Origin of the sequence: Streptomyces sp. NPDC088730, from assembly GCF_044751215.1 — a bacterium.
Classification (GTDB): Bacteria; Actinomycetota; Actinomycetes; order Streptomycetales; family Streptomycetaceae; genus Streptomyces.
The window spans coordinates 1-50,848 of record NZ_JBIVLK010000028.1 but is presented as its reverse complement, the minus strand read 5'-3'; the positions used below and the strand labels follow the sequence as shown (position 1 = coordinate 50,848).

The 50,848-nt window shown below is 70.7% G+C and carries 53 protein-coding genes and 4 pseudogenes; 29 read left to right on the top strand and 28 right to left on the bottom strand.

Annotated features, from left to right (window positions below; translation table 11 throughout):
• Positions 1-92: 92 nt before the first annotated feature.
• Entirely contained in the window at positions 93-992 is a 900-nt protein-coding gene (locus ACIP89_RS37110) for a Gfo/Idh/MocA family protein (protein ID WP_402118879.1), read from the bottom strand.
• 19 nt (positions 993-1,011) lie between these two features.
• Complete coding sequence (locus tag ACIP89_RS37105) at positions 1,012-2,262, bottom strand: FAD-dependent monooxygenase (RefSeq protein ID WP_402118877.1); 1,251 nt, start codon at positions 2,260-2,262, stop codon at positions 1,012-1,014.
• Positions 2,263-2,351: 89 nt separating this feature from the next.
• On the opposite strand from ACIP89_RS37105, the gene ACIP89_RS37100 reads away from it, so the two are divergent.
• Together ACIP89_RS37100 and ACIP89_RS37095 are read left to right on the top strand one after the other, a co-directional pair.
• Positions 2,352-2,993, top strand: a complete 642-nt coding sequence (locus ACIP89_RS37100) for a TetR/AcrR family transcriptional regulator (protein ID WP_402118874.1) — start codon at positions 2,352-2,354, stop codon at positions 2,991-2,993.
• 148 nt (positions 2,994-3,141) lie between these two features.
• A complete protein-coding gene (locus ACIP89_RS37095; RefSeq protein ID WP_402118872.1) occupies positions 3,142-3,606 on the top strand; it encodes a hypothetical protein in 465 nt (154 codons plus the stop codon).
• A 38-nt stretch (positions 3,607-3,644) separates the two neighbouring features.
• Here ACIP89_RS37095 and ACIP89_RS37090 read toward each other — a convergent pair whose 3' ends face one another.
• The 9 genes from ACIP89_RS37090 to ACIP89_RS37050 form a co-directional block, all read right to left on the bottom strand.
• Positions 3,645-4,130, bottom strand: coding sequence for a hypothetical protein (locus ACIP89_RS37090; protein WP_401930356.1), 486 nt, complete (start codon positions 4,128-4,130; stop codon positions 3,645-3,647).
• A 141-nt stretch (positions 4,131-4,271) separates the two neighbouring features.
• Positions 4,272-4,955 (bottom strand): uracil-DNA glycosylase, encoded by a 684-nt coding sequence (locus ACIP89_RS37085; RefSeq protein ID WP_402118869.1) that lies wholly within the window; start codon positions 4,953-4,955, stop codon positions 4,272-4,274.
• Positions 4,956-5,072: 117 nt separating this feature from the next.
• On the bottom strand, positions 5,073-6,653 hold the full coding sequence (locus ACIP89_RS37080; RefSeq protein WP_401930354.1) for an ABC transporter substrate-binding protein: 1,581 nt from the start codon (positions 6,651-6,653) through the stop codon (positions 5,073-5,075).
• Positions 6,654-6,771: 118 nt separating this feature from the next.
• Positions 6,772-7,527, bottom strand: a complete 756-nt coding sequence (locus ACIP89_RS37075) for an SDR family oxidoreductase (protein ID WP_401930353.1) — start codon at positions 7,525-7,527, stop codon at positions 6,772-6,774.
• Between the two features lie 20 nt (positions 7,528-7,547).
• A complete protein-coding gene (gene fabG, locus ACIP89_RS37070; protein ID WP_401930351.1) occupies positions 7,548-8,309 on the bottom strand; it encodes a 3-oxoacyl-ACP reductase FabG in 762 nt (253 codons plus the stop codon).
• A 172-nt stretch (positions 8,310-8,481) separates the two neighbouring features.
• Positions 8,482-8,865 carry a DUF3037 domain-containing protein gene (locus tag ACIP89_RS37065; RefSeq protein ID WP_401930349.1) on the bottom strand — a complete coding sequence of 128 codons (384 nt, stop codon included), beginning with the start codon at positions 8,863-8,865 and terminating at the stop codon, positions 8,482-8,484.
• A complete protein-coding gene (locus ACIP89_RS37060; RefSeq protein ID WP_402118867.1) occupies positions 8,862-9,785 on the bottom strand; it encodes a HipA family kinase in 924 nt (307 codons plus the stop codon). The genes ACIP89_RS37065 and ACIP89_RS37060 overlap by 4 nt, the downstream gene beginning before the upstream one ends.
• Positions 9,786-9,860: 75 nt before the next feature.
• On the bottom strand, positions 9,861-10,289 hold the full coding sequence (locus ACIP89_RS37055) for a tyrosine-type recombinase/integrase (RefSeq protein ID WP_402118866.1): 429 nt from the start codon (positions 10,287-10,289) through the stop codon (positions 9,861-9,863).
• Positions 10,290-10,291: 2 nt separating this feature from the next.
• Positions 10,292-10,810, bottom strand: coding sequence for a recombinase family protein (locus tag ACIP89_RS37050; RefSeq protein WP_402118865.1), 519 nt, complete (start codon positions 10,808-10,810; stop codon positions 10,292-10,294).
• 427 nt (positions 10,811-11,237) lie between these two features.
• On the opposite strand from ACIP89_RS37050, the gene rsgA reads away from it, so the two are divergent.
• Complete coding sequence (gene rsgA / locus ACIP89_RS37045; RefSeq protein ID WP_402118864.1) at positions 11,238-12,353, top strand: ribosome small subunit-dependent GTPase A; 1,116 nt, start codon at positions 11,238-11,240, stop codon at positions 12,351-12,353.
• A 17-nt stretch (positions 12,354-12,370) separates the two neighbouring features.
• Positions 12,371-13,117 (top strand): SAM-dependent methyltransferase, encoded by a 747-nt coding sequence (locus tag ACIP89_RS37040; RefSeq protein ID WP_402118863.1) that lies wholly within the window; start codon positions 12,371-12,373, stop codon positions 13,115-13,117.
• Between the two features lie 235 nt (positions 13,118-13,352).
• Here the strand turns inward: ACIP89_RS37040 and ACIP89_RS37035 are convergent, their stop codons facing one another.
• Positions 13,353-14,141, bottom strand: a complete 789-nt coding sequence (locus tag ACIP89_RS37035) for a nuclease-related domain-containing protein (protein WP_402118860.1) — start codon at positions 14,139-14,141, stop codon at positions 13,353-13,355.
• Between the two features lie 112 nt (positions 14,142-14,253).
• On the opposite strand from ACIP89_RS37035, the gene ACIP89_RS37030 reads away from it, so the two are divergent.
• Positions 14,254-14,475: a DUF2750 domain-containing protein gene (locus ACIP89_RS37030; protein ID WP_402118858.1), complete on the top strand. Its 222-nt coding sequence runs from the start codon at positions 14,254-14,256 to the stop codon at positions 14,473-14,475.
• Positions 14,476-14,595: 120 nt separating this feature from the next.
• On the opposite strand, the pseudogene ACIP89_RS37025 reads toward ACIP89_RS37030, so the two are convergent.
• Both ACIP89_RS37025 and ACIP89_RS37020 read right to left on the bottom strand, forming a co-directional pair.
• Positions 14,596-15,459, bottom strand: a pseudogene (locus tag ACIP89_RS37025) (IS5 family transposase).
• A 108-nt stretch (positions 15,460-15,567) separates the two neighbouring features.
• Positions 15,568-16,116, bottom strand: a complete 549-nt coding sequence (locus tag ACIP89_RS37020) for a hypothetical protein (RefSeq protein WP_402118856.1) — start codon at positions 16,114-16,116, stop codon at positions 15,568-15,570.
• A 93-nt stretch (positions 16,117-16,209) separates the two neighbouring features.
• Between ACIP89_RS37020 and ACIP89_RS37015 the strand changes: the two are divergent.
• Positions 16,210-16,544 (top strand): annotated as a pseudogene (locus ACIP89_RS37015) (transposase family protein); the annotation flags it as partial.
• A 113-nt stretch (positions 16,545-16,657) separates the two neighbouring features.
• On the opposite strand, the gene ACIP89_RS37010 reads toward ACIP89_RS37015, so the two are convergent.
• The 4 genes from ACIP89_RS37010 to ACIP89_RS36995 form a co-directional block, all read right to left on the bottom strand.
• The gene (locus ACIP89_RS37010) at positions 16,658-16,783 is read right to left on the bottom strand and encodes a hypothetical protein (RefSeq protein WP_402118886.1); all 126 of its coding nucleotides are present in this window, start codon (positions 16,781-16,783) and stop codon (positions 16,658-16,660) included.
• A gap of 588 nt (positions 16,784-17,371) precedes the next feature.
• Positions 17,372-17,833, bottom strand: coding sequence for an SRPBCC family protein (locus tag ACIP89_RS37005; RefSeq protein WP_402118854.1), 462 nt, complete (start codon positions 17,831-17,833; stop codon positions 17,372-17,374).
• A 233-nt stretch (positions 17,834-18,066) separates the two neighbouring features.
• Positions 18,067-18,276: a hypothetical protein gene (locus tag ACIP89_RS37000; protein WP_401930727.1), complete on the bottom strand. Its 210-nt coding sequence runs from the start codon at positions 18,274-18,276 to the stop codon at positions 18,067-18,069.
• 219 nt (positions 18,277-18,495) lie between these two features.
• Complete coding sequence (locus ACIP89_RS36995; protein WP_402118853.1) at positions 18,496-18,714, bottom strand: hypothetical protein; 219 nt, start codon at positions 18,712-18,714, stop codon at positions 18,496-18,498.
• Positions 18,715-19,184: 470 nt separating this feature from the next.
• Between ACIP89_RS36995 and ACIP89_RS36990 the strand changes: the two genes are divergently transcribed.
• Positions 19,185-19,382 (top strand): hypothetical protein, encoded by a 198-nt coding sequence (locus tag ACIP89_RS36990; protein ID WP_402118851.1) that lies wholly within the window; start codon positions 19,185-19,187, stop codon positions 19,380-19,382.
• A 39-nt stretch (positions 19,383-19,421) separates the two neighbouring features.
• Here the strand turns inward: ACIP89_RS36990 and ACIP89_RS36985 are convergent, their stop codons facing one another.
• Positions 19,422-20,141, bottom strand: coding sequence for a TetR/AcrR family transcriptional regulator (locus tag ACIP89_RS36985; RefSeq protein ID WP_401930332.1), 720 nt, complete (start codon positions 20,139-20,141; stop codon positions 19,422-19,424).
• 170 nt (positions 20,142-20,311) lie between these two features.
• Between ACIP89_RS36985 and ACIP89_RS36980 the strand changes: the two genes are divergently transcribed.
• The 11 genes and pseudogenes from ACIP89_RS36980 (at position 20,312) to ACIP89_RS36930 (ending at position 32,082) form a co-directional block, all read left to right on the top strand.
• Complete coding sequence (locus ACIP89_RS36980; RefSeq protein WP_401933137.1) at positions 20,312-21,766, top strand: APC family permease; 1,455 nt, start codon at positions 20,312-20,314, stop codon at positions 21,764-21,766.
• A gap of 82 nt (positions 21,767-21,848) precedes the next feature.
• Entirely contained in the window at positions 21,849-23,483 is a 1,635-nt protein-coding gene (locus ACIP89_RS36975) for an amidohydrolase (RefSeq protein WP_402118849.1), read from the top strand.
• A gap of 350 nt (positions 23,484-23,833) precedes the next feature.
• Positions 23,834-24,376, top strand: coding sequence for a TnsA-like heteromeric transposase endonuclease subunit (locus ACIP89_RS36970; protein ID WP_402118847.1), 543 nt, complete (start codon positions 23,834-23,836; stop codon positions 24,374-24,376).
• A gap of 17 nt (positions 24,377-24,393) precedes the next feature.
• Positions 24,394-24,522, top strand: coding sequence for a hypothetical protein (locus ACIP89_RS36965; RefSeq protein WP_402118845.1), 129 nt, complete (start codon positions 24,394-24,396; stop codon positions 24,520-24,522).
• Positions 24,519-26,567 (top strand): Mu transposase C-terminal domain-containing protein, encoded by a 2,049-nt coding sequence (locus ACIP89_RS36960; protein WP_402118843.1) that lies wholly within the window; start codon positions 24,519-24,521, stop codon positions 26,565-26,567. Before ACIP89_RS36965 ends, ACIP89_RS36960 begins: the two co-directional genes overlap by 4 nt.
• Positions 26,552-27,109, top strand: a pseudogene (locus tag ACIP89_RS36955) (ATP-binding protein); the annotation flags it as partial. The gene ACIP89_RS36960 and the pseudogene ACIP89_RS36955, both read left to right, overlap by 16 nt.
• A 123-nt stretch (positions 27,110-27,232) precedes the next feature.
• Positions 27,233-28,219 (top strand): integrase, encoded by a 987-nt coding sequence (locus ACIP89_RS36950; protein WP_402118841.1) that lies wholly within the window; start codon positions 27,233-27,235, stop codon positions 28,217-28,219.
• Positions 28,216-28,404, top strand: coding sequence for a hypothetical protein (locus ACIP89_RS36945; protein WP_402118839.1), 189 nt, complete (start codon positions 28,216-28,218; stop codon positions 28,402-28,404). The genes ACIP89_RS36950 and ACIP89_RS36945 overlap by 4 nt, the downstream gene beginning before the upstream one ends.
• A complete protein-coding gene (locus ACIP89_RS36940; RefSeq protein WP_402118838.1) occupies positions 28,404-31,016 on the top strand; it encodes a tyrosine-type recombinase/integrase in 2,613 nt (870 codons plus the stop codon). Before ACIP89_RS36945 ends, ACIP89_RS36940 begins: the two co-directional genes overlap by 1 nt.
• Complete coding sequence (locus ACIP89_RS36935) at positions 31,013-31,588, top strand: DUF6262 family protein (protein WP_402118835.1); 576 nt, start codon at positions 31,013-31,015, stop codon at positions 31,586-31,588. The genes ACIP89_RS36940 and ACIP89_RS36935 overlap by 4 nt, the downstream gene beginning before the upstream one ends.
• Before the next feature lie 83 nt (positions 31,589-31,671).
• Positions 31,672-32,082, top strand: coding sequence for a hypothetical protein (locus ACIP89_RS36930; RefSeq protein ID WP_402118833.1), 411 nt, complete (start codon positions 31,672-31,674; stop codon positions 32,080-32,082).
• Between the two features lie 133 nt (positions 32,083-32,215).
• Here the strand turns inward: ACIP89_RS36930 and ACIP89_RS36925 are convergent, their stop codons facing one another.
• A complete protein-coding gene (locus tag ACIP89_RS36925; protein ID WP_402118830.1) occupies positions 32,216-32,494 on the bottom strand; it encodes a hypothetical protein in 279 nt (92 codons plus the stop codon).
• 54 nt (positions 32,495-32,548) lie between these two features.
• Here ACIP89_RS36925 and ACIP89_RS36920 point away from each other — a divergent pair, with 54 nt between their 5' ends.
• Positions 32,549-32,695, top strand: coding sequence for a hypothetical protein (locus ACIP89_RS36920; RefSeq protein WP_402118827.1), 147 nt, complete (start codon positions 32,549-32,551; stop codon positions 32,693-32,695).
• Between the two features lie 853 nt (positions 32,696-33,548).
• Here the strand turns inward: ACIP89_RS36920 and ACIP89_RS36915 are convergent.
• The 3 genes from ACIP89_RS36915 to ACIP89_RS36905 form a co-directional block, all read right to left on the bottom strand.
• Positions 33,549-33,872: a hypothetical protein gene (locus ACIP89_RS36915; RefSeq protein ID WP_401930326.1), complete on the bottom strand. Its 324-nt coding sequence runs from the start codon at positions 33,870-33,872 to the stop codon at positions 33,549-33,551.
• A gap of 145 nt (positions 33,873-34,017) precedes the next feature.
• Complete coding sequence (locus ACIP89_RS36910) at positions 34,018-34,362, bottom strand: hypothetical protein (protein WP_401930324.1); 345 nt, start codon at positions 34,360-34,362, stop codon at positions 34,018-34,020.
• 235 nt (positions 34,363-34,597) lie between these two features.
• On the bottom strand, positions 34,598-35,518 hold the full coding sequence (locus ACIP89_RS36905; protein ID WP_402118826.1) for an SDR family oxidoreductase: 921 nt from the start codon (positions 35,516-35,518) through the stop codon (positions 34,598-34,600).
• Positions 35,519-35,657: 139 nt separating this feature from the next.
• Here ACIP89_RS36905 and ACIP89_RS36900 point away from each other — a divergent pair, with 139 nt between their 5' ends.
• The 5 genes from ACIP89_RS36900 (at position 35,658) to ACIP89_RS36880 (ending at position 40,298) form a co-directional block, all read left to right on the top strand.
• On the top strand, positions 35,658-36,413 hold the full coding sequence (locus ACIP89_RS36900; RefSeq protein WP_401930321.1) for an enoyl-CoA hydratase family protein: 756 nt from the start codon (positions 35,658-35,660) through the stop codon (positions 36,411-36,413).
• Positions 36,414-36,427: 14 nt separating this feature from the next.
• Positions 36,428-37,276 (top strand): CoA transferase subunit A, encoded by an 849-nt coding sequence (locus ACIP89_RS36895; protein ID WP_402118883.1) that lies wholly within the window; start codon positions 36,428-36,430, stop codon positions 37,274-37,276.
• On the top strand, positions 37,273-38,052 hold the full coding sequence (locus ACIP89_RS36890) for a CoA-transferase subunit beta (RefSeq protein WP_401930319.1): 780 nt from the start codon (positions 37,273-37,275) through the stop codon (positions 38,050-38,052). Before ACIP89_RS36895 ends, ACIP89_RS36890 begins: the two co-directional genes overlap by 4 nt.
• A gap of 14 nt (positions 38,053-38,066) precedes the next feature.
• A complete protein-coding gene (locus ACIP89_RS36885) occupies positions 38,067-39,125 on the top strand; it encodes an NAD(P)H-dependent flavin oxidoreductase (protein WP_402118881.1) in 1,059 nt (352 codons plus the stop codon).
• A gap of 180 nt (positions 39,126-39,305) precedes the next feature.
• Complete coding sequence (locus ACIP89_RS36880) at positions 39,306-40,298, top strand: DUF6215 domain-containing protein (protein WP_402118823.1); 993 nt, start codon at positions 39,306-39,308, stop codon at positions 40,296-40,298.
• Positions 40,299-40,322: 24 nt separating this feature from the next.
• Here the strand turns inward: ACIP89_RS36880 and ACIP89_RS36875 are convergent, their stop codons facing one another.
• The 4 genes from ACIP89_RS36875 to ACIP89_RS36860 are packed head-to-tail and all read right to left on the bottom strand — an operon-like array spanning position 40,323 to position 43,049.
• On the bottom strand, positions 40,323-41,480 hold the full coding sequence (locus ACIP89_RS36875; protein WP_401930315.1) for an acetyl-CoA C-acetyltransferase: 1,158 nt from the start codon (positions 41,478-41,480) through the stop codon (positions 40,323-40,325).
• Positions 41,481-41,512: 32 nt separating this feature from the next.
• Positions 41,513-42,115: a TetR/AcrR family transcriptional regulator gene (locus ACIP89_RS36870; protein WP_401930313.1), complete on the bottom strand. Its 603-nt coding sequence runs from the start codon at positions 42,113-42,115 to the stop codon at positions 41,513-41,515.
• A complete protein-coding gene (locus ACIP89_RS36865; RefSeq protein ID WP_401933124.1) occupies positions 42,112-42,897 on the bottom strand; it encodes an SDR family oxidoreductase in 786 nt (261 codons plus the stop codon). The genes ACIP89_RS36870 and ACIP89_RS36865 overlap by 4 nt, the downstream gene beginning before the upstream one ends.
• Positions 42,894-43,049 (bottom strand): hypothetical protein, encoded by a 156-nt coding sequence (locus tag ACIP89_RS36860; RefSeq protein WP_401930757.1) that lies wholly within the window; start codon positions 43,047-43,049, stop codon positions 42,894-42,896. The genes ACIP89_RS36865 and ACIP89_RS36860 overlap by 4 nt, the downstream gene beginning before the upstream one ends.
• Positions 43,050-43,095: 46 nt before the next feature.
• Here ACIP89_RS36860 and ACIP89_RS36855 point away from each other — a divergent pair, with 46 nt between their 5' ends.
• The 5 genes from ACIP89_RS36855 (at position 43,096) to ACIP89_RS36835 (ending at position 50,608) form a co-directional block, all read left to right on the top strand.
• Entirely contained in the window at positions 43,096-43,944 is an 849-nt protein-coding gene (locus ACIP89_RS36855; RefSeq protein WP_401930309.1) for an enoyl-CoA hydratase, read from the top strand.
• On the top strand, positions 43,944-45,119 hold the full coding sequence (locus ACIP89_RS36850; RefSeq protein WP_402118822.1) for an acyl-CoA dehydrogenase family protein: 1,176 nt from the start codon (positions 43,944-43,946) through the stop codon (positions 45,117-45,119). Before ACIP89_RS36855 ends, ACIP89_RS36850 begins: the two co-directional genes overlap by 1 nt.
• Positions 45,119-46,105: an acyl-CoA dehydrogenase family protein gene (locus ACIP89_RS36845; RefSeq protein ID WP_402118819.1), complete on the top strand. Its 987-nt coding sequence runs from the start codon at positions 45,119-45,121 to the stop codon at positions 46,103-46,105. Before ACIP89_RS36850 ends, ACIP89_RS36845 begins: the two co-directional genes overlap by 1 nt.
• 74 nt (positions 46,106-46,179) lie before the next feature.
• Positions 46,180-46,965 carry an SDR family oxidoreductase gene (locus ACIP89_RS36840; protein WP_402118817.1) on the top strand — a complete coding sequence of 262 codons (786 nt, stop codon included), beginning with the start codon at positions 46,180-46,182 and terminating at the stop codon, positions 46,963-46,965.
• Between the two features lie 268 nt (positions 46,966-47,233).
• Entirely contained in the window at positions 47,234-50,608 is a 3,375-nt protein-coding gene (locus ACIP89_RS36835) for a pyruvate carboxylase (RefSeq protein WP_402118815.1), read from the top strand.
• Positions 50,609-50,683: 75 nt separating this feature from the next.
• On the opposite strand, the pseudogene ACIP89_RS36830 reads toward ACIP89_RS36835, so the two are convergent.
• Positions 50,684-50,848 (bottom strand): annotated as a pseudogene (locus ACIP89_RS36830) (ketol-acid reductoisomerase); the annotation flags it as partial.

Sequence of the window (50,848 nt, the reverse complement as noted above, 5' to 3'; positions counted from 1 at the left end):
GCAACGGAGCGATCAACGCCCACGACTCATCCGTCAGTTCATGTCGACGCACCACGAACGGAGTAACGAGCCGCCGACTTTACGGACACGGCCTAAGCGCAGTCGAGGTCGCGCAGGACGCGCTCGCACAGCTCGTGCGTCTCCAGGGCGTCCCGGGCGCTCGGCGTCCTTCCGGTGCGCACGGCGTCCAGGAACGTCAGCACGCTCTGCTCGATGCCGCGCTGGCGGGCCACCGGCACCCAGTCGCCGCGCCGCCGTACGCTCGGCTGGCCCTTGTGGTCGATCACCTCGGCGAGGTTGACGACCTCGCGCTTGGAGTCCTGGCCGGAGACCTCAAGGCGTTCCTCGGTCGAGCCGCTGAGCCGGTTCATCGCCCCGATGGCGGTGAAACCGTCGCCGGAGAGCTGGAGCACGACGTGGTGCATCAGGCCGTCGCGGATCCTGCCCCGTACGACGGTGTGCTCGACCGGGCCGGGGACCAGGAAGCGCAGGGTGTCGACCACATGGATGAAGTCGTCGAACACCATGGTCCGGGGGTCCTCCGGCAGCCCGACCCGGTTCTTCTGCATGAGGATCAGCTCGCGCGGGTGCTCGGCGCACTGGGCGTAGCCGGGCGCCAGGCGGCGGTTGAACCCGACGGCGAGGCCGACACCGCGGGCCTCCGCCAGCTCCACCAGTCGCTCGGACTCCGCGAGCCCGTAGGCGAGCGGCTTGTCGACGTAGGTGGGGACGCCGGCCTCGATCAGCCGGCCGGCGATCTCCGGATGCGTCGCGGTCGGGGCGTGCACGAATGCCGCGTCCAGTCCCTGGGCGAGCAGCGAGCCGAGGTCCGTGTGGCACTGCGCGGAGGGGATCCGGTGGGTCTCGGCGACGGCGGCCAGGGTGGCGGGGGTGCGGGTCTGCAGATGCAGTTCGACCCCCGGCAGGGTGCTGAGTACCGGCAGGTACGCCTTCTGCGCGATGTCTCCGAGCCCGATGCAGCCGACCTTCACAGGGTTTCCCTCTCGCTGTTCAGCGCCGTGCGTCGCGGTTCTCGTCCGTGGTGGTCCGCCGCGTTTGTACGACCGGCGCGTCGTTCGTCCCGGCAGCATACGTGTGCCGCGGCGGGCGCCAGTCGGCGATGCCGTCGAACGTCCGCAGCACGAGACCCGGTCCGAGCCGGGAGACCGTGGACATGGTGAAGTCGCGCAGCGCGACGGAGACGGGCCCGGACAGGCGCATCAGCCGCGAGACCTGTGCCGCCTTGCGCACGACGGCGGTGGTCCGGGGCAGCCGTTCCGCGGTGTACGTGGCGAGGCCCGCGCCCAGGTCGGTGTCCGGTGCGACGTGGTGGGCGAGCACGATGGCGTCCTCGATGGCCTGGTTGCCGCCCTGGCCCAGGGTGGGGGCCATGGCGTGGGCGGCGTCTCCGACGAGCGCCGCGCGGCCCCGGTGGAAGGCGGGCAGCGGGTCGGTCATCTGGTGGACGTCGTTGCGCAGGACGCTTCCCGGTGCGGCGGATTCGATGATTTCGGGGACCGGCCGGTGCCAGTCACCGAACCTGCGCAGCAGTTCCGCCCGCTCGTCGTCGGCGGCGCGCGCACCTGCCGGGGCGGCCGCGGCCGCGTACGCGTAGATCCGGCCGTCCTTGAGCGGCTGGCTGCCCCAGAGCGCGCCGCGCCCCCAGGTCTCGTGCGGGGCGAAGGGTCCGGCGGGCGCGGGGACCAGGACGCGCCAGGTGGTGAAGCCCGCGTACGACGGGCCGGGGTGGTCCGGGAAGAGGACGTCCCGCACGGCCGAGTGGATGCCGTCGGCGCCGATCACGAGTTCGGCCTCGACGGTCCCGTCCGGAGTGCCGATCACGGCGGGCCGGCCGCCCGCGGTGCCCGGGTCCACGAGCCGGGCCGGGCAGCCGGTGCGGATGGCGGACGCGGGGAGCGCGGCGGCGAGGCGGTCGACCAGGGTGGCCCGGTGCAGCAGGACGAGCGGACCGCCGAACCGCTCGGCCGCGGCGCTGCTGTCGGTCCTGGCCAGCCAGCGGCCGTCCGGTGAACGCATACCGCCCTCGCCCTGCCAGGCGGCCAGGGACCTGATCTCGTCGCCGAGCCCGATGACGTCCAGGGCGCGCTGGGAGTTGGGGGCGAGGCTGATTCCGGCACCTACGGGTTCCAGCGACGCGGCCCGTTCCAGCACGGTGACCTGCCATCCCGACCGGTGCAGGGCCACCGCCGTCGCGAGTCCACCGATTCCGCTGCCGATGACGACCGCACGGGGTTCGTGCATGACTCCTCCTCGATCCCGGTACCGGAAACTACAGCCGTAGTAACAACTCCAACGTACTACACCTGTAGTTCCGGCGGTAGGTTGATCCCATGGCCACACGCACCACCGGCTCCCCCCGTGCCGATCTGATCACCGACGCCGCGCTCGCCCTGCTGGCCGAACGCGGCATGCGGGGGCTGACGCACCGGGCGGTGGACGAACGGGCCGGGCTCCCCCAGGGCTCGACGTCCAACTACGCCCGCACCCGCCAGTCCCTGCTGGAGGCGGCGGTGCGCCGCCTGGCCGAACGGGAGGCCCGGGTACTGGCACCGGGCGAACTCCCGGCACCCGGCCCGGCGGCAGGCCCCTCCGCCTCCCCCGGCCCAGTAGCCGGCCCCTCCGTCCCCGGCCAGGACGCGCTGATCGCCGGTCTGGCGCTGGCCCTGCACCGCTATCTGACCCGCCACCCCGAACTGCTCGTCTGCCGGTACGAACTCGCCCTGGAGGCCACGCGCCGACCCGAGCTGCGGGCGTTCTTCGACGCGACGGGCCGGCAGTTCCGCGAACCGCTGGTCGCGCTGATGACGGCGGCCGGATCACCCGAGCCCGAACGGCACGCCCTGTCCCTGGTCGCCTGGTGCGAGGGGCTGATGTTCTCGTGCGCGGCCGGCTCGTACAGCCGTGCCGTGCCCTCGGAGGCGGAACTGCGCACCGGCTTCGGCGAGCTGCTGCGCGGGATGCTCGGGCACTGACGCACGGGCCCCGCCCTCCGGGCCGTGGGGCTTCCGTCTGGACCGGGCCGAGCTCGCGGGGGCGCCACGCTGACCGGGGTCACTCGTGCGGATCAATCCGGGGGTTCCGGCCCACTCGACGGCCGGTCCGCACAGCAGAGTTGATCAGGTGCATCGAACCAGTACCACCGTGAAGCTCCTGGTCGCCGTGGCGGTCACGGCCCTGTCCGGTTGCGTGTCCGTGCAGCCGCGGCCGAGCGCCCCGCCGGCCCCCTCACCCCGCCCGGCCGCCCAGGATCTGGCCCCGCAGATCGGCCGGCCTCCGGTCCACGACATCCTGGAAGCCGTCCCGGACCCGAAACCGTCCACCGCGGGCCGGGCGTCCGCCGCTCCTCCGGCCGTGCGCCACACCGGACCCCGTGCCGTGCCCCACGCCCCACAGCCCCGGCAGGACCCCGGCCCGGCGCACCCCCGGCCGCCGCGCCGGGCCGTGCCCGCACCTCCCCACCCGGCCCCACCCGCCCTGCCGACTCCGGTGACCGGGACGGATGTCTGCGCGCTCGGACGGGGATACGGGCACTGGCCGGCGGGCAGCCCGCAGTCACTGATCTGCGACCGCACCTACGGACACTGACCGGGCGGGCCGGCACGGAACGCCGCCCGCCGTTCCCCTCAGAGCTCCCGCAGCCGCAGCTCCAGCCGCCCGATGGCCGCCCGGACCCCGCCCCCGTAGCCGTCGTCGGCCCCGTCCTCTGCGAGCACCCCCGAGGCGTCCCGGGCCCGGTCGAGATGGATCCGGGCCGCCGCCCGGCGCCGGAGCTTCACGTAGTCCGCCGCGAGGTTGAGGTGCAGCGACGGGTAGAAGGCCCGGACCGCGAGCGCGTCGCGGTGTTCCGCGACGCGCTCGTCGGTCAGCACCTGCGCGGCGGCCAGTGCCCGCAGGTCCCAGGCCAGCTCGTCAGCGGGATCGTCCTGGGTGTCCGCCATGTAGTGCGCGAGGGTGCACCGGTGCAGGGCGTCACCCTCCGCACCGATCTCCGCCCAGAGGAGGCCGAAGCGGTTGCGCGCCTCCTCGCGGTCACCGCCGTGCAGCAGCATGACCGCCTGGCCGATTCTGGTCATGACGACGTCCTGCGACGCCTCCTGCTGCTCCGTCACTGCGGTCTCCCTCGGTACCCGTCCGTCTGCGCCCGGCCGGACCCACGAGGTTCCGTACGGTTTCGGGCCGTTCCGGATGGTTCCGGCCGGTTCGACGCTAACCGCAGCGGCGCACAATCGCACCCAGGCTCCGGCGCGCCCTCAGCCCAGGTCGGGGATGCGCCAGTCGATGGGCTGGTGCCCCTGCGCCGCGACGGCCTCGTTGATCTGGGTGAACGGGCGGGATCCGAAGAACTTCTTCGCCGAGAGCGGCGAGGGGTGTGCGCCCTTCACCACCACGTGGCGCTCCTCGTCGATGAGCGGGAGCTTCTTCTGCGCGTAGTTGCCCCAGAGCACGAAGACCGCCGGGTCGGGCCGGGACGCGACCGCGCGGATCACCGCGTCAGTGACCTTCTCCCAGCCCTTGCCCTTGTGCGAGTTGGCCTCGCCCGCGCGCACGGTCAGCACGGCGTTGAGGAGCAGCACGCCCTGTTCGGCCCACGGCATCAGGTACCCGTTGTCCGGGACCGGCAGACCGAGCTCCTCCTTCATCTCCTTGTAGATGTTCCGCAGGGACGGCGGGGTCTTCACACCGGGGCGCACGGAGAAGCACAGCCCGTGCCCCTGGCCCTCGCCGTGGTACGGGTCCTGCCCGAGGACCAGGACCTTCACCTTGTCGTAGGGGGTCGCGTCGAGCGCGGCGAACACCTGCCCCCGGGGCGGGTAGACCGGTCCCGCGGCCCGCTCCTCCTCGACGAACTCGGTGAGCTCCTTGAAGTACGGCTTCTGCAGCTCTTCGCCGAGGACGCCGCGCCAGGAATCGGGCAGCTGGTCGGTGTCGGTCACGTCAACAACCTCCGGTATGCAATCAGTTCTTGATGCCAGAACCTACCGGCGACCACTGACAACGGGGCCTGGAGCCTCCCGGCCGCTGCCCGGAGGGACCGCGAGCGGCCCGCCGGGCTACCAGCTGGCCTTGCGGTACAGCTCCCACATCTGCATGACCGTCTGCGGGTCCAGGGCCCGTTCGCCGCCGCCGATGTCCTCGCCGGCCGCCACGTAGAGCTTGCCCTGCCACAGCGGCAGCAGCCGGACGTCGTCGACGAGGGCCTTCTGGGCCACCTCGAACTGGCGGCTGACCGCGCCCCGGTCACTCTCCTTGCGGGTCTGGGGCAGCACCTGCTTTGTGATCTCGTCCTTCGCGTACGGCATGCCGGTGATGCTGTCCTTGCCCACGAAGGGGGCGATGAAGTTGTCCGGGTCCGGGAAGTCCGGGAACCAGCCGCGACCGAAGACGGGGTACTCACCCTTGTTGAACCCATCCTGGAACGTGTTCCAAGGACGGCTCTTCAACGTGATCCGGAAGAGGCCGGAGGCCTCCAGCTGACGCTTGAGCTCGTCGAACTCGGGTGCCGTCGAGGATCCGTACCGGTCGGTGGTGAACCAGAAGGTCATCGCCACGGGCTCGGTGATACCGGCGTCCGTGAGGATCTTCTCGGCCTTCTTCGGGTCCGGGTCGCCGAAGGTGTCGAAGAAGCTCGTCGTGTGGCCCGCGATGCCCTTGGGCACCATGGAGTAGAGCGGTTCCGCGGTACCCTGGTAGACCTTGGCCACCAGCGCGTCCCGGTCCACCAGCTGGGCGATCGCCCGCCGCACCGCCGGTTTCCCGGCGGCCGGGTCCTTGGGGTTGAAGACCAGGAAGCGGATGTCGGCGCCGACCGTCTCGACGAGCTGGAGGTCGCCCTTCTTGTCCTGGTTGTCCTCCAGGCTGACCACCTCCTTCGCGGACAGCCCTCGGTAGGTGGCGTCGATCTCGTTCTTCTTGAGCGCCTTCACCATGGCGCCGGACTCCTTGAAGTACCGGATGGTCACGGCGTCGTTCTTGCGGTCCGCGAAACCCTTGTAGTCGGGGTTCTTGACCAGTTCGGACCGGTCACCCTGCTTGTACGCGTCCAGCAGGTACGGCCCGGAACCGGTGACCTTGCCGTCGTCGCGGATCTTGTGTGCCGAGTACTCGCCCGGTGCGACCAGCGACATGGCGGGCGTGGCCAGGATGAACGGGAAGGTGGCGTCCGGCTTGGTCAGGTGGAAGACCACCTCCAGGTCGCCCTTGGTCTCCACCCGGTCGAGCGAACCGAGCATGCCGACCGGTCCGCCCTTGACCGCGATCGTCCTGATCCGGTCTATGGAGTACTTCACGGCCTCGGCGTCGAGCTTCTCGCCGTTGGAGAACTTCAGACCCTCGCGGAGCGTGCAGCGGTACGCGGTACTGGTGGTGTCGGTGAACTTGCAGTGGTCCGCGGCGTCCGGCTCCGGGCTCGTACTCCCGGTGGGGAAGCTGACCAGGGTCTGGAACACGTTGCGCATCAGCTCCCAGGAGCCGTCCCACGCCGCCGCCGGGTCGAGGGTGGAGGGTTGGCTGGTCGTCCCGACAGCTAGCTTCTGCTCCACATCCGAACCGCTGTCAGACAACAGACCGCAGCCGGCCAGCAGAGACAGGGAAGCAAGGGCTGCAGCGGCCTGCAGACTGGCCCGGTAGAACACGTGCACGCTCCTCGATCAGCCATGGGTCGGCAGACCATACCGCAGCGCCCCGTCGGGTCAATCCGCAGGCCCGACGGGGCACTTGAGTCAATCAGGGCCAAACCCGCTCAGGCTGTTCTCAGCCAACGCCCGCGTTCAGGAAAATCCCGCCGTCGACCACCAGGGTCTGTCCGGTGATCCAGTCGGACTGGTCCGACGTGAGGAAGGCCGCGGCGCCACCGATGTCCTCGGGAACACCGAGCCGCCCGAGCGGGTAGGGCGCGGCCGCCTCCGCCTCACGGCCCTCGTACAGCGCCTGGGCGAACCTGGTCTTCACGACCGCGGGGGCGATCGAGTTGACCCGCACGACCGGCGCGAACTCGTGCGCCAGCTGAAGGGTCAGGTTGATCATCGCGGCCTTGCTCATGCCGTAGGCGCCGATGAAGGGCGAGGCGGAGACGCCCGCCACGGAGGCGATGTTGACGATCGCCCCGCCGTTCTCCTTCTGCCAGGCCTTCCAGGTCTGCTGCGCGAAGCCGAGCGCAGAGACCACGTTCGTCTCGAAGACCTTGCGGGCGACGTTGAGGTCGAGCTCGGCCATCGGCCCGAAGACCGGGTTCGTACCGGCGTTGTTGACCAGGAAGTCGACCCGGCCGAACGCCTCCATGGTGCGCTCGACGGCCACCGCCTGGTGCGCCTCGTCGTGCGCCTTGCCCGCCACGGCGATGACGCGGCCGGAGCCGAGCGTCTCGACGGCCTCCTTCAGCGCGTCCTCACCGCGTCCGGTGATGCACACCCGGTCGCCCCGGGCCACGAGCGCCTGGGCGATGCCGTAGCCGATGCCCCGGCTCGCGCCGGTGATCAGCGCGACCTTGCCACTGTCCTGCACAGTCATGATGTCCGCAGCCCTTCGGGTCAGTTGAGCGGTCCGCCGGCGACGTACATGACCTGGCCGGAGACGAAGCCCGCGTCGTCGCCCGAGAAGAAGGCGATGGCGTTGGCGATGTCCTCGGGGAAGCCGACGCGCTGCACCGGGATCTGGGTGGCGGCAGCGGCCTGGAACTCCTCGAAGCCCATGCCGACCCGGGCCGCCGTCTGCGCGGTCATCTCGGTGACGATGAAGCCGGGGGCGACGGCGTTGGCGGTGATCCCGAACTTGCCGAGCTCCTTGGCCAGCGTCTTGGTGAAGCCCTGCAGGCCCGCCTTGACCGCGGCGTAATTGGCCTGACCCCGGTTGCCCAGCGCCGAGGAGGAGGACAGCGACACGATCCGGCCGAACTTCTGGTCCACCATGTGCTTCTGGACGGCCTTGGCCATCAGGAACGCGCCCTTGAGGTGCACGTTCATCACGGTGTCCCAGTCGGACTCGCTCATCTTGAAGAGCAGGTTGTCACGGAGCACGCCCGCGTTGTTCACGAGGATCGTCGGGGCGCCGAGCTCCGCGGCGACCCGCGCGACGGCGGCTTCCACCTGGGCGCCGTCCGACACATCGCAGCCGACGGCGAGGGCCCGGCCCCCGGCGGCGGTGATCTTCTCGACGGTGTCCTTGCAGGCCGCCTCGTCCAGGTCGAGTACGGCGACGGCGCGGCCCTCGGCCGCCAGGCGTACCGCGGTGGCTGCACCGATACCCCGTGCCGCTCCCGTCACGATGGCTACGCGCTGCTCGGTGGTGGACATGCTTGGTTCTCCTCGCCCTTGGATCGCGGCTCAGCGGACGTCAGGCACATTCCCTGCGAAATGGTTCCCGATAACTGAGCAACCGCTTAGTACCTTCAGCAGTCGAGACGCTAGAAGGCCTGGCACCCGGTGTCAACGGCCCACGGACGCAGCGGCGCATATCACACCTGGATCAGCGCACCAGAAGGTCGAGCAGCCGCTCCACCTCCGCGGCGGGGTCGGTGGTGAGACCGCTGTGCACGGGGCTCGGCTGGATGACGGTCGAGCGCGGGGCGATCAGCCAGCGAAAGCGCCGCCCGGCGTCGTCGGCCGCGGCCTGGCCCGCCTCCGTACCGCCCCGGCAGATGCCCTCGACGCCGTACAGTGCGGCCCGCACCCCGGTGACGTCGGCGTCGGGGTCCAGCGCCTTGAGCTTCACCTCGTCGAGTTCCGTGCGGGCGGCGACGAACCCCTTCGCCCGGCAGTAGACGACGACGCCGGCGTTGAAGAACTCGCCGCGCTGGACCCGCGGCACCACACGCAGCAGGGCGTACTCGAAGACAACACGCTCAGTCACGGCCGGCCGCTCTCGTCGCTGGTCTCGGTGTTCTCGGTGTTCTTGGTGTTCTCGGTGTTCTTGGCGTTCTTGGCGTTCTCGGTGTTCTTGGCGTTCTTGGCGTCACGCCTCGGGGCGAGGCGTTCGGTGAGCCAGCCCGGGGCCTGGGACGGCTTGTCGGCGGTCGGCGCGTCCAGGGTGATCCGCTCGTGAATGGTCGCCGCCCGTGCGAGCAGGGCGTCCACATAGGCGCGCCGGAGCTGGTCGGTCGAGTCGAACCCGGGCTCGTCCACCAGCCACTCGTCGGGCACGTCGGCGGCGACCTCGGTGAGCAGTTCCTCGGTGACCAGCGGGGCGAGTTCGGCGGCGGCCGCGGCGACGTCGGGGGCGAAGGGGGCCAGCGCGTGGTCCGAGGCGTTGTAGGCCCTGGCGGCGGAGGCCTGGGCGCCCGGCCAGTTGTGGTGCCAGATCATGGTGGCGCCGTGGTCGATGAGCCAGAGGTCGCCGTGCCAGATCAGCATGTTCGGATTGCGCCAGGACCGGTCGACGTTGTTGATCAGCGCGTCGAACCAGACCACGCGGCCCGCCTCGCGCGGATCCACCTGGTAGGCGAGCGCGTCGAACCCGAGGGAACCGGGCAGGAAGTCCATCCCGAGGTTGAGGCCGCCGCTCGCCTTCAGGAGCTCCTGGACCTCCTGGTCGGGCTCGGCGAGGCCGATGACCGGGTCCAGCTGCATCTGCACGAGATCGGGGACACGCAGCCCGAGCCTGCGGCCGAGCTGTCCGCAGATCACCTCGGCGACCAGCGTCTTGCGCCCCTGACCCGCCCCGGTGAACTTCATGACGTACGTGCCGAGGTCGTCGGCCTCGACGAGCCCCGGAAGCGAGCCGCCCTCACGCAGGGGCGTGACATAGCGGGTCGCGATCACCTCTTTGAGCATTTCCCAGGCCACCTATCTCTACAGCCTTGCAATCCACGGACGCCCTCTCTGAGGCGCGAGGGCGACAATCGACGGTCAACGACGCTGGGGAGAATCTGGGGAGTTTCGACTGGCGTGCCGCTCTCCCCTCTCTATATGCAGTCTGTCGATGGTTCCCCGCCCCTTGCTGCCGGCCTCCGGCATGAAGTGAGCATAGTAACCGAGGGTGATCACGGGTGAGGAATGCCCGAGCCAGCTCGCCAAGGTCACGACCGACTCTCCGGCTTCCAGCATGATCGAGGCACAGGTGTGCCGAAGCACATGGAAGCCATCTTTCGGGGCTGCTGCCCACCGCCAGGCTTTCGCCCCCTCGGCACGCGGCGGGATGACGCCAGCCTGAGCCAAGGCCGGCTTCCAGGTGTGGGTGTTCCATGTGTTCACCGCGATGGCGTCGCCGAAGCGTGTGGTGAGCAGCGGGGAGAACTTCTTGTCCTCCCCCTCCGGCTTCCCCCACGGAAGCTCCACCTCTACCGGCGGGAACGCTCTTGCCCTTCCGGGCCCGCGGTGTCGAGCCCTTCGAGCGAGGACTCGCGGATGTTCTCCCGCTCGGTCTCCGCCATCGCGGCGAAGAACGCGAGCAGCAGCTTCCCCGGGCCGGCGGGGTCGTAGATGCCAGGCGGGGGCCCGGCGAGTATCTCCAGGATGAGGCCGTGGGCGGTGAGGTGGTCGGCGAGCGCGGTGAGTTCGGCGGCGTCGCGGCCGAGCCGCTTCATCTCGTACACAGTGAAGGTGACCCGGCAGTGCGGGGCGTGCGCCTTGACCTCCCGCGCGGTCCGCAGCCCTTCCTCAGACTTTGGCCGTACGCGGATGCGGGTACTGATCTTCCCGGCGAAGATCTTGTCCCTCGGGCATGCCGGGCCCCACGAGCGCGTCGAGCCGGGCCGGGCGTCACACTTCGGACATGAATGCTGTTCGACGTCGTCCGCGTCCGACCGGTCGGTCGGAAAAGGCTGCTGAGGGTCCGTGATGGGTGCGGATTTTCGCACAGTGTAAGTCTCAGAAGGAGGCCTCTCCCGCTCGTGAGCGAGAACGGGTTTTGAGAGTCGATTCGAGTCCCGGAGGACCCTTCCGCCCGCGAATGATCTTGCTCGCGTAAAGGAACGTTGGCGAGAGACGTGTGCTTCCCCTGCCGCGCGACGGGCGTCGTCAGTGATCTACGTCGCGAACGTGCCGCCCAGGTGGCGTCGACGCCCGCGGAGGGTGTTAGCGTGGTTGCCGGAGCGATAACGAGTTTGCTCACGGAGATTTTAAGGAGGTGTGTTGATGACTGTCGTGGAGACTACCGCTGTGTGCGGTGCCCGGATCATCCTCACCTCCCGGGCCTCGTCCTGACCTTCGCCTGCCTTCCTCCCTCGTAGGAGTGTTTGCGGCACGCCTGTCGTCCGGCGGGGCCCCCGATCAAGGGTCTCCACCTTGTTTCATCAACCCACTCCGTACCCATCTGCTCTCTCTCCTCGTGAGCGCGTCCTGACGCTGGCCGACTACGGCTGGGACACCGAACGTGAGCGCTCCTTCACCCCGTCGCGGGCCGACGGACTGGTTCCGGGCCGCGTGGTGCGGGCCGAACGCGGCCAGTGCGACGTCGTCACCGAGGCCGGGTCCGCCCGCGCGGCGGTCCTTCCCGCGCCGGGCACCGGGGATCGGCTGACGCCGTGCACCGGTGACTGGGTGGCCGTCCGGCCGGCCGGCGCGGCCACCTCCGCCACCGTCGTGGAGGTGCTGGAGCGCCGGACCGCCGTGGTCCGCTCCACGTCCTCGCGCACCTCTCAGGCCCAGGTGCTGGCCGCGAACGTCGATACCGTGGCGGTTGCCGTCTCCCTCGCCGACCCGCTCAAGCTCGGGCGGATCGAGCGGATGCTTGCCCTGGCCTGGGACAGCGGCGCCACCCCGGTGATCGTGCTCACCAAGGCCGACCGGTCCACCGACCCCGCCTCCGGGGCGGCCGAGGTGACCGAGGCCGCCCCGGGTGTGGAGGTGCTGGTCACCAGCGCCGCCACCGGCGAGGGCCTGGACGTCTTGACCGCCGTCCTGTCGGGCACGGTCGTCCTGCTCGGCCCCTCGGGCGCGGGCAAGTCCACACTCGGCAACCGCCTGCTCGGCGAGGACCTCCTGGCCACCGGCGCGGTGCGCGACAGCGACGGCAAGGGCCGGCACACCACCGCCTGGCGCGAACTGCTGCCGCTGCCCCACGGCGGGGTCCTGCTGGACACCCCGGGCCTGCGCGGCGTCGGCCTGCACGACGCCGACGAGGGCCTCGACCAGACCTTCGCCGAGATCACCGAACTGGCCCGGGACTGCCGCTTCGCGGACTGCGCCCACACCAGCGAACCGGGCTGCGCCGTGCTGGCCGCCATTGAGGACGGTCAGATCACCGGGCGACGCCTGGACAGCTACCACCGGCTGCAGCGCGAGAACACCCATGCAGCCGCCCGCACCGACGCGCGGCTACGGGCCGAGCTGGAACGGCCGCTGAAGCAGATCTCGCGCCATATTCGCGCCCTCAAGCAGTCCCCCCACTTCAAGGCATGACGAAAAGGAACCTGATCATGGACCTTCCCCGCATCTTCACCATCCGCGAGAGCGGCCATCGCATACACAACCCGCTGACCACGGAAAAGTTCGCCGCCCTGGGCGCATCACTGCGTCTCCCCGCCGGGACCCGGGTCCTCGACCTGGCCAGCGGCTCGGGCGAGATGCTGTGCACCTGGGCACGCGACCTGGGCTTCACGGGCACCGGGGTGGACATCAGCACGCTCTTCACCGAGCAGGCCCAGGCCCGCGCCGCCGAACTCGGCGTCGCCGACCGGGTCGAATTCCTGCACGGCGACGCCGCCGGCTACGTCGCGTACCAGCCCGTCGACCTGGCCGCCTGTGTCGGCGCCACCTGGATCGGCAACGGCGTCGCAGGAACGGTCGAACTGCTGGAGCGCAGCCTGCGCCCCGGCGGGATGATGCTGATCGGCGAGCCCTTCTGGCGGCAGACCCCTCCGGACGAGGAGACCGCCAAGGCATGCCACGCCACCTCCATCGCCGACTTCCTGGAACTCCACGGCCTGATCGGACAGTTCCAGGACCTCGGGTACGACGTCGTGGAAATGATGCTGGCCGATCAGAACAGCTGGGACCGCTACGCCGCAGCCCAGTGGCTCAGCATGCGCCGCTGGCTCGACGAGAACCCGGACGACGACATGGCCCCCGAGGTACGGGAGGAACTCACCACCGAGCCCGCCCACTACGCGCGCTACAGCCGTGAGTACCTCAGCTGGGGGGTCTTCGCCCTCATGAAGCGCTGACCCCCTCGTCCCGTGCGGGCCCGGACGGCATGCCGTCCGGGCCCGCACGGGACACGTCGTTATGGCGGCGCTCAGACCGGCACCATGAGCGAGCCGCACACTGTCTTGTCGTCGACCTGGTGACCGCGACGGGCCGCGCGGCTCGCGGTCCCGGTCAGCCGAGCGGTAGGCGATGTGTGTGAAAGTAGGGACTACGACCCCTTGGATGAGGCTGCCGGCGCCTCGACGGGTGTCCTCACTCGCGCGTGCGGCGGCGGTTGCTGTGGAAGACGTGATCGCGGCGTACAAGGGCAGCGGCGCGGTCCCGAGCCGCGGGATCGAGCGTGACGGGCGCCTCGCGGATGGCAGCCAGGAGGTAGTCGGTGCCGATACTGAGGGTGACCGTCGGATCGTGGCATATCCCCAGTCCCGCACGGTCGTTGACAACGGCCACGGCGGGATGCACCGGCACGTGAAGGCCCCTGGAGGCAAGGAATTTCTCCAACTCACGGGAGATGTCCTCGACCTGCCGCCCCCAGCTGCGGCCCCGCCGGTCCTGGAGGATCCCCTGGTCGACCCGATTGCCGTACCGGTCGAACTTCTCGAACGTCCAACGCTCGCCGTCTACGTGCACCAGCACGGCCCGGCCCTTGACCTCCACCGCCCAGATGCCCTGGGGTCCGACCAATAGGATGTCCACCTCGCCGCGCCTGTTCGCGTAGCCCCGAAACAACCGCCATGTGTCGGGCAGCAGCGAAAGTTCGTGCACCGCCCGGTCCTCGGCGGCCATCCCCGCCTGCCGCGAGGCGAGTGCCGATTGCAGCCCTGGATCGACCACCGGCCTTCGCACACGCAGGGCCCGGATCTCCTGGTGGTCGCTGAGCATCCGCAGGATCTGCCACCACTTGCGCGCGGTCCTGCGTCGCTCCCGGAGCAGGGTGACCTGTTGGTCGTGCTCCGCCATGAGGCGGTTCTGCTCGTCGAGCGCCACGACCGCTTCCCGGACGAGGACGGCCGGGTGGTTGGACAGAACCTCGATAAGCATCAACACAGCCTATGACGACCGCAGTTGCGGCGCACGGGATTCGGGAGGCTCGCGCAGCGGCCCTAAGAACTCCTAACGAAATGGGTCTTGGGGAACGCTAGGCTCGGTGGCCATGAGTCAGAGCGGGTTGCAAGCGGCGACATTCTTCCGAGATGTCCGTGCAAACAGAGTGGTCTGGCTTGTCCGGGATGACGACGGAAGCCCGACTCACCTCTCCGCCGACGGCACGCGAAATTCTCCCTTCTGGTCGACCTCGCCCCGAGCTCACAGGGCGGCGAAGATCTGGGGGGCGTGGGCTCCGCGTCGATTCCATGCCCTTGGACACCTGGTGTGATCTTGTACTGCCCGATGCTGCCAGGGATGGACTCGTGATCGGCATCAACTGGAGTGGGCCGCATCTGATCGGCTGGAGCTTCACCCCCAGGGAAGCCCTTAACCGGCTAGCGGCAGATAGCTAGCCCACGGCTTCGGTCGCCAGAGCGCGCAGGCGTCGCCAGCAGATGAGTGCGCATCCGAGGGTGAGGAAGGCTTCGTGGATGTCGTCGCGGATCTCCCAGCGGATCCGTAGCCGGCGGAACCAGTGCAGGTGGGCGAATGCGCGCTCCACTAACCAGCGTTGGGTGCCCAGTCCAGAGCCGTGCCCAGTCCCGAGCCGTGCTCGGTTCCGCGCTGGGCGATCACCGGCTTCACGCCCAGGTCCCAGACCAGGCGGCGGTATTTGTCGTGGTCGTAGCCGCGGTCACCCAGCACCACGTCCGGGCGGTGCCGGGGCCGGCCACGCTTGCCCCGCACGGACGGTACGGCCTGGAGGAGTGGGAACAGCTGGGTGACGTCGTTGCGGTTGCCGCCGGTCAGGGTGGCGGCGAGCGGGATGCCGGTGGCGTCGGCGATCAGGTGGTGCTTGCTGCCCGTCCTGCCCCGGTCAGCAGGGCCTCGTCCCGTCTTCGGGCCCCCTTTAACGCGCGGATATGGGAGCCGTCGACGGCCGCCCGGGAGAAGTCCAGGGCGTTCGCGCTGCGGAGCCTGGCGAGGAGGGCCTCGTGCAGTCGCGGCCACACCTCGGCCTCGGCCCACTCGGCCAGCCGGCGCCAGCAGGTCATGCCGGAGCCGAAGCCGAGTTCCTGCGGGAGGTGTTCCCAGGCGATCCCGGTGTGCAGGACGAACAGGATGCCCTGGAACACGAGCCGGTCCGGGTGCCGCTTGCGCCCAGGTGCCGGGTCCGGCGCTCAACCTTGGGCAACAGCGGCTCGATCGCCGCCCACAACTCGTCATCGACTTCCCACGGCTTCGGCCGAGCCACCCCGCACCCCCGGATCATCAGTCCCGGAGCGATCCAATCACCTCGAAGATCATTTCGTTAGGAGTTCTAAGGGCTGTCCCGCAAAGATCTTGGCTCCGAGTGCAGAGCAGCCGGAAGAGCCGGCGCTCAACTGGTGGTTCGTGAGGTGTCCAGGAGCCGGGCGAAGTCGGCGAGCACGTGGAAGTCGTTCTCCCGTAGGCCGATCCGCGGGTTGACGTGGTGCAGGAGCCCGGCGGCTTGGTGGTGGGCGGTCACGTAGCTCTGATCCAGCTCGCTCTGCTCGTCGTCCACCCACGCGAAAGGACGGCCGCCTGCGTAGTCCACCAGCGGCCCGGTCTTCCAGTGGACCCCATCAGGGCGCTCTTGGAGCAGGACGTCGCGGAAGTCCACAACGGGAAGTTCCGGAAGGCCCAGGACCGGTGCTATCCACTGGTTGGCGTCATCCATCCATGTGGTGGCCCAGCACAGCTCGAAGCCGAGCTGGAGCAAGGATCGTCCATGCTCTGGGTTGAGCCAGACCCGCAGGGGCCGTCGGGACGAGAGGCCTCTGTCGTCCTGATGGGCGTCGTTCCGGGGGACTCTCAGTGTGGTGTAGCCGTCGGGACGCCGCTCCGGCTTGGCCGCGTAAGGGTTGAGCGGCCCGTCCACGTCGAGGAACAGCAGAGGTCGGTTCACGGTTTCCCCCGGTCTTGCGCACTGTGGACTGCCCCGAGCAGCGTAACTGTGGGATTGCCTCGGCACTGGACCGGCCTGAGTGATGATCATGATGTGGTGAGTGTGATCACGGCAGCGGAGCCGTCCTGGATCACCCGTTCGCGGGGCTGAGCCCGCGCCGCTTTGGCAAGCTGCTGACCACGCTGCGGCGCGACGGAGCAGATGTGGTCCACCGAGGCCGGCAGTGGAGTCCGCCGCTGGAGGACCGAGTGTTGCTGGTCACGGCCTGCTGGCGCACCAATCTGACGTTGCGGCAGCTCGCTCCGCTGTTCGGCGTCTCGAAGTCCACGGCCGGCCGAGTCATCAACCACCTCGGCCCCCTGCTCGCACTCCAGCCCCGTAGGCGGTTCGCCAAGCGCACCGTGCTCATCGTGGACGGCACCCTGGTCGACGGTCCTGGGGCGCGCGGGGAGAATCGACCGCATAACGCAGCACGATACCGAAAGACGCTAAAAGACTTGTCCGTGCAGGTCAGGGGCGGCAACAGCCCAACCGATGCAGGTCAGCGCCACCAGGTAGACACCTTCATGACGTACGTGCCGAGGTCGTCGGACTCGACGAGCCCCGGAAGCGAGCCGCCCTCACGCAGCGGCGTGACGTAACGGGTCGCGATCACCTCTTTGAGCATTTCTCGGGCCACCTGTCTCTTCAGCCTTGCGATCCATGGAGGACTCCGGTGGGACATAAGGAAGGAATCACCGGTCGCGGCACTGGGGAGAGCCTGGGGAGTCCCGGTCGGCGAGCCGTTCCCCTGCTCCCCGAGCAGGCCGACGACGGTGCCGCGCCCCGCGCTGCCGGCCTCCGGCGTGAAGTGAAGATAGTAGCCGGGAGTGATCGACGGCGAGGATCGCCCGAGCCGCGTCCGCACGCGAGACACGAAGTCATGGGTCCATGAGCCGGGACATGGCCGTTGGAACCTGGCCACGCATCCGGGAAACGAGTGACGCACGACGGCCCTGGACCGGCGGCGGTCCGGATGGCGGTGGCGTCGGGTTGGGTTGGGTCGGATGAGCCCGTGACTGTCGACGTGGCCCGCCGGCTCCCCACCGTCGCCGGCCTGCGGGATCTGTGCCGGTCACTGGGCCCGTGTGCGCGGCTTCGACCACGAATCGCCGATGAGCCCCTTCGTCAACGAGGTCTGGGGGCAGCCAGGTCCATGTCCCGCGGCCGCTGACGCGGGAACTCCTGCCGCGTTGGCCTGCCGGGCGCGTACCTTCTACTCCACCGTACGCGCCAGGATGCCGAGGGTCGCGCGCAGTCCGGCCTCGGGGATGACCGGGAAGATGCCCGCCTCCCGGTAGCGCTCGTCGATCTCGCTCCAGTCGTAGTACGACGTCACCAGCGTGCCGCCCTCGGCGGGCTCCAGCCGGTAGCCGTAGAGGTGCCGCATCGGGGGCTGCACCTGGCCGGAGATCGTCCACTCGATGAGAGTGTCCTGCTCGAACTGCGTGATGATCACGGTGACGTCGTACTTGCCGAGCGGGTAGTCGTTGAGCGACTCACGGTCCATGTGGACGACGAACTCGTCGCCGACCGCGCGCACGGGTCCGCCGTCGGCGGCCTGCAGCATCCCCGAGCTGTCGATCGCCACGTGTCCCGCTGGGGCACACAGCAGGGCGAAGATCCTGTCCGGGGCCGCGGCGATGTGACGCCGCACTTCGAATCGGTCTGTCGTCATGCCGGTCAGCCTCGCACAGGCCGGCAGGACGGCCGGGGCCCCCGTCCGTAGTGGCCGTTGTGGCGGACTTCTCCAACGGGGAGCCGTGGTGCGCAAGTGCCGGGACGGGCACAGGGGTTGGCTTGGCGGTTGGCGGTCGGTGCCACGCCGCTACCGCCGTCCGGCGCCGAACGGGGCAGCGCGAGGGCCGACGCGTGGTGGGGCGGCGGGAGGCGACCGGGTTGCTCCGGGAGTCAGTGGCCGGAGTTGGAGATGCCGGAGACGAGCTGGCCCAGGAAATTCAGGATTCCCTCGCCCACCGGAGTCGGAGCGATGACCACGCCCAGGGCAAGCACGATGACGACGGTGAACCTCTCATCGGTCCGGCTGCGGGCCTGCGTACGCCGCCGGAGCCGGAAGGCGACGATGACGGCGAGCAGCAGCCCCAGATTGATCGTCAGCACTCTGTCTGTCACGCCCCCGGTCGGACTTCCACCAACTGAGCCCGGCCGGTACGGGACGGGCTGCTCAACTCCCCTTATCTATCCCGAATTCACCATCCGCGCCGCCTTGTCATCGGATGATGATGCAAAGTCACCGGTTGGCCAGAATGATCAGGTCAGGCACCAGGGCCGTCGGGAAGGCCGTCGGGCCGGATGCCATGGACGGCAGAGCCAGGTGGGTCAGGTGGTGGCCGGGGTCTGCCCCAGGCCCGTGCACCAGTTGCCCGGACCTGTCCCCACGGAGGCCGCCACGCCCTTCGTCACGGTGAGGTCGGAGTGCAGACCCGTTCCCGCGGCGCCGTCCGGGCGATCTCGGCGGCGGCCGGTGGGAGGCCTGCGCACGCCGTCGAGGGTCACGGTCCAGGCGCCCGCCGTGGTGGCGGAGGGACTCCCCGGCACCAGCCGGCACGATCAGCTGGGTCCTCGACGGTGATAAGTGCCTGGACGATTTCACCGGGCCGGCCACCGCAGGCGCCGTCGTGGACATCCGGGACGGCGGCAACGGACCGAACCAGAAGTGGAATCTCTCTTCCTGATCCAGCGGTGAGCTGGGCCGGGCGGGCGGATAGCATGGCCCCGTCTCGTCTCATTCTCATTACTGAGGAGCGAGTGGTGTGCCGGGAAGCCTGGTCGGCGACGTAACAGTCGTGCGCCCGGAAAGGCTTGCCGTGCCCATCGCTTCTCGTGTCCGCCGGGCGGCGTGCGACTCGTCGTCGACAGAGCCACGCCCCGTGCCGCCGCGCAGGCCGAGCCCTCGGCGCCCTGTGGGCGTCCCGCTCCGGTCCGGCCGGCAGCTTCGACTGGATGAGAGTTCAGAGATGCCCCCGCAGCGCCCCTCGTCGCCGCCTCCCGCCATACCCCGGGAGTCAGTGATCCAGCAGGTGCTCGCCTGCTTCGACGCCTACGCCCGCGCCCACGGGACGCGCGACAGCATCCTGCCGGCCTCCCGGGTCACGCCCAGGGAGGAGCAGCGGGCCTTCGACGAGCTCCGGCACGCCATCGAGCTGCTCCGTGGCACCACCGAAGAGGACGACTCCCCCTCCGGCCGGCCGGATCGGGGGCGGTGACCGGGGCAGTGACGGGGGCCCGGGGCGCCCGCCCCGGGCTCAGCCGGTTTCCCCCTCCACCGACGACGGCAGCCTGGCCTCGATGGCGTCGAGCAGCAGTTCGAGCGCGAACGGATAGCCGCTGAACCTCATCTCGTGGGCCAGCAGGCGCACGGTGGCGACGATGTGCGGATACACGTCCGGGTCCAGCCGGCCATAGCGGTCCTGCCACACCTGGAGATCGGCCTTCTGTGCGGCGGCCGGCAGCGCGAGAGCCGCCGCGTCCAGGGCCGCGAAGGCGAGTGCCTGGTCCACGAAGGCGTGATAGACGCGGACCGCCTCCCGGTCGCCGAAGCCCGCGGAGCGCAGCACGCCGAGGATCATCTCCACGGCCCGCCGCTCGTTGTCCCGCCCGGTCGTCCGGTGGGCGGCCAGCAGGGCTGCCTGTGGATGCGCCCGGTAGGAGGCCTGGATGCGCAGACCCAGCTCGCACAGGTCGAAGCGCCACTGACCGGTGGGGCTCCAGCCGCGCTGCGAACGGCCGATGAGCTCGTCGGCGACCGCCAGCAGCAGGTCGTCGGTGTTACGGAAGTACCGGTACAGCGCGCTGGGGTCGGCGCCCAGCGCGCCGCCCAGCCGACGGACCGTCAACGCGTCCGCTCCGTGCTGCCCGACCAGGCGCAGCGCCGTCTCCACGATGACCTGTTCGGACAGCACGGTGCCCTGTTTCGTCGGTCGTCTGCGCCGTCGCTGCGGCTCAGGAACCACCCGCTCAACCATGATCGGAGCTTACGACAACACCATTGACCTGTGAAGGAGACGGCGGGTTTCATGACCAGCCATCCAGGCTCTCCAGCCCCCTTCCCAGGCAAGGCGACGATCCGTTGGCAGCAGCAGTGAAGAATGCGAATCCCGGACCGAGCACGGGCGCCGAGGCACCCCGGAGCGCGATGCGGAAGTCCATCGGCGTCGTCGACGGCGTCGTCCTCGCCGCCTCCAGCACGGCGGCCACCAGCAGCATCGGCATCGGGCTCGGTCTGATGGCGGGCATCGTCGGCCTGCATCTGCCGGCGATCATGCTGCTGGCCTTCCTGCCCGTGCTCGGGATAGCCGGCGGATACGGGCGGCTCAACCGCGTCGACCCCGACGCCGGCAGCAGCTACAAGTGGGTCGGCGAGATCTTCAGTCCCTGGCTGGGCTTCCTGACCGGCTGGGTCAACGTCGTCGGCACCGTCGTGTTCATGGCCTACACCACCACGGTGACCGGCTCGGCGATCATCCAGCTCCTGCGCCAGGCCACCGTCCACAGCGTCGCCGGGCTCTCCCTCGATCCGGAGTCGACCCTGCAGTCCACGCTCCTCGGCATGGCCGTGCTGCTCGCCGCCTCGCTGGTCGCCGTGCGCGGGCTGGACCTCGCCGCGCGCCTCCAGAAGTACCTGCTGGTCTTCGAGTACGGCGTGCTGATCGCGTTCTGTGTCTACGGCCTGTTCACCGGTGACCAGCCCTTCTCGCTCACCTGGTACAACCCCTTCGACATCCCCTCGGCCGAGGCCCTGGCCCAGGGCATGATGCTCGCGGTCTTCTGCTACTGGGGCTTCGAGTCGGTCTTCAGCGTCGGTGAGGAGGTCGGCGACCCGCGCGACGCCTCCCGAGGCGGGTTGATCGCCCTGGTCGTCATGCTGCTGCTCTTCCTGCTGGCCGGCACCGCTTTCCAGCGGGTCCTGCCGCTGGGCGAACTGGCCGACAACGGCGCCCAGGGGCTCGCCTACTTCGGTACGAGACTCGCGGAGCAGCCACTGGCCGCGCTGCCGCTCGTCGCTCTCATGTTCTCCGCGGTGGCCTCGCTCCAGGCCTCGGTCATCCCCACCGCCCGGGGGATGTACGCGATGGGCCGCGACGGCGTGCTCGGCCCCGTCTGGACACGGCTGCACCCCAAGCACCGGACCCCGGCCGCCGGGACCCTGCTGATCACCGCGATCGCACTGCTCCTGGCCGTACTGTCGCTCGTCATCCCCACCGTCAGCGACCTGATCTTCGCCGCGGTCAACGCGATCGGCATCGTGGTCGCCCTCTACTACGCCCTCACCGCCACGGCCGCCGCGGTGCGCTTCCGCCACCTGCTGCGCACATCACCCCTGGAGGCGCTGCGCGCGGTCGTCGCACCGCTGCTCGGCGCGCTCGTGCTGCTCGCCACCGGCGGCTACCTCACCTGGACCTTCTACACGTCCACCGATCACTTCGAGGTCTCCGCGGACAACGGCTGGTTCGCCCTGCTCGTCCCGGTGCTGATGATCGGCTCCGGACTGCTGGCCGCCGCGTGGGCCCGCTGGCACCACCGGTCGCCCTATTTCACCCGTGCCCGTACTCCGGGCGCCCCCGACGTGTCCCGGGAGGCCGGCGCATGACCGTGTGACAACGCCGTGGCGCAGGGACGCCAGAGCCATCCGCATGACACCCCGTCACCCTCTCCCACCTCTGGAGCACCGTATGACCAAGGCCGACCTGGTCTTCACCCGCGGCCCCGTCTTCACCGCCGATCCAGCCCGCACCCGGGCCTCCTCACTCGCCGTCACCGGCGACCGCATCACCGCCGTCGGGCACGACGAGGTCCGCGAACTCATCGGTCCCGGCACCGAAGTCGTCGACCTCACGGGGAAGCTGCTGCTCCCCGGCTTCCAGGACGCCCACATCCACCCGGTGTTCGCCGGGGTGGAGCTGGCCGAGTGCGATCTGACCGGCACCGTCGGCGCCGGGGAGTACCTGGCCCGGATCCGGGCCTATGCCGACGCCCATCCGGAGCGGGCGTGGATCACCGGCGGCGGCTGGTCGCTGGAGAGCTTCGACGGCGGACTGCCCACCCGGCAGCTGCTCGACTCCGTGGTCCCCGACCGACCGGTCCTGCTGGCGAACCGCGACCACCACGGCGCCTGGGCCAACACCCGCGCCCTCGAACTGGCCGGCATCACCGCCGCCACCCCCGATCCCCCGGACGGCCGCATCGAGCGCGAGCCGGACGGCTCGCCCGCCGGAGTACTCCAGGAAGGCGCCCAGGCACTGGTCGCCCGGCTGGTGCCGCCGACCACCCCTGCGGACCGGCTGGCCGGGCTGCTGCGTTCGCAGCGGCTGCTGCACTCCCTCGGTGTCACCGGCTGGCAGGACGCCCTGCTCGGCGTGTTCAACGGCAACACCGATCCGTCGGACGCCTACCTGACCGCCGCCCGCGACGGCTCGCTCACCGCCCGGGTCACCGGCGCGATGTGGTGGGACCGAGAGCGCGGGGCCGAGCAGATCGACGAACTGGTCGCGAGGCGCGAGCGGCTGAGCCACGGACGGTTCCGGGCCGGCTCGGTGAAGATCATGCAGGACGGCATCGCGGAGAACTTCACCGCGGCGATGACCTCCCCGTACCTGGACGGCTGCGGCTGCGCCACCGCCAACAGCGGACTGAGCTTCGTCGATCCGGACGCCCTGCGCGGCCATGTCACCCGGCTCGACGCCCTCGGTTTCCAGGTCCACTTCCACGCGCTCGGCGACCGGGCCGTCCGCGAGGCGCTCGACGCGGTGGAGGCCGCGGTCGAGACCAACGGCCGTCGCGGGAACCGTCACCACCTGGCCCATCTCCAGGTCGTCCACCCCGACGACATCAGGCGCTTCGCCCGGCTCGGCGCCATCGCCAACATCCAGCCGCTGTGGGCCGCCCACGAACCCCAGATGGACGAGCTGACCATCCCGTTCCTCGGTCCCGAACGCGCCGCCTGGCAGTACCCGTTCGGGGACCTGCTGCGCGCGGGCGCCACCCTCGCCGCGGGCAGCGACTGGCCGGTCAGCAGCGCGGACCCGCTCCAGGGCATCCATGTCGCGGTCAACCGGCGGGAGCCCGGGACCACCGACAGCCGGGTCTTCCTGCCCGAGCAGCGCCTCGCCCCGGCCTCGGCCGTCGCCGCGTACACCGCGGGCAGCGCCCATGTGAACGGCCTGGACGACGCGGGCAGTCTGCTCCCCGGCAACCTCGCCGACCTGGTGGTCCTGGACCGCGACATCCTCACCGCGCCGCCGGAGGAGATCGCCGGGGCACGGGTCCTGCGGACGTATGTCGGGGGCGTGCTCGTCCACTCCGGCTGACCGGGGCGGCCGCGCCGGGCCCGGTGCTCGGGCCGGGCCGGGCGCGGTACCCCAGAGCGCCGCCTCCTCCAGCTGGGCCGCCGGCGCGAGCAGTACGCCCTCGCCGCCCAGGGGCGCCGAGGAGCCGTGACGCGGGGCCGTGTGAGGAGCCGTCACGCGGCCCCCGCGTGAGGAGCCCTCTGTCCTCCGACAACGAATCTTGTTCGATTGCCAACGAAGTCTGACGAACCGCACTTTCCTGTCATCGAAGCTTGAGCACTCGGGGCGATCGCTGGTCTGGGGGCGTGGTGGGGGTACCTGCGCGTGCATACGGGGATGCAGCGTTATCGGCCTTTGAGCTGGACTTTTCCGTGTCGGGTGAGCGGGTGCGGGAGCCGCTGGCCGAGGGGTGGAGTACGCGGTTCGAGCAGGCCGAGCCGGTTCGTGGCTTCCGGTGGGACAAGGGGGCCCGGGGCTTCGCGGGCTGGTACTACGCGGCTACCGCGGCGGACTTGATCGGGTTCGAGTCCTGGCTGGAGCGAGACCGGCTGATCCTGCTGGACCGGGAGCCGGATGTCGTTGGGGTGGCCTCGCAGCCGTTCTGGCTCCACTGGCACGACGGACAGCGCCCGCGCCGGCACGCGCCGGACTACTTCGTACGCCTCGCAGATGGGCGGGCGCGTGTGGTCGATGTCCGGGCCGGTGACCAGATCGACGAGGCGTCCGCGGAGGCCTTTGCGGCGACTGAGCGGGCCTGCCGGGCGGTGGGCTGGGAGTTCGTACGGGTGGGGGTTCCCGATCCGGTGCTGATGGCGAACGTGCGGTGGCTGGTCCGCTACCGCAGGGCCCGGTCCGCCCGCCGGCCGGACGTCGTGGACGGTCTGCTGGAGTTGTTCCCGAGCCAGGCCCGCTGAGGGCCGGGGCGGTGGGGGTGGGCGATCCGCTGCTGGTGCTGCCGCACCTGTTCCATCTGCTGTGGTCCGGGGCCCTGGTGGCCGACCTGGCGGGGGAACTGCTGCACAGCGGGACCACGGTCTGGGCGAGGGGGAAGAGCCGGTGACGTTCTTGCAGCGGCCGATCGCGATCGAGGCCGGCGCATGGGTGCGGGCCGAAGGGCAGGTCCGGGCGGTGGTGGCGGTCTCGGCGACGTCGGTGACGCTGACCGGCGAGGGGGAAACGGAGCCGCTGGTGGTCGGGACGGGCGAGCTGCTGGCCGCGGTGGACTTCGCGGTGATCGGCAGCCCGGTGCGGATGCCGCTGCCAGCCGCCTCCCTTCTGGAGACGCTGCCGCAGGAGGCGAGGCAGAAGGCCCTGTGGTGGGAGGGGCACATCCTCGAGGTGCTGCACGGCCTGCCGCGGGGCGCGGGCCCGGGTGTCGAGCCCCGGCCCGAGTACGGTCCGGGCCTGTCGTTGACGGTCCGCGAGCGGGCGAAGGCCGCCGAGCTGACCGCGGCGGGCCACCCGGCCGCGGCGAGTACGGTCGCCCTCAAGCGGCGCCGCTACCAGGCCCAGGGCGTGATGGGGCTGGCCGATCACCGGCCGGTCCGCAAGAAGCCGGCCTTCGGGGCGGTGGACGACAAGATCGTGGCGGCGATGCGGCAGGCGGTCGCCGAGGCCGTCGACGCCTCCACCCGCCGGGGCACGTTCATCATCTGGCGGACCGGCGAGCTGCTGCGACAGACGCCAGAGGGACGGGCGGTGAAGCCCCCCTCGGAGCGGACCCTCTACCGGCTGCTGGCCAAGCTCACCGACGGCACCCACACGTTCGACTCGGCCGTCACCCGGCGTTCGCGCGCCCACGGGGCGATCGGGCCGTTCGGCGAGCGGACGGTCTTCGCGCCGGGCGAGATCATGCAGATCGACTCCACCCCGCTCGACGTCCTGGTCCTCATGGACAGCGGGGTGACCGGAAAGGTCGATCTCACCGGCATGATCGACGTCGCGACCAGGACGCTGACCGCGGCGGTGCTGCGGCCGACCACGAAGTCGGTCGACGCGAGCGTGCTGCTGGCCCGCACGGTCACCCCCGAGCCCATGCGGCCGGGCTGGGCCGACGCGCTGGCGATGTCCCGCTCGGTGCTGCCGCACCGCCGGCTCCTTCAGCTCGACGAGCGCCTGGCCCACGCCGCCGCCCGGCCGGTGATCGTGCCGGAGACGATCGTCTGCGACCACGGGAAGGTCTTCATCTCCCGCAACTTCCAGTCCTCCTGCCGGTTCCTGCAGATCGAGTTCCAGCCCACGCACAAGGGCTCGCCCTTCGAGAAGGGCCACATCGAGAAGATGCTCGGCTCGGTGGCCACCTTGTTCGCCCAGTTCGTGGCCGGCTACACCGGCCGCAGCACCGACCACCGCGGCCGCCACCTGGAGCGCGAGCGGCTGTGGTCCCTGCTGGAACTGCAGGAGCTGCTGGACGAGTGGATCGTCGCCGCGTGGCAGAACCGGCCGCACGACGGGCTGCGGGATCCCGCGCACCCCGGCCGGGCGTTCACCCCGAACGAGAAGTACGCCGCCCTGATCGAGGCCTGCGGCTACGTCCCGGTCGCGCTGAGCGGCGACGACTACGTCGAACTGCTGCCCGCCCTCTGGCGGGTCGTCAACGACTACGGCATCAAGATCAAGAACCGGATCTACGACAGCGAAGAACTGGGCCCGATGCGGCGCCAGCACTCGGGGGTCCAGGCCAAGCACGGGCTCTGGGAGGTCCATCACGACCCCTACGACGTCTCCCGGATCTGGGTACGCGACCACCACGGCGACGGTGGCTGGGTGCCGGCTACCTGGAAGCACCTGAAGCGGGTCCCGGTCCCGTTCGGGGACCTGGCCTGGGACCACGTCGCCCGGCAGCTGCCCGAGGCGACGGAGGAAGAACTCGCCGACGCCGTCTCCGCCCTGCTGACCCGCGCGCACGCCGGCCCGCCCGGCGAGCCGGGCCCCAGGCCAAGCCGGCGCGAGCGGCGAATCGCGGCCCGCACCAAGAACACCGGCCCCTCCATCCCGGTCTCGGCAGCCGAACCAGTCACCGAGCCGGATGACGGGGAGTCTCTGGCCGAAGTGATTCCGCTGGGGCTGTTCGACCCGCTCGAAGACCCCTGGAGGCGGAAGTGAGCGAGCCGGAGGAGCCAGGACAGCACCTGACCACCCTCGAAGGCTGGGTCCGGTTCGTCGACCGACCACCCGAGGCTCCGCCGTTGCTCTCCCCGGGCGAGTACGACGCCCTGCCCGCGGCCAAGCGGACGTCCTACGACGAGGACCGGCTCGACTACCACACCCGCCTGCTCGTGGTCCGCACCTCCACCGTCCAGCACACCGTCGCCACCGGCCGCCGCCTGGTCCTGCTCAACCGGCACGCGATCAGCGCCCGCCGCGGCCTGATCGTCTCCGGGCCAGCCGGCACCGGCAAGACGATCGCCATCACCCAGCTCGGACTGGCCCACGAACTCCTGGACCGCTCACGCCATCCCGGTGATCTGGGCCGGATCCCGGTCGTCTACATCACCGTCCCGCCCGCCGCGACGCCCCGCATGATCGCGGCGGAGTTCGCCCGCTTCCTGGGCCTGCCGGTGACCGCCCGGTTCAACATCACCGACATCATCGAGGCCGTCGTCGGCGTCTGCACCGACGCCCGCACCGGTCTCGTCCTCGTCGACTTTACCGACCGCCCGTAGTCCTGCCCGTGATGTCCGTCTGGGACTGTGACCAGCACGTCCTGGGCTTGTTTACCGACCGTGTCCGGGACGTCTGTCATGTTCTGGAGTCGGTACGGAGGACAAGTGGTACGGCACGTCGTGATCGGGGACTTGAGGGTCCAGCAGATCGAGCGGAAGGACGGGCGGCGGTCGTGGACGATCGTGTGGCCCGAGGGGACGCTGCACAAGGAGGCGGACCGGTTCCTGCGTGAGCACGAGGGCTCGGGCACGCAGAAGACCTACGCGTACTACCTGGTGGACCTCCTGCGGTGGCTGGAGCGCGAGTGCCTGGGCTTCGACACAGTCCAACTGCGGGACCTGGAACGGTATATGGGCATCGTTGGCGCCGAGGTTCGCATACCGCTCGGGGAACCGTGGCGGGTGGGCAAGCGACCCTACGGCCGCTCGGCGCTGTCGACCGCGGCGGCCTGTTTGAAGGGCTTCTACCTGCAGCAGGCTTCTCGCGGCGTCAACGGCGAGCTCGGCAAGAAGTTCGATCAGTCCCGGCTGCCGTCGCGAGTGGACAAGCGCCGCTCGTTCCTCGGGCATGTGAAGAACACCCTGCCGACCAACCCGCTCGCGCCCTCGGGGCCGCACCGCCGGCACCCGAAGATGCTGCCAGACGGGGCGAGGGAGAGGCTGCTGGAGACGGTGAACGCCGCCCGGGACCGGCTGGTCGTCGACTGGCTTGCCGACGGCGGGCTTCGGATCGGTGAGCTCTGCGGGCTTCACTTGGTCGACCTGCACTTGCGGGAGAACGCGGCCTGCGGTGAGTGCCGCACCCCGCACCTGCATGTCTGCCACCGGCCCGACAATCCGAACCGGGCTGAGGCCAAGACCAAGCATTCCTGGCGGGTCGAGCACGGGACGGTAACCGGCGGGCTGATCAAACGAGTCAGCCCTGCGATGGTGCACTCCTACTTCGAGTACATCACCACCGAGTACCCGCACGGCGCTCGGCACGGCTCCTGGTCCAGTTGCACGGCGCCGACGCCGGGCAGCCGTGGGCACCGGTCGGGGCCCGGCGGATGCTCGGCCGGGCCGGGAAACGCGCTGGCCTGGGGCTGGTGAAACCCCATGCCTTCCGGCACACCTTTACCTCAGCGGTTCTCGACGCCGCGGACGGCAACCTCCTGATCGCCCGGGATGCCGGCGGCTGGGCATCGGCCGCGATGGTCGACGAGGTCTACGGGCACGTAGACGTCCATGACCCGGCGTTCGACGCCGCACTGCGCGCGGTCTGGGGTGAGGCGTGATGCGGCGGCAGGAGTACCTTTGGCCGCTGTTCACCGAGCGCCCAGACCGGGTTGGCCGCGACCGGCTGGAGATCCTGACCGCGCTGATCGGCGGGCCGTCCTTCGACCCGGTCTACCGGCCCGACATCATCGAGATACCGCGCGGCCACGCGATCTACCGGTGGGAGTGCATCGTCGGCGGTTGTGAACGCACCCGGGCAGGCGGGGCGGAGCTGTGCTCGGATCACCAGAGGCAGTGGGTCCGTGACAGCGAGCGCGGCATGGGCAAGGCCGCCTTCGTGGCCGCGGCCCAGGGGCTGGACCGGCACGTCGGGGCGGAAGAGAGAATCTGCCGGATCTGCCCTGAGCGGCCCGCGGCCCACAGCGAACTTCAGTTGTGTCAACGGCATTTGAGCCGGTGGAAGAGAGAGGGAGCCGACAGGGTGTCCTTCGGTGCCTGGGCGAGCAGTGAACAGCCGTGCCCCGGCTACGGCCCCTGCGGCGCGGTCGTCTGCCCGGATCTGGCCGACTCTCCGCTGGGATTGTGCTCCTGGCACGGCAGCCGCTATCGCCGTGATGGCAGCCCTGGCGACGTCACGCTGCCGCACAGTTGGTGGTCGCGATACGAGAAGATCGGGAAGCCGGTCCCCGTCGAGTACGGCGACCAGGCCGAGTTCCGGCGCTGGTGCGCGGCTGTCCCCGCGCATCCATGGCCGGGGCAGATCAATCTGCGCGGGCTACGGCCCCTGGTGCGGGCCGAGATCCAGTGGGGACTGTTCGTACATGCCCGCCGGGCCCGTCCCAGCCGGTGGGACCTGGGCTGGATCCGGTCGCTGGTGGCCATGTGCCGGTCGTTGGAAGTGAACTCCCTGGTCGACTTCGAGTTCGGGACCGAACGTGCAGCCGGGGCGATCGCCAAGGACATCCTGCATGAACTACGGCTGGTCTACTTCACCCCGCAGGAGGCCAAGGATGCCGGCTTCCTGGAGACCGAGCACTTCGGGGTGCTGTTCCCGCACCGGATGAGCCACGTCGACCTGACCGGTATCCCGCAGCGGTGGCTGCGGGATCTGACCTGGGACTATTTGGCGGACCTGTTGCGGTCGCCGCGCTGTCCCCGTTCGGCCGGCCCGGTCGACGGTCTGCGCCGGGCCGCCATCGAGCTGGGAGCCTTCCTGGAAGTTGAGGCTCCTGGCGGTGGCCACGACCCTGCGGTTCTGCGGGAAGAGCACGCCCAGCGGTTTGTCGCCGACCAGCGTCATCGCGAACGCGAGGGGCTCTCCTCGCTGGCTGTGAAGCGGCCGGACGGATCCGCGAGCATCGTCACCACCGTCACACGGTCGGTCGTGTTCAACGCGGTGCGCAAACTGATGCGCGATGCGCTGGACACCGGTGCTGCGGAACGGCTGGGCCTAGATCGGGAGTTCATCATCGTGTTTCCGGCAGCGGGTACCACTGGCCGGACTGCGCGTCGGCCCTTCCCTGATGAGGTCGCCCGGGCCCTGGCGGACGAGGTGAATCTGGCCGAGCTCGCCGCTACCTATGACGTCAACGACAACGGCGTCCGCGACATCTGGGAGGCCACCGTCATCACCGGCCGCCGCATCGGCGAGGTCCTCAAGGTGCGGTGGGACTGCATCGGCCGCTACGGCGGTCTGGCGATGTTCTGGCACGACCAGACCAAGGTCGGCAACTACGACGCGGCGATCCGCATACCCGAACGCCTCTACAACATCCTCGCCGAGCGCCAGCGCAAGACCCTTGACCGCTTCACCGCCCGCTACGGCTACCGTCCGGCTGGAGACCAGCGCGCCGCCCTGGCGCTGTTTCCCACGACCTACCGCAGCCAGGACGGGACGGTGTCGCTGACCCACCAGTGGTTTCACAGCCGGTTCCGGCCCTGGGTGGACGCCATGGACCTCGGCCACTACGTCCCCCACCAGGCCCGCCATACTCTGGCCACCAACCTGTTGCGTCACGGTGCCACCCTGACCCACATCCGCCGCTATCTGGGACAGGTCAGTGACCGGATGGCAGAGCACTACGTCCATCTGACCAGCTCCGATCTGGAGAACGTGCTCCAGCACGTCTGGGTCGCCGGCCCCGGCGCGGCCCAGCCCGGCGAACTCCTGGCCGGGGAGACCACCCCTCTCACCCGCGAGCAGGCTCAGGGCATGGCCATCGACCTCGCCCGCCGCAGCACCCCAGCCGAGGGCGGGTTCTGCACTTTCCAGCCCGTCGTCGACGGCGGCGCCTGCCCCTGGAACCTCGACTGCCACAACTGCGACAAATTCGTCCTCTCAGGCGCCGACCTCCTCTACTGGCGCCGCAAACGCGAACAATGGCGGCTGCTGGCCGAAGGCGCACCCGACGACGCCACCGCCGACTACCTCCACCGCTACTTCGAACCCACCGCCCGCGCCATCGACGGCCTGGAGAAGGCCCTCGCCGGGCTCGGACTCCTCGACGACGCCCTCGCCCTGGACCTGCGCAAACCCCAGGACTACTTCCACCGCGTATGGTCCACCGCCTTCCGCGCCACCGACCTCGCCGACGCCGGCAGCGACGAGCCGGACGAGTACAGCGATACGTGCACAGCCGACGGCGACGACCCCGAACAGGACGCCGCATGAACACCGGCCCCCTTCCCGACCCCCGCACCGCAGCAGCCCTGACGGCCCGCCGCCGCAAGACCGAAGCCGCCCTTGAGCGCGTCCACCAGGCCATCGCCCGGCTCCGACGCGAGAAAGCCCAGGTCAGTGTCGCCGCCATCGCCCGCAGAGCGGACGTCTCACGCACCTTCCTCTACGACAACGTCGAGGCCAGAGCCGCGGTCGCCGCAGCGATGGAGCAGGCCGGCGAACGCCGGTCTCTCATGCTCGCTGAGCAGGACGACGAGCGCGAGGCGACCTGGCGCGAACGCGCGTTGAACGCCGAGGAAGCCCTCAAGGCCGCCCACACCGAGATCCTCAGCCAGCGCAGCAGAATCGGCGAACTCCTCGGACGGATAGGCGACTTGGAAGCTGAATGGACCGAGGAGGCCATCCAGCGGATCGCCACCGAGAACACGACCCTCAAACAGCGGGTCCGTCAGCTCACCACCGATAACCGCACCCTCGACGAGCGGCTCAAGGCCGCCCGCTCCAACCTGCGCTTCCAGGACCGTCGCGTCGCCGACCTCGAAGCCCAGATCGTGGGTCTCTGACAACCCGGAGGCCACTCCGTCCGGTCCGGTGACCAGGGGAAACCTTTGGTCGCCGGACCATTCCGTATGCCAGGCTTCTGGGTATGGAGCCCCACAACGAACAGGCCGCAGGCGACGTTCTGCATCAACGCGGCTGGCGCAAGGCCTTCACAGTCCAAGAGATGGTCGACAAGTGGGCCTGGCTCGTGGGCGAAGTCGAGGGTGGCTACGACGACCTGGTGGACGAATACACCAATGACCTCTACAGCCGGAACTGGCTGCACGAGGCGTGGCCGATCCTTACTGAGCGCGTGATCATCCTATGGACACCGCAGATCAAAGCCCTCGACGATCGTTTCCGGGCCGCCACCGTCTTCGACGACGGCATCTCCTTGTCACAGTTCCATCGAATCACTGACTTCGACCCCATCGACATGTGGTGGTGGCGGCGACACCCGCGTCTACTCGTCGGCGATCTCGGCCGCTCGCTTCGTTCGGCGGGCGCCACCGACTGATCATCGGCAGGACAACGCATGAGACGCCCGCCAGGCCACGGTCGCCACCCGGATCACTCGGACAAGCGACAACATCGACCCACCTGAGCGTCACGGACATGTAGTCTATGAATCGTCGCAGTTCAGAGCCGGTTCACGAGCTCCTGCAGTCGGTAAAGCCGACGAGCTCCACAACATCTCGCTGACCAGCCGCAACGGCGCCGAGGTCTCCGACACCCTCAAGTACTTCTCCGAGCGCATCCCCGCGACGTTCGTCTACGCCGGCATCAACGTCGAGCGACCCCTGGCCGGCGTCCGCGGTGAACAGATCGCCGGCCGCTTCAGCCTCATCCGCACCCACCCCTTCCCCTACGGACCCGAGTGGAAGGGCCTGGTCAGGACCCTGGAAGGCACGCTGGTCCTGCTCAAGCACGAACCCTTCAGCCTAATCCGCCTCGACCGCTTCCTCCACGAACGCTGCGGCGGCATGATCGGCTCCCTGTCCCACCAGATCCGCGGCGCCGCGATCGACGCGATCCTCACCGGCACCGAGGAACTCACCAAGTACGGCCTGGAGGACGTTCCGCTCGACCTCGCCGCCTCGCCCAAGCCCCGCAAGCGGACCGTCCGGTGACCCCCGACACGGAGCCGGACCCCACCGTCTCCCGCCTCCCGCGCCAAGTGCGGCCTCTAGACCGCGAAGGCGTCGAGGCCTTCATCGTCCGCCTCGCCCAGGCCAACCACCTCCAGCCCGCCTACCTGCGGGACTACCTCTGCCCGCCGCCCCACCACCGCGGGAAGCCGAGCTGGGGCCGGCTTGCCGCGGCGACCGGCCGTCACCCCGCCGCTCTGCGGGAAGCCCTCGAGGGCCCGGCGGCGCGATGCGCCGAGTGCGATGCCCCGCTCCCGCCGAAGGGGATCGCTGGCGGAAGCCCCCGGCGCCACTGTTCCGCCCGCTGCCGCCAACGCGCCCATCTGCGACGCACCATCGGCACCCCGACCTGCGGTTACTGCGGGATCGAACTGCCCCGAACCCCAGGGAAGAGCACGCCGTCCTGGTGTTCCCCACGCTGCCGCCGGATGGCGCACCGCCAAGGAGTCGAGCGGCCCCCCGAGCCTCCGGCCCCGACCGCCTCCCCGGCAAAACTCTGCACGAAGTACGGCGAGATCATCCATCGCATCCCCATGAGCCGCCGCGGTCCGGCGGGCTACTGCCAGCGATGCCGAGACCAGGACTACCTCCACCGCCAGCAGAACCCAGCCCAACCCCTCGCTGGCCACAGCGTCCCCACGGGCCCGACCTGCGGCTTCTGCCGATCCCCCATGGACTCGGCCTCAGCAGCCCGACGGTGGTGCTCGCACGCCTGCCGACAGGCCGCCTACAGAGCACGGAAACTCGGTGAGATCCCGACGACAGTGACCCGTCTCAGCGAAGTTTGACGGGCGTGGGGCGCTGCCCGACGGCGCTGCTGGGGGAGGTGCCCCTCCTACAGCACGGCAACGCATGACTTCAGGTCGGTGTCCAGGAAGACCAGGTGGGTGCCTTCGGCGGTATCGACACGTCCCAAGGCAACGGGGTCATCTCCCGCACGCCGAAGATTCGGCAACCCCTGTTCGAAGTCCTTGCAGGTGGAGATGCCGTCTTGTGCCATGCACTCAGCCCGCCATGCGTAGATGTCGAGGTAGCGGTGAGCCGACTGCAGCCCTTCCCACACCTTGAAGACTGCCCCGGCCCGCAGGGCCAGGGCGGCCTCGTTAGCGGCGTCGGTCGCATGTCGTTCGAGAGCCGTGGCCAGATCTTCGCGATTCACGACGTGCAGTATGGCGCGCCGCAGGCGCCCGCCGTCGCCCGGCCAAGACGGAGCGAGCGAACCGAGGACAGAAAGCACTTGAACACCCAGGTCAGCCCGTATGCGCACCAGTCGAGGGCTCCTCGCCACCCGGCGGCCCCGGGCTCTAACGGGTGCTCGGGCCGAACTGCTCGGAGATGTTGTTCCACATGAAGCTGTCCCGCCACTCCGGCGCTGCACCGGCCCAGCCGAGCAGGGCCCCCAGGATCTTCTCCTGGGAGACCGTCTGTGTCTGGTAGTGCAGCTCAGCCACGCCGTCCCGGTATTCGAGCTGGAAGGTGTTGTTCTCGCGGAGCAGGACCTGGATGTACCAGCTGCCGGGCCGCTCCTCGTCCACCCGCTCCAAGACCAGGTGAGCGTTCCCCCGTTGCAGGTCGGCCAGCATCCTCCCGATGGCCAGCTTGGAGGGCCGCTTCACCACATGGCCGCGTTCGTTGGTCGCAATCAGCATGGCCCGATCATTCAGCAAGGGTCTGACACCGCTTGGCGAGGCCCTGACCTGGGCGGTCAAGGTTCGATGGCACGAACCGCACGGTGGTCAAACTTCAGTGGCAATCGGTCAAGGTTCGATGACACCGGACACCCTCACGCGGGGACCGCGTGACAGGGCGTCACGCCGTCGTCGTACCAGACCCTCACGCCGTGGTCCTACCAGGCCGTCGCGCCTCCCCCGCCGCGGAGCGGCTTCAGCGCGCCCCGTACACCGGCTGCGGTGTCTCGGCGGCCGCGAGCAGTCCGGACGCGGCCGCCCCGGCCTCGGCCGGGGTCCAGCGGGCGCCCTTGTCGGCGGTGGGGCCGGGCCGCCAGCCCTCCATCACGGTGATCCGCCCGGCCTCGGCCTCGAAGACCCGGCCGCTGACCCCGGCGCACGCCTCGGACCCCAGCCAGACGACGAGCGGCGAGACGTTCTCCGGGGCCATCGCGTCGAACCCTCCCCCTGCGGGCGCCGCCATGGTCTCGGCGAAGGTCTCCTCGGTCATCCTGGTCCGGGCCGCCGGGGCGATCGCGTTGACCTGCACCCCGTAGCGGCCCATCTCGGCGGCGGCCACCAGGGTCAGGGCGATGATCCCGGCCTTGGCGGCGGAGTAACCGCCCTGCCCGACGCTGCCCAGCAGCCCGGCCCCGGAGCCGGTGTTGACGACCCTCGCCGCCGGGACCCGGCCGGCCTTCGCCTCGGCGCGCCAGTGCGCAGCCGCGTGTTTGAGCGGCAGGAAGTGGCCCCTGAGATGGACGCGGGTCACCGCGTCCCAGTCGTCCTCGTCCAGGTTCACCAGCATCCGGTCGCGGAGGAATCCGGCGTTGTTGACCAGGGTGTCGAGGCGGCCGAAGGAGTCGAGGGCGGTCGCGACGAGCGAGGCCGCGCCGTCCGTGGTGGCTATGTCCCCGTGGTGCGCGACGGCCTCGCCGCCTGCCGCGCGAATCTCCTCGACGACCTGCTGGGCGGGGCCGGCGGTGGTACCGGAGCCGTCGGGTCCCACGCCGAGGTCATTGACGACGACTTGTCCGCCCTCGGCGGCGAAGGCCAGGGCGTGGGCGCGACCGAGTCCGCGGCCCGCGCCGGTGACGACGGCGACGCGACCGGCGCACAGGGCTGTCGATGAGGTCATGACGAGTGTCCTTTCGAGGGGCGACGAGCGGAGAACGGGGCGCCGGGACCAACGAGTGGACCGACGCTCTCCCGCGGCGTCCGTATCACTGCTACGTTGAATCTAACAAACGTTTGGTGGAAAGGTAGCTGATCTGCTCATGGGTGTCTCCACCTCCGTCCCTCAAGAGGGCGTCGCCGTCGTCACCGTGGACTTCCCTCCGGTCAACGCCCTCCCCGTACAGGGCTGGTACGAGCTCGCCGTCGCCCTGCGCGCCGCCGGGGCGGACCCGGACGTCCGCTGCGTGGTGCTCACCGCCGAAGGCCGCGGGTTCAACGCGGGCGTGGACATCAAGGAGATGCAGCGCACGGACGGGCCGGAGGCGCTGATCGGCGCCAACCGGGGCTGCTTCGAGGCGTTCGCGGCCGTCTACGAGTGCGAGGTCCCCGTCGTCGCCGCCGTACACGGCTTCTGCCTCGGCGGCGGCATCGGCCTGGTGGGCAACGCCGACGCGATCGTGGCCAGTGACGACGCGACCTTCGGACTGCCGGAGCTGGACCGGGGCGCGCTCGGGGCGGCCACGCATCTGGCCCGGCTGGTGCCGCAGCATCTGATGCGGACCCTGTACTACACCTCGCGCACCGTCACGGCCCAGGAGCTGCACGGACACGGCTCGGTGTGGAGCGTCGTCCCGCGCGCCGAGCTGCCCCGCGCCGCCGGGGAACTGGCCCGGGAGATCGCGGCCAAGGACGGATACCTGATCCGGCTGGCCAAGGCGGCCATCAACGGCATCGACCCGGTCGACGTGCGCCGCAGCTACCGCTTCGAGCAGGGCTTCACCTTCGAGGCCAACCTCAGTGGCGTCGCCGACCGCGTGCGCGACACCTTCGGCACGGACAAGGAGCAGCAGACGTGACACAGGACAAGACGATGACGGCCGACGACGTCGTCGGCCGGCTGGAGAGCGGGATGACGGTCGGCATCGGCGGCTGGGGCTCGCGCCGCAAGCCGATGGCCCTGGTCAGGGCAGTGCTGCGGTCGGACGTCACCGACCTGACCGTGGTGTCGTACGGCGGGCCCGACGTCGGGCTGCTCGCCGCCGCGGGAAGGATCCGCAAGCTGGTCGCGGCGTTCGGGACGCTGGACTCGATACCTCTGGAGCCGCATTTCACCGCCGCCCGGCAGCGCGGCGCGTTCGAGATGGTCGAGCTCGACGAGGCGATGATGATGTGGGGGCTGACGGCGGGCGCGCAGCGGCTGCCGTTCATGCCGGTGCGGGCCGGCCTGGGCTCCGACCTGATGAAGGTCAACCCGGTTCTGCGTACGGTCACTTCACCGTACGAGGACGGGGAGAAGCTGGTCGCCGCGCCGGCCCTGCGGCTGGACGCGGCCCTGGTCCACCTCAACCGGGCGGACGTCCACGGCAACGGCCAGTACCTGGGCCCCGATCCGTACTTCGACGATCTGTTCTGCGAGGCCGCGGACCACAGCTACGTCTCCTGCGAACAGATCGTGGAGACGGCGGATCTGCTCAAGGAACACGGGCCGCAGACCCTGCTGGTCAAGCGGCTGTTCGTGGACGGCGTCGTCGAGACGCCGAACGGCGCGCACTTCACCTCCTGCGTGCCCGACCACGACCGGGACGAGAGCTTCCAGCGCGCCTACGTCCGGGCCGCCCGCGACCCCGAGGCCTGGCCCGCCTTCGTCGAACGGTTCCTGTCAGGGGACGAGGCCGCCTACCAGGCCGCCGTCACCGCGTTCCACCAGGAGGAAGCATGACCGGCACCGAATCCACCGGCATCGCGGCGGCGACCCGTGCGGAGTACTGCGTGGTGGCGTGCGCCGAGGCGTGGCGGAACGCCGGCGAGATCCTCGCCAGCCCGATGGGCACCGTCCCGGCCATCGGGGCGCGCCTGGCCAGGCTCACCTTCTCGCCCGAACTGCTGCTCACCGACGGGGAGGCGCTGCTGACGGGCGACACCCCCGCGCTGGGGGCGCGGGCCTCCAGCATCGAGGGCTGGCTGCCCTTCCGCCAGCACCTGACGCTCACCGCGACCGGCCGGCGGCACGTGATGATGGGCGCCAGCCAGATCGACCGGCACGGCAACCAGAACATCTCCTGCATCGGCCCCTGGGACAGGCCCGAGCGGCAGCTGCTCGGGGTCCGCGGCGCCCCGGTCAACACCCTCAACAACCCGACGAGTTACTGGGTTCCGAAACACTCGTCCCGGGTGTTCGTGGAGCACGTGGACATGGTCAGCGGGGTCGGCTACGAGCGGGCGGCGGAGGCCGGCCCGTCCGCGACCCGCTACCACCGCATCCCCGAAGTGGTCAGCAACCTGGGCGTCTTCGACTTCGAGACCCCCGACCGCACTATGCGGCTGCGCTCCCTGCACCCCGGGGTGAGCGTCGAGGAAGTCACCGGGGCCACCGGTTTCGCCCTCGCGATCCCCGACGGGGTGCCGCTCACCCGGGACCCGTCGGAGGCGGAACTCCGGCTGATCCGCGAGGTCATCGACCCGAAGGGGCTGCGCGAGCGCGAGGTCCCGGCATGACCGGGCCCGCGCCGCTGCCGACCGCGCTCACCGAACTGACCGGGGTGCGGTATCCGCTCGTGCAGACCGGCATGGGCTGGGTGGCCGGTCCCCGGCTGGTGTCCGGCTCCGCGAACGCGGGCGCGCTCGGCATCCTGGCCTCCGCGACGATGACCGTGGAGCAGCTGCGCGCGGCGGTCCGCGAGGTCAGGTCCCGTACGGACGCGCCGTTCGGCGTCAATCTGCGCGCGGACGCGGGCGACGCGGCCGAGCGGGTACGGATCATCATCGACGAGGGTGTGCGGGTGGCGTCGTTCGCGCTCGCCCCGTCGAAGGAGCTGATCGCGCGGCTCAAGGACGCGGGCGTCGTCGTCATCCCGTCCGTGGGCGCGAGACGGCACGCGGAGAAGGTCGCCGCGTGGGGCGCCGACGCGGTGATGGTGCAGGGCGGCGAGGGCGGCGGCCACACGGGCGACGTGGCCAGCACCGTGCTGCTCCCCCAGGTCGTGGACGCCGTGGACATCCCGGTGATCGCGGCGGGCGGCTTCCACGACGGCCGCGGCCTGGTCGCCGCGCTCGCCTACGGGGCGGCCGGCATCGGGATGGGCACGCGCTTCCTGCTCACCTCCGACAGCACCGTCCCGGCGGCGGTGAAGGCGAAGTACCTGGCCGCCACCGTCAAGGACGTCACGGTCACCGACCGGGTCGACGGGCTGCCGCACCGCATGCTGCGCACGGAGATGGTCGACTCGCTTGAGCGTTCCGGCCGGGCCGCCGCGCTGCTGGGAGCGGTACGGCACGCCTCCGCCTTCCGGAAGGAGACCGGCGCGAGCTGGCGCGGGCTGATCCGCGACGGACTGGCGATGAAGCACGGCAGGGAACTGAACTGGAGCCAGGTGCTGCTGGCCGCCAACACACCGATGCTGCTCAAGGCCTCGATGGTCGAGGGCCGTACCGATATCGGGGTGATGGCCTCGGGGCAGGTCGCGGGTCTGATCGAGGATCTGCCGTCCTGCGCGGAGCTGGTCGAGCGGATCATGTCCGAGGCGGTGGCCGTGCTGAAGTCGCTGCCGGGGGCTGAACGGAGCTCCTGACGCACGCGGACGCGAGGGGGCGGTCCGGACCCGCGGGCCGCCCCCTCGCGTCGTCGACGACGGCGAACTCGCACGTTGCGGAAGTGCCCGTGGCCGGCAGGGCGCCGGAAAAGTCTGCACCAGAGCGGAATTATGGCTTCCATCACAGCGGTTGCCGCGGTGCTCTGGTGAGATCACCGGATGCTCGGTCTCCTCCTTCGCCTCCTGCCCTTCTGGGTCCGAGAGCCCCTCTTCATCCTGGTCGGGTCCGTCTTCGGCGTACGCGTCATGTATCTCGCCGCTCACGAACAGAGCTGGCCCGCGGCCGCCATCGGCACGGCCTTCCTCGTGTTCACCGTGGTGCGCGTCCACACGGTGGTCCGTGCGTGGCGCGCCCGCCGGAGCCCGGACCAGCAGGCCCCGGCGGACGGCGCCGCGCCGCAACCACTGCCAGTGCCACTGCCGCAGCCCGGAGCCGCACTCGCGACACCGAAGAAGGAACCCAACGCCTGGGGGCAGGCGTTCGCGGCCGTGGCCCTCTTCGGGGCGCTCGCGGCCGCGGTGTGGGTCGCTCCCCACATGACCGCGGACGGCGAGGACAGCACACCCGCGTCCGCTTCCTGTTCGGACAGCGAGGACGGGAAGCTGCCGAAGGCGTACGCCAGGACTCCGGAGGCCGCCACCGGTGACGAACTGTGCGAGGCGCTCAACCGTCCCGACCTGGCAGCGCTCATGGGAACGCCGGACGAAAGGGCGACCTCGGCCACCGGCACCAGCGGCACCTCGGCCCTGACCAGCGGGAAGGTGGCCGAGCCCGAAGCCCAGGTCGAGTTCGACACGTACACCGTGAACCTCTCGGCCACGTACAACGAACTGTCGGTCGCCCAGTACGTGAAGATGAAGAAGGCCGGAGGTGACGACAACAGGACGGAGACGATTCTCGGCCGGCCCGCGGTCTTCACCTCGGATCCCACCATGAAGTTCGAGATCAACCTCGGAAGCGGGGATTCCGGCGGGCCCGTCGAGGAGGGCCCGCTCGCCAGGACGCTGACCGTGGCTCTCGACCGGAAGGACGCGGGCGGCTACTACGACATCACCGTCTGGAGCGAGACCGGTGCCCTCCCGGACGACGGCGTCCTCCTCGACATCGCCGAGGAGGTTCTTCCGGCGATCCCGGGCCGGGCGGCCCGATGAGTCACCCGGCCCGGCCGGTACGTATCAGAGGCGCTCGATGATCGTCACGTTGGCCTGGCCGCCGCCCTCGCACATGGTCTGCAGGCCGTAGCGGCCGCCGGTGCGCTCCAGTTCGTGCAGCAGGGTCGTCATCAGTCTGGTGCCGGTGGCGCCGAGCGGGTGGCCGAGCGCGATGGCGCCGCCGTTGACGTTGACCTTGCCGGGATCGGCACCCGTCTCCTTCAGCCAGGCCAGGACGACCGGGGCGAACGCCTCGTTGATCTCGACGAGGTCCATGTCGTCGATGGACATCCCGGCCTTCTTCAGGGCGTACGCCGTCGCCGGGATCGGCGCCGAGAGCATCCGGATCGGGTCCTCGCCGCGCACCGAGAGGTGGTGCACGCGGGCGCGGGGGGTGAGGCCGTGCTCCGCGACCGCCCGTTCGGAGGCGATGAGCAGCGCGGAGGCGCCGTCGGACACCTGTGAGGAGACCGCGGCGGTCAGCCTGCCGCCCTCGACGACCGGCTTGAGCCCGGCCATCTTCTCCAGCGAGGTGTCCCGGCGCGGCCCCTCGTCCACCCGGACGTCCCCGTAGGCGACGGTCTCGCGGTCGAAGCGGCCCTCGTCGATGGCGTGCAGGGCCCGCCGGTGCGAGCGCAGGGCGAACTCCTCCATGTCCTGGCGGCTGATGCCCCACTTGTCCGCGATGAGTTCGGCGCCGTGGAACTGGTTGACCGGCGCGTCGCCGTAGCGGGCCCGCCAGCCCACGGAGCCCGCGTACGGGCCGTCGGTCAGCCCCAGTGGTTCGGCGGCCTGGCGGCTGGCGAAGGCGATGGGGATCATGGACATGTTCTGGGTGCCGCCCGCGACGACCAGGTCCTGGGTGCCGGACAGCACGCCCTGGGCAGCGAAGTGGACGGCCTGCTGGGAGGAGCCGCACTGCCGGTCGACGGTGGTGCCGGGCACCTCCTCCGGAAGGCCCGCGGCGAGCCACGCGGTGCGGGCGATGTCGCCGGCCTGCGGGCCGACGGTGTCCAGGCAGCCGAAGACGACGTCCTCCACGGCCGCCGGATCGACCCCGCTGCGCTCGATCAGCGCCTTGATGACGTGCGCCCCGAGGTCGGCGGGGTGGACGGCGGACAGCCCGCCCTTGCGCCGGCCGACCGGGGTTCGTACCGCGTCGACGATGTAGGCCTCGGCCATGACTGCTCCTTCGTAAGTAAGATGATGGCGTGTCAGGTACGTGGGGTGATGCCTTCCAGGACCATGGACAGGTACTGGCGGGCGATCTCCTCCGGGCTGTGGGCGCCGCCGGGGCGGTACCAGGAGGCGGCGACCCAGACGGTGTCGCGGACGAAGCGGTAGACGAGCCTGACGTCCAGGTCGCTGCGGAAGGCCTGCTCGGCGACGCCGCGTTCCAGGGTCCGCAGCCAGGCGTCCTCGAACTTCGCCCGGGAGCCGGTGAGGTAGGCGAATCTCGGCTGGGCGGAGAGCCGGCCCGACTCCTTCTGGTAGATGGCGACCGCCGGACCGTGCCGGTCGATCTGCCGGAAGGACTGGGTGACGAGTGCCTCGATGGTCGCGGCGGGCCCGAGTCCGGCGGCGAGAACGGTGCCGTAGCCCGTCCACAGCTCGTCCAGGAAGGCCGAGAGGATCTCGTCCAGCATCGATTCCTTGGAGTCGAAGTGGTAGTAGAGGCTGCCCGCGAGCAGCCCGGCCTCGTCCGCGATCCGGCGGACGGTCGTGGCGTTGTAGCCCTGGGCGGCGAACACCTCGGCGGCGGTGGCCAGGAGTTCGGCGCGTCGTTCGGCGTTGGCGTTCCCGGCGATCGCGGTCACGCCCTCTGGCTGCTGACGGAGACGGTCTCCCCCGTCATGTACGAGGAGTAGCCGCTGGCCAGGAAGACGATGACGTTGGCGATCTCCCAGGGCTCGGCGTACCGGCCGAAGGCCTCCCGTTCGGTGAGTTCGGCGAGCAGCTCGGGGGTAGTGACCTTCACCAGGTGCGGGTGCATGGCCAGGCTCGGGGCGACGGCGTTGACCCGTACGCCGAAGTCGGCGGCCTCCAGGGCGGCGCACCGGGTGAGTGCCATCACGCCGGCCTTCGCGGCGGCGTAGTGGGCCTGGCCGCGCTGGGCGCGCCAGCCCACGACGGAGGCGTTGTTGACGACGATGCCGCCGGTGGCGCGGTCCTTGAAGTGACGCAGGGCGGCCCGGGTGCAGCGGAAGGTGCCGTTCAGGGTGACGTCGAGGACCTTCGACCACTGCTCGTCGGTCATGTCGACGAGATCCGCGGTGCCGCCGAGGCCCGCGTTGTTGACGACGATGTCGAGGCCGTCGTGGCGCTCCGCGGCGAAGCCGAACAGGGCGTCGACCTCCTCCTGGTCCGTGACGTCGCAGGGCAGGGCGGCGACGTTGTCGGCACCGAACTCCTCGGCCAGCGCGGCGGCGCTCTCCCCCAGCCGGCGTGCGTGGACGTCACCGATGACGATCCGGGCGCCCTCCTCCAGGAACCTGCGGGCGGTGGCGCCGCCGATCCCGGCGCCCGCGGCGGCGGTGATCACGGCGGTGCGTCCGGCCAGGAGCGAGTGCCCTGCTACATAGGGCGGCTGGGTGGTCACGGGCGACTCTCCTTGGGCGGGCCGAGGACGCGCTCGGCGGTGATGGCGCGCCGGATCCCGTCGGATCCGGCGTAGGGGGTGCCGGCGCGCGAGAAGAGGAACAGCCGCTGCCGGCCGCGGATCCCGGTGCGGAACTCCTCGACGGTGCTCATGGGCATACGTTAATCTACCAAACACTTGTTAGGGAAGGAGGGGCTGATGTCCGCTGCCCATGACGAACCGGTGCGCTACGAGAAGCGGGGACCCGTCGCGACGGTGACCATGAACCGGCCCGACTACCGCAACGCGCAGAACTCCGCCATGACCTACGCCCTGGACCGGGCCTTCTACCGCGCGGCCGACGACAGCGAGGTGAAGACCGTCGTACTCGCGGGAGCGGGCGGGCACTTCTCCGCCGGCCACGACATCGGCACCCCGGAGCGCGACGCCCATCTCCCCTTCGAGCGCCGGGCGGGGCTCTGGTGGGACCACTCGGACAAGGAGGGTGCGGAGAGCCGCTTCGCCCGCGAGTCCGAGGTGTATCTGGGGATGTGCCGCCGGTGGCGGGAGCTGCCCAAACCCGTCATCGCGTCCGTACAGGGCGCGTGTGTGGCGGGCGGCCTGATGCTGGCCTGGGTGTGCGATCTGATCGTGGCCTCGGAGGACGCCTTCTTCGCCGATCCGGTGGTCCGCATGGGCATCCCCGGTGTCGAGTACTTCGCGCATCCCTGGGTGATGCCGCCCCGGATCGCGAAGGAGTTCCTGTTCACGGGCGACCGCATGAGCGCACGGCGCGCGTACGAGGTCGGCATGGTCAACCGGGTCGTCCCCCGGGAGGAACTGCCCGAGCGGACCCGCGAGCTGGCGCTGCGGATCGCGCAGATGCCGCGCCTGGGCCTCGCCCTGGCCAAGCGCGCCGTCAACCAGGCAGAGGATCTGCAGGGCCTGCACGCCGGTATGGACTCGGTCTTCGGGCTGCACCACCTGGCGCACGCCCACAACGCCGAGACCGCGCCCGACGCGCTGGGCGGCATGGACATCCGGGCGATGAAGGAGGCGGGTGCCTGATGGACCTCGATTTCGACGCAGCCGACGAGGAGTTCCGGACCGAGGTGCGCGACTGGCTGGCCAAGCATGTGCCGGCCGTCCCCCTGCCGTCCCTGGAGACCGCCGCCGGATTCGCCGCCCACCGGGAGTGGGAGGCCACCCTGGCCTCGGACCGCTGGTCGGTGGTGTCCTGGCCGGAGGAGTTCGGCGGACGCGGCGGCTCGCTGCTGCGCTGGCTGGTCTTCGAGGAGGAGTACTACGCCGCCGGGGCGCCCGGCCGGGTCAGCCAGAACGGCATCAGTCTGCTCGCCCCCACCCTCTTCGAGAACGGCACCGCAGAGCAGCGGGCCCGCGTGCTGCCCCCGATGGCGCGCGGCGAGGTCATCTGGGCGCAGGCCTGGTCCGAGCCGGAGTCCGGATCGGATCTGGCCTCGCTGCGCTCGACGGCCGTACGGACGAAGGGCGGCTGGCTGCTCAGCGGCCAGAAGACCTGGTCCTCCAGGGCCGCCTTCGCGGACCGCGCCTTCGGCCTGTTCCGCAGCGACCCGGACGCGGACCGGCCGCACCGGGGGCTGACGTATCTGATGTTCCCGCTGGACGCCGAGGGTGTCACCGTGCGCCCCATCGGGCGGCTCGACGGGAAGCCCGCCTTCGCGGAGCTCTTCCTGGACGAGGTGTTCGTCCCCGACGAGGACGTGATCGGTGAGCCCGGACAGGGCTGGCGGGTCGCGATGAGCACCACCGGGAACGAACGCGGACTCACCCTGCGCAGTCCGGGCCGGTTCACGGCCGCCGCGGACCGGCTGGCCGCGCTGTGGCGCGAACACGGCGATCCGGCCGACACGGCGCTGCGCGACCGGGTGGCCGACGCCGTGATCGGGGCCCGCGCCTACCGGCTGTTCTCCTACCGGGGCGCCTCCCGCGTACTGCACGAGGAGGGCGGGCCCGCCGGGGCCGCCTCCAGCCTCAACAAGATCTACTGGTCCGAACTGGACATCGCCCTCCACGAGACGGCCCTCGACCTGCTCGGCCCGTACGGCGAACTCGCGGACCACGCGGGCGAATCGCCCGCCGGCGGGGCCTGGGCGGAGGGTTACACCTTCTCCCTGGCCGGACCCGTCTACGCGGGCACCAACGAGATCCAGCGCGACATCATCGCCGAGCGGCTGCTCGGCCTGCCGAAGGGACGCCGGTGATGCGCTTCTTCCCCGACGCCGAGCAGCGGGAGTTCGCCCGCTCGCTCGACGCCCTGCTCACCGCCGGCGACACCCCGGCCGTGGTCCGGTCCTGGGCCACCGGAGACCACGCTCCGGGGCGGGCGCTCTGGGCACGGCTGGCAGAGGCCGGGGTGTTCGCCCTCGCGGTCCCGAAGGAGCACGACGGATTCGGCCCGCTGCCGGTCGAACTCACCGTCGCCTTCGATGCGCTGGGCCGCCACGCGGTTCCCGGACCCCTGGTCGAGACGGTGGCAGCGGCAGCGCTGCTGGACCGGCTCGGAGACCCGGCCGCGGCCGCCGCCCGGCTGCCCGCCATCGCCTCCGGCACCTCCCTCGTCTCGCTCTGCCTGACCTCGCTCGGCCCGTACGCACTGGACGCGGACGCGGCCGACGCGGTGTTCGTGGCGGACGGCGACACCCTGCGCCTCGCCGCCGGTCCCGGTCCCGTGCAGCCGTCGGCCGATCCGGCGCGGCGGCTGTCGCGGCCGTCCGGGGGCACGGTCGTCGCCCGCGGGCCGGAGGTGACCGACGCGGCACGGTACGCGGCCGATGTCGCCGCGCTCGCCACGGCGGCCCAGGCGCTCGGGGTCGGCCGCACCCTGCTCGCCCGTACCGTCGCCTACGTCAGCCAGCGCACTCAGTTCGGCGTGCCGATCGGGTCCTTCCAGGCGGTCAAGCACCGGCTGGCGGACACCCTGCTGGCCCTGGAGTTCACCGAGCCGCTGGTGCACGGCGCCGCCCTGGCGCTCGCCGCCGGAGACGACGGGGCGGGGCGCGAGATCGCCGCGGCCAAGGTCACCGCGGGCGAGGCGGCGTACCGGGCGGCGCGCACCGCCCTCCAGCTGCACGGCGCGGTGGGCTACACCGACGAGCTCGACCTGTCGCTGTGGATCCGCAAGGCCCGTCCGCTCCGGGACGCCTGGGGCACCCCGGCCGCGTGCCGGGCCCGCGTACTCGCCGGCTGACCGCACACGCGGAGGACCAGCCGGATGAGGCTGACGACCCGCTGGAACCCGTCGGACAAGAGAGGCCTCACATCATGGACAGCGAAAGCCCGCTGGACTTCACCGGGCGCGTGGTGCTGGTCACTGGCGGCACCAAGGGCATCGGGGCCGCCATCGCCGCGGCCTTCCTCGGGGCCGGGGCGGACGTGGTCGTCTGCGGCCGCGCCACCCCGGACACCCTGCCCTCAGCCGGGGGCCGGGAGGCCGTCTTCCTCGCCGCCGACGTGCGCGACCCGGCGGCGGCGTCCACGCTGGTGGACGGTGCGGTGGAGCGCTTCGGCCGGCTCGACGTGCTCGTCAACAACGCGGGCGGCTCGCCGGACGCCGACGCGGCCACCGTCTCACCGCGCTTCGTCGAGAAGGTCGTCGCGCTCAATCTGCTCGCGCCCTTCTACGTGGCGCAGGCGGCCCACCGCGTCATGCGGGACCGGGGCGGCGGTTCGATCGTCAACATCGGCAGCGTCTCCGCCCACGACCCGCAGCCCGGCACCGCCGCCTACACCGCCGCCAAGGCCGGACTCCTCGCGCTCACCAGGGCGCTGGCCCTGGAGTGGGCGCCGGCGGTCCGGGTCAACCACATCACCACCGGGCTGATCCGCACGCCGGGCGCGGCCACGGTCTACGGCGCGGACGGCGGCGCCTCGGTCGCGAGCGTCATCCCGATGGGCCGGATGGCCGTGCCGGAGGATGTCGCCCAGGCCTGCCTGTACCTCGCGAGCGAGCTGTCCGGATATGTCAACGGGGCGGATCTGGCGGTGCACGGCGGCGGGGAGTTCCCGGCCCGCTACCTCGCCGCGAAGGCGGCCTGCGAACCGGGGTGAGGACATACGCGCCCCCCTCTTCGGCCCCGCGCCCCCTTCTCTCGCCGGGCGGACCGGAACCCGGCCCGCCCACGTGACGCAGACCATCCTCTGTGTCCGCGATCTGCGGGTAGGTCTCCGGTACGGTGTCGAACGCTTCGGGCCGGACGGACCCTGGACGTCCCGAAGCGGTCCGCCGCCGCCGAGTGACCACGGGACACCGACCGGTGCACCCGTGCGACATCGCCCGTCCTGACGCCACGCGCTCGTGACACGACTGGGGAGTTTGATGTTCGAGAAGGTATTGGTCGCCAACCGCGGTGAGATCGCGATCCGCGCGTTCCGCGCCGCGTTCGAGCTCGGGATCTCCACGGTGGCGGTGTATCCCCACGAGGACCGCAACTCGCTCCACCGGGCCAAGGCGGACGAGGCCTACCGGATCGGGGAGCCCGGACATCCGGTGCGCGCCTACCTCTCGGTCGAAGAGGTCGTCAAGGCCGCCCGGAAGGCGGGCGCCGACGCGATCTACCCCGGCTACGGCTTCCTCTCCGAGAACCCGGACCTCGCGGCCGCGTGCGCGGAGGCCGGCATCACGTTCGTCGGGCCGCCCGCCTCGGTGCTGAACCTGACGGGGAACAAGTCCCGCGCGGTCGCCGCCGCCCGGGAGGCCGGCGTACCGGTGCTGAAGTCCTCGGAGCCCTCGGAGGACGTCGACGCGCTCGTCGCGGCGGCGGACGACATCGGCTTCCCGGTCTTCGTCAAGGCCGTCGCGGGCGGCGGCGGACGCGGGATGCGCCGGGTCGCCGCGGCGGGCGAGCTGCGCGAGTCGATCGACGCGGCCATGCGCGAGGCGCGCTCCGCGTTCGGTGACGCGACGGTCTTCCTGGAGCAGGCGGTCATCAACCCCCGCCACATCGAGGTGCAGATCCTCGCCGACGCCGAGGGCAATGTCGTGCACCTGTACGAGCGGGACTGCTCGTTGCAGCGCCGCCACCAGAAGGTCGTCGAGATCGCGCCCGCCCCGAACCTCGACCCGGAGCTGCGGGACCGGATCTGCGCCGACGCCGTCGCCTTCGCCCACCACATCGGCTACGTCAACGCGGGCACGGTCGAGTTCCTCGTCGACGAGCGCGGCAACCACGTCTTCATCGAGATGAACCCGCGCATCCAGGTCGAGCACACCGTCACCGAGCAGGTCACCGGCCGCGACCTGGTCATCGCCCAGCTGCGCATCGCGGCCGGCATGACGCTGCCCGAACTGCACCTCTCGCAGGACGACATCACCCTCAACGGCACCGCGATGCAGTGCCGCATCACCACCGAGGACCCGGCCAACGGCTTCCGGCCGGACACCGGCACCATCTCCGCCTACCGCTCCCCCGGCGGGCCCGGGGTCCGGCTGGACGGCGGCACCGTCCACACCGGCGCGGAAGTGTCCGCCCACTTCGACTCGATGCTCGTCAAGCTCACCTGCCACGGGCACGACTTCACCAACGCGGCCCGCCGGGCGCGCCGGGCCATCGCGGAGTTCCGCATCCGGGGTGTGGCGACCAACCTGCCGTTCCTGGGCGCCGTGCTGGACCAGCCCGACTTCCGGGCCGGGCGCATCACGACGAGCTTCATCGAGGAGCACCCGGAGCTGATCCGGGCCCGCCCCTCTGCCGACCGGGGCAGCCGCATGCTCGGCTACCTGGCCGAGACCACCGTCAACCGGCCCTACGGCCCCCGCCCGTCCGTCATCGACCCGGCGGACAAGCTGCCGGCCCTGCCTGCCGGGTCGCCGCCCGCCGGTTCCCGCCAGCGCCTCGCGGCCCTCGGCCCGGAGGCCTTCGCCGCCGAGCTGCGCGCCCAGGCCGCCGTCGCCGTCACCGACACCACGTTCCGCGACGCGCACCAGTCACTGCTGGCCACCCGGGTGCGGACCCTCGACCTGCTGGCCGTCGCCCCGCACGTGGCGCGGACCGCCCCGCAGCTGCTGAGCCTCGAATGCTGGGGCGGCGCCACCTACGACGTGGCGCTGCGCTTCCTGGCCGAGGACCCGTGGGAACGGCTGGTGAAGCTCCGGGAGGCCGTGCCCAACATCTGCACCCAGATGCTGCTGCGGGGCCGCAACACGGTCGGCTACACGCCCTACCCCACCGAGGTCACCGAGGCGTTCGTCGCCGAGGCCGCGACCGCCGGAATGGACATCTTTCGGATCTTCGACGCCCTCAACGACGTCTCCCAGATGCGCCCGGCGATCGACGCCGTGCGCGCCACCGGCACCTCGGTCGCGGAGGTGGCGCTCTGCTACACCGCGGACCTCTCGGACCCCGGCGAGACCCTCTACACGCTGGACTACTACCTCCGCCTGGCGGAGCAGATCGTGGACGCGGGCGCCCATGTCCTCGCCATCAAGGACATGGCCGGGCTGCTGCGCCCGCCCGCCGCCCGCACCCTGGTCACCGCGCTGCGCGAGCGGTTCGAACTGCCGGTCCATCTGCACACCCACGACACCCCCGGCGGGCAGCTGGCCACCCTGGTCGCCGCCATCGACGCGGGAGTCGACGCGGTGGACGCGGCGGTCGCCTCCATGTCCGGCACGACCAGCCAGCCCTCGCTGTCCGCACTGGTCGCCGCCACCGACCACACCGAACGGGCCACCGGCCTCTCGCTCCAGGCCGTCGGTGACCTGGAGCCCTACTGGGAGGCGACCCGCAAGGTCTACGCCCCCTTCGAGTCCGGTCTCGCCTCGCCCACCGGCCGGATCTACCACCACGAGATCCCCGGCGGGCAGCTGTCCAACCTCCGCCAGCAGGCCATCGCCCTCGGTCTGGGCGACCGCTTCGAGCTCATCGAGGACTGCTACGCGGCGGCCGACCGGATGCTCGGGCGGCTGGTGAAGGTGACGCCGTCGTCCAAGGTGGTGGGCGATCTGGCGCTGCATCTGGTGGGCGCGGGCGTCGAGGCGGCCGACTTCGAGTCCGACCCCGGCAGGTTCGACGTGCCGGACTCCGTGATCGGGTTCCTGCGCGGCGAGCTGGGTGACCCGCCCGGCGGCTGGCCCGAGCCGTTCCGTACCCGCGCGCTGAAGGGCCGCCCTGAGAAGGCGCAGCCGCCGCGGCTGTCGGACGAGGACCGCGAGGGGCTGGAGAAGTCGCCCCGGGCGACCCTGAACCGGCTCCTCTTCCCCGGTCCGACCAAGGAGTTCGAGGCCCACCGCGAGGCGTACGGCGACACCTCCGTCCTGCCGACCCAGGACTTCCTGTACGGGCTGGAGACGGAGACCGAGCACACGGTCACGCTCGACCCGGGTGTCACCCTGCTGATCGAGCTGGAGGCCATCTCCGAGGCCGACGAGCGCGGCTTCCGCAGCGTACTGGCCACCCTCAACGGGCAGTTGCGGCCGGTCTCGGTGCGGGACAGGTCCGTCGCCACCGAGGTCAAGGCCGCGGAGAAGGCGGACCGGGGCAACGCGGGCCACGTCGCGGCCCCGTTCGCCGGGGTCGTCACCCTCCAGGTGGCGGAGGGCGCCTCGGTCTCGGCGGGCCAGACCGTCGCCACCATCGAGGCCATGAAGATGGAGGCGTCGATCACCGCCCAGTCCGCCGGGTCGGTCCGGCGTCTGGCGATCGGCCGGGTCCAGCAGGTCGAGGCGGGCGATCTGCTCATCGAGATCGCCTGACGGACCCCCTGGAGGAGGCCCGCGGGGCACCGGCGCCGGAATCCGGCGGCCGGGTGTCCCGCGGGCCGTGTGCGGTCACGCCTCGTCGTCGTTGACCCAGCTCATGAGCTTGCGGAGCTCACGGCCCGTGGTCTCCAGCAGGTGCTCGCTGTCGGCCTTCTTGTACTCGTTGTACTTGGGCAGACCGTTGTGGTACTCCGCCATCCAGGCCTTGGCGAAGGTGCCGTCCTGGATCTCGGC

Coding starts and splice junctions, on each gene's coding strand:
- fabG (WP_401930351.1), bottom strand. CDS start 8,309: ATGTCCACCACCGAGCAGCGCGTAGCCATCGTGACGGGAGCGGCACGG.
- ACIP89_RS37040 (WP_402118863.1), top strand. CDS start 12,371: ATGGACCTTCCCCGCATCTTCACCATCCGCGAGAGCGGCCATCGCATA.
- ACIP89_RS36940 (WP_402118838.1), top strand. CDS start 28,404: ATGCGGCGGCAGGAGTACCTTTGGCCGCTGTTCACCGAGCGCCCAGAC.
- ACIP89_RS37005 (WP_402118854.1), bottom strand. CDS start 17,833: ATGACGACAGACCGATTCGAAGTGCGGCGTCACATCGCCGCGGCCCCG.
- ACIP89_RS36835 (WP_402118815.1), top strand. CDS start 47,234: ATGTTCGAGAAGGTATTGGTCGCCAACCGCGGTGAGATCGCGATCCGC.
- ACIP89_RS36895 (WP_402118883.1), top strand. CDS start 36,428: ATGACGGCCGACGACGTCGTCGGCCGGCTGGAGAGCGGGATGACGGTC.
- ACIP89_RS37060 (WP_402118867.1), bottom strand. CDS start 9,785: ATGCTCAAAGAGGTGATCGCGACCCGCTATGTCACGCCCCTGCGTGAG.
- ACIP89_RS36860 (WP_401930757.1), bottom strand. CDS start 43,049: ATGAGCACCGTCGAGGAGTTCCGCACCGGGATCCGCGGCCGGCAGCGG.
- ACIP89_RS36975 (WP_402118849.1), top strand. CDS start 21,849: ATGACCAAGGCCGACCTGGTCTTCACCCGCGGCCCCGTCTTCACCGCC.
- ACIP89_RS37105 (WP_402118877.1), bottom strand. CDS start 2,262: ATGCACGAACCCCGTGCGGTCGTCATCGGCAGCGGAATCGGTGGACTC.
- ACIP89_RS37075 (WP_401930353.1), bottom strand. CDS start 7,527: ATGACTGTGCAGGACAGTGGCAAGGTCGCGCTGATCACCGGCGCGAGC.
- ACIP89_RS37035 (WP_402118860.1), bottom strand. CDS start 14,141: ATGCTTATCGAGGTTCTGTCCAACCACCCGGCCGTCCTCGTCCGGGAA.
- ACIP89_RS37030 (WP_402118858.1), top strand. CDS start 14,254: ATGAGTCAGAGCGGGTTGCAAGCGGCGACATTCTTCCGAGATGTCCGT.
- ACIP89_RS37010 (WP_402118886.1), bottom strand. CDS start 16,783: ATGCTCAAAGAGGTGATCGCGACCCGTTACGTCACGCCGCTGCGTGAG.
- ACIP89_RS36850 (WP_402118822.1), top strand. CDS start 43,944: ATGGACCTCGATTTCGACGCAGCCGACGAGGAGTTCCGGACCGAGGTG.
- ACIP89_RS36935 (WP_402118835.1), top strand. CDS start 31,013: ATGAACACCGGCCCCCTTCCCGACCCCCGCACCGCAGCAGCCCTGACG.
- ACIP89_RS36875 (WP_401930315.1), bottom strand. CDS start 41,480: ATGGCCGAGGCCTACATCGTCGACGCGGTACGAACCCCGGTCGGCCGG.
- ACIP89_RS36900 (WP_401930321.1), top strand. CDS start 35,658: ATGGGTGTCTCCACCTCCGTCCCTCAAGAGGGCGTCGCCGTCGTCACC.
- ACIP89_RS36880 (WP_402118823.1), top strand. CDS start 39,306: ATGCTCGGTCTCCTCCTTCGCCTCCTGCCCTTCTGGGTCCGAGAGCCC.
- ACIP89_RS36890 (WP_401930319.1), top strand. CDS start 37,273: ATGACCGGCACCGAATCCACCGGCATCGCGGCGGCGACCCGTGCGGAG.
- ACIP89_RS36845 (WP_402118819.1), top strand. CDS start 45,119: ATGCGCTTCTTCCCCGACGCCGAGCAGCGGGAGTTCGCCCGCTCGCTC.
- ACIP89_RS37100 (WP_402118874.1), top strand. CDS start 2,352: ATGGCCACACGCACCACCGGCTCCCCCCGTGCCGATCTGATCACCGAC.
- ACIP89_RS36910 (WP_401930324.1), bottom strand. CDS start 34,362: ATGCTGATTGCGACCAACGAACGCGGCCATGTGGTGAAGCGGCCCTCC.
- ACIP89_RS36855 (WP_401930309.1), top strand. CDS start 43,096: ATGTCCGCTGCCCATGACGAACCGGTGCGCTACGAGAAGCGGGGACCC.
- ACIP89_RS36920 (WP_402118827.1), top strand. CDS start 32,549: ATGATCGGCTCCCTGTCCCACCAGATCCGCGGCGCCGCGATCGACGCG.
- ACIP89_RS36905 (WP_402118826.1), bottom strand. CDS start 35,518: ATGACCTCATCGACAGCCCTGTGCGCCGGTCGCGTCGCCGTCGTCACC.
- ACIP89_RS36980 (WP_401933137.1), top strand. CDS start 20,312: ATGCGGAAGTCCATCGGCGTCGTCGACGGCGTCGTCCTCGCCGCCTCC.
- ACIP89_RS36840 (WP_402118817.1), top strand. CDS start 46,180: ATGGACAGCGAAAGCCCGCTGGACTTCACCGGGCGCGTGGTGCTGGTC.
- ACIP89_RS36930 (WP_402118833.1), top strand. CDS start 31,672: ATGGAGCCCCACAACGAACAGGCCGCAGGCGACGTTCTGCATCAACGC.
- ACIP89_RS36985 (WP_401930332.1), bottom strand. CDS start 20,141: ATGGTTGAGCGGGTGGTTCCTGAGCCGCAGCGACGGCGCAGACGACCG.